The 56,753-nt window shown below is 59.0% G+C and carries 52 protein-coding genes (2 of these 52 only partly in view); 30 read left to right on the top strand and 22 right to left on the bottom strand.

The window, feature by feature from the left end; genetic code table 11:
• The 3 genes from KI797_RS11675 to dcuC form a co-directional block, all read right to left on the bottom strand.
• Positions 1–1,609: the 5' portion of a hypothetical protein gene (locus KI797_RS11675; RefSeq protein WP_226169420.1), read on the bottom strand. 35 nt of this gene lie to the left of the window's left edge; 1,609 of the gene's 1,644 nt are visible here — the first part of the coding sequence; it begins with the start codon at positions 1,607–1,609; the stop codon falls past the left edge of the window.
• Positions 1,610–1,891: 282 nt separating this feature from the next.
• Positions 1,892–3,553, bottom strand: coding sequence for a bifunctional metallophosphatase/5'-nucleotidase (locus tag KI797_RS11670; protein WP_161507270.1), 1,662 nt, complete (start codon positions 3,551–3,553; stop codon positions 1,892–1,894).
• A 101-nt stretch (positions 3,554–3,654) separates the two neighbouring features.
• Positions 3,655–5,007: an anaerobic C4-dicarboxylate transporter DcuC gene (gene dcuC, locus KI797_RS11665; RefSeq protein WP_226169418.1), complete on the bottom strand. Its 1,353-nt coding sequence runs from the start codon at positions 5,005–5,007 to the stop codon at positions 3,655–3,657.
• 368 nt (positions 5,008–5,375) lie between these two features.
• Here dcuC and KI797_RS11660 point away from each other — a divergent pair, with 368 nt between their 5' ends.
• From KI797_RS11660 to KI797_RS11645, 4 genes are all read left to right on the top strand, one after another.
• Positions 5,376–6,686: a tyrosine-type recombinase/integrase gene (locus KI797_RS11660; RefSeq protein WP_226169416.1), complete on the top strand. Its 1,311-nt coding sequence runs from the start codon at positions 5,376–5,378 to the stop codon at positions 6,684–6,686.
• A 282-nt stretch (positions 6,687–6,968) separates the two neighbouring features.
• Entirely contained in the window at positions 6,969–7,133 is a 165-nt protein-coding gene (locus tag KI797_RS11655; protein ID WP_226169414.1) for a helix-turn-helix transcriptional regulator, read from the top strand.
• Positions 7,134–7,275: 142 nt separating this feature from the next.
• The gene (locus KI797_RS11650) at positions 7,276–7,620 is read left to right on the top strand and encodes a hypothetical protein (protein ID WP_226169412.1); all 345 of its coding nucleotides are present in this window, start codon (positions 7,276–7,278) and stop codon (positions 7,618–7,620) included.
• Positions 7,617–8,963 (top strand): virulence-associated E family protein, encoded by a 1,347-nt coding sequence (locus KI797_RS11645; RefSeq protein WP_226169410.1) that lies wholly within the window; start codon positions 7,617–7,619, stop codon positions 8,961–8,963. Before KI797_RS11650 ends, KI797_RS11645 begins: the two co-directional genes overlap by 4 nt.
• 107 nt (positions 8,964–9,070) lie before the next feature.
• Here KI797_RS11645 and KI797_RS11640 read toward each other — a convergent pair whose 3' ends face one another.
• A complete protein-coding gene (locus KI797_RS11640) occupies positions 9,071–10,051 on the bottom strand; it encodes an IS5-like element IS5 family transposase (protein WP_026141915.1) in 981 nt (326 codons plus the stop codon).
• 788 nt (positions 10,052–10,839) lie between these two features.
• On the opposite strand from KI797_RS11640, the gene KI797_RS11635 reads away from it, so the two are divergent.
• The 5 genes from KI797_RS11635 (at position 10,840) to KI797_RS11615 (ending at position 14,204) form a co-directional block, all read left to right on the top strand.
• Positions 10,840–11,193 (top strand): hypothetical protein, encoded by a 354-nt coding sequence (locus KI797_RS11635; RefSeq protein WP_134697098.1) that lies wholly within the window; start codon positions 10,840–10,842, stop codon positions 11,191–11,193.
• Between the two features lie 523 nt (positions 11,194–11,716).
• On the top strand, positions 11,717–12,166 hold the full coding sequence (locus tag KI797_RS11630) for a hypothetical protein (protein ID WP_226169408.1): 450 nt from the start codon (positions 11,717–11,719) through the stop codon (positions 12,164–12,166).
• Between the two features lie 111 nt (positions 12,167–12,277).
• Positions 12,278–12,508: a hypothetical protein gene (locus KI797_RS11625; protein WP_226169406.1), complete on the top strand. Its 231-nt coding sequence runs from the start codon at positions 12,278–12,280 to the stop codon at positions 12,506–12,508.
• Between the two features lie 222 nt (positions 12,509–12,730).
• Positions 12,731–13,681 carry an IS1595-like element ISKpn3 family transposase gene (locus KI797_RS11620; RefSeq protein WP_005342491.1) on the top strand — a complete coding sequence of 317 codons (951 nt, stop codon included), beginning with the start codon at positions 12,731–12,733 and terminating at the stop codon, positions 13,679–13,681.
• 43 nt (positions 13,682–13,724) lie between these two features.
• Complete coding sequence (locus tag KI797_RS11615) at positions 13,725–14,204, top strand: hypothetical protein (protein ID WP_226169404.1); 480 nt, start codon at positions 13,725–13,727, stop codon at positions 14,202–14,204.
• Here KI797_RS11615 and KI797_RS11610 read toward each other — a convergent pair.
• On the bottom strand, positions 14,113–15,063 hold the full coding sequence (locus KI797_RS11610; protein WP_005342491.1) for an IS1595-like element ISKpn3 family transposase: 951 nt from the start codon (positions 15,061–15,063) through the stop codon (positions 14,113–14,115). The genes KI797_RS11615 and KI797_RS11610 overlap by 92 nt on opposite strands.
• A gap of 84 nt (positions 15,064–15,147) precedes the next feature.
• On the opposite strand from KI797_RS11610, the gene KI797_RS11605 reads away from it, so the two are divergent.
• Positions 15,148–15,315, top strand: coding sequence for a hypothetical protein (locus tag KI797_RS11605; protein WP_226169402.1), 168 nt, complete (start codon positions 15,148–15,150; stop codon positions 15,313–15,315).
• A gap of 409 nt (positions 15,316–15,724) precedes the next feature.
• On the opposite strand, the gene KI797_RS11600 is transcribed toward KI797_RS11605, so the two are convergent.
• Complete coding sequence (locus KI797_RS11600) at positions 15,725–15,916, bottom strand: superinfection immunity protein (RefSeq protein WP_226169400.1); 192 nt, start codon at positions 15,914–15,916, stop codon at positions 15,725–15,727.
• Positions 15,917–16,134: 218 nt separating this feature from the next.
• Here KI797_RS11600 and KI797_RS11595 point away from each other — a divergent pair, with 218 nt between their 5' ends.
• Positions 16,135–16,740 carry a DUF922 domain-containing protein gene (locus KI797_RS11595; protein WP_161507268.1) on the top strand — a complete coding sequence of 202 codons (606 nt, stop codon included), beginning with the start codon at positions 16,135–16,137 and terminating at the stop codon, positions 16,738–16,740.
• Between the two features lie 72 nt (positions 16,741–16,812).
• Here the strand turns inward: KI797_RS11595 and mnmC are convergent, their stop codons facing one another.
• Positions 16,813–18,837 (bottom strand): bifunctional tRNA (5-methylaminomethyl-2-thiouridine)(34)-methyltransferase MnmD/FAD-dependent 5-carboxymethylaminomethyl-2-thiouridine(34) oxidoreductase MnmC, encoded by a 2,025-nt coding sequence (mnmC, locus tag KI797_RS11590; protein WP_226169399.1) that lies wholly within the window; start codon positions 18,835–18,837, stop codon positions 16,813–16,815.
• A gap of 90 nt (positions 18,838–18,927) precedes the next feature.
• Here mnmC and fabB point away from each other — a divergent pair, with 90 nt between their 5' ends.
• Entirely contained in the window at positions 18,928–20,139 is a 1,212-nt protein-coding gene (gene fabB / locus KI797_RS11585; RefSeq protein ID WP_041205911.1) for a beta-ketoacyl-ACP synthase I, read from the top strand.
• A 62-nt stretch (positions 20,140–20,201) separates the two neighbouring features.
• Here the strand turns inward: fabB and KI797_RS11580 are convergent, their stop codons facing one another.
• The 3 genes from KI797_RS11580 to KI797_RS11570 form a co-directional block, all read right to left on the bottom strand.
• Positions 20,202–20,696 carry a GNAT family N-acetyltransferase gene (locus KI797_RS11580; protein WP_005326918.1) on the bottom strand — a complete coding sequence of 165 codons (495 nt, stop codon included), beginning with the start codon at positions 20,694–20,696 and terminating at the stop codon, positions 20,202–20,204.
• 94 nt (positions 20,697–20,790) lie between these two features.
• Complete coding sequence (locus KI797_RS11575; RefSeq protein WP_005326919.1) at positions 20,791–21,105, bottom strand: DUF4377 domain-containing protein; 315 nt, start codon at positions 21,103–21,105, stop codon at positions 20,791–20,793.
• Positions 21,106–21,200: 95 nt separating this feature from the next.
• Positions 21,201–22,487 (bottom strand): citrate synthase, encoded by a 1,287-nt coding sequence (locus tag KI797_RS11570; RefSeq protein ID WP_161507266.1) that lies wholly within the window; start codon positions 22,485–22,487, stop codon positions 21,201–21,203.
• A gap of 423 nt (positions 22,488–22,910) precedes the next feature.
• Between KI797_RS11570 and sdhC the strand changes: the two genes are divergently transcribed.
• From sdhC to sucD, 8 genes are all read left to right on the top strand, one after another.
• Positions 22,911–23,300, top strand: coding sequence for a succinate dehydrogenase cytochrome b556 subunit (sdhC, locus tag KI797_RS11565; protein WP_025326734.1), 390 nt, complete (start codon positions 22,911–22,913; stop codon positions 23,298–23,300).
• Complete coding sequence (gene sdhD / locus KI797_RS11560; RefSeq protein ID WP_005326929.1) at positions 23,294–23,638, top strand: succinate dehydrogenase, hydrophobic membrane anchor protein; 345 nt, start codon at positions 23,294–23,296, stop codon at positions 23,636–23,638. Before sdhC ends, sdhD begins: the two co-directional genes overlap by 7 nt.
• A gap of 1 nt (position 23,639) precedes the next feature.
• A complete protein-coding gene (gene sdhA, locus KI797_RS11555) occupies positions 23,640–25,406 on the top strand; it encodes a succinate dehydrogenase flavoprotein subunit (protein WP_025326735.1) in 1,767 nt (588 codons plus the stop codon).
• A 17-nt stretch (positions 25,407–25,423) separates the two neighbouring features.
• Positions 25,424–26,140: a succinate dehydrogenase iron-sulfur subunit gene (locus KI797_RS11550; protein ID WP_025326736.1), complete on the top strand. Its 717-nt coding sequence runs from the start codon at positions 25,424–25,426 to the stop codon at positions 26,138–26,140.
• 114 nt (positions 26,141–26,254) lie between these two features.
• Positions 26,255–29,065 carry a 2-oxoglutarate dehydrogenase E1 component gene (gene sucA, locus KI797_RS11545; RefSeq protein WP_161507265.1) on the top strand — a complete coding sequence of 937 codons (2,811 nt, stop codon included), beginning with the start codon at positions 26,255–26,257 and terminating at the stop codon, positions 29,063–29,065.
• Between the two features lie 92 nt (positions 29,066–29,157).
• A complete protein-coding gene (odhB, locus tag KI797_RS11540; protein WP_005326941.1) occupies positions 29,158–30,345 on the top strand; it encodes a 2-oxoglutarate dehydrogenase complex dihydrolipoyllysine-residue succinyltransferase in 1,188 nt (395 codons plus the stop codon).
• A 106-nt stretch (positions 30,346–30,451) separates the two neighbouring features.
• Positions 30,452–31,618 carry an ADP-forming succinate--CoA ligase subunit beta gene (sucC, locus tag KI797_RS11535; protein WP_005326943.1) on the top strand — a complete coding sequence of 389 codons (1,167 nt, stop codon included), beginning with the start codon at positions 30,452–30,454 and terminating at the stop codon, positions 31,616–31,618.
• A complete protein-coding gene (gene sucD / locus KI797_RS11530; RefSeq protein ID WP_042649072.1) occupies positions 31,618–32,490 on the top strand; it encodes a succinate--CoA ligase subunit alpha in 873 nt (290 codons plus the stop codon). The genes sucC and sucD overlap by 1 nt, the downstream gene beginning before the upstream one ends.
• A gap of 223 nt (positions 32,491–32,713) precedes the next feature.
• On the opposite strand, the gene KI797_RS11525 is transcribed toward sucD, so the two are convergent.
• The gene (locus tag KI797_RS11525) at positions 32,714–32,926 is read right to left on the bottom strand and encodes a hypothetical protein (RefSeq protein WP_152565409.1); all 213 of its coding nucleotides are present in this window, start codon (positions 32,924–32,926) and stop codon (positions 32,714–32,716) included.
• A 355-nt stretch (positions 32,927–33,281) separates the two neighbouring features.
• Here KI797_RS11525 and KI797_RS11520 point away from each other — a divergent pair, with 355 nt between their 5' ends.
• Positions 33,282–33,719 carry a YcgN family cysteine cluster protein gene (locus KI797_RS11520; RefSeq protein WP_041205904.1) on the top strand — a complete coding sequence of 146 codons (438 nt, stop codon included), beginning with the start codon at positions 33,282–33,284 and terminating at the stop codon, positions 33,717–33,719.
• Between the two features lie 537 nt (positions 33,720–34,256).
• On the opposite strand, the gene pflB is transcribed toward KI797_RS11520, so the two are convergent.
• The 3 genes from pflB to ycaO form a co-directional block, all read right to left on the bottom strand.
• Positions 34,257–36,539 carry a formate C-acetyltransferase gene (gene pflB / locus KI797_RS11515; RefSeq protein WP_025326749.1) on the bottom strand — a complete coding sequence of 761 codons (2,283 nt, stop codon included), beginning with the start codon at positions 36,537–36,539 and terminating at the stop codon, positions 34,257–34,259.
• Between the two features lie 41 nt (positions 36,540–36,580).
• Entirely contained in the window at positions 36,581–37,429 is an 849-nt protein-coding gene (gene focA / locus KI797_RS11510; protein WP_226169397.1) for a formate transporter FocA, read from the bottom strand.
• A 381-nt stretch (positions 37,430–37,810) separates the two neighbouring features.
• Positions 37,811–39,571 (bottom strand): 30S ribosomal protein S12 methylthiotransferase accessory factor YcaO, encoded by a 1,761-nt coding sequence (gene ycaO / locus KI797_RS11505; RefSeq protein ID WP_226169395.1) that lies wholly within the window; start codon positions 39,569–39,571, stop codon positions 37,811–37,813.
• A gap of 310 nt (positions 39,572–39,881) precedes the next feature.
• Here ycaO and KI797_RS11500 point away from each other — a divergent pair, with 310 nt between their 5' ends.
• Positions 39,882–40,580 carry a B3/B4 domain-containing protein gene (locus tag KI797_RS11500; RefSeq protein ID WP_226169393.1) on the top strand — a complete coding sequence of 233 codons (699 nt, stop codon included), beginning with the start codon at positions 39,882–39,884 and terminating at the stop codon, positions 40,578–40,580.
• Positions 40,581–40,660: 80 nt separating this feature from the next.
• On the opposite strand, the gene sugE is transcribed toward KI797_RS11500, so the two are convergent.
• Positions 40,661–40,975, bottom strand: coding sequence for a quaternary ammonium compound efflux SMR transporter SugE (gene sugE / locus KI797_RS11495; RefSeq protein ID WP_005326802.1), 315 nt, complete (start codon positions 40,973–40,975; stop codon positions 40,661–40,663).
• 329 nt (positions 40,976–41,304) lie between these two features.
• On the opposite strand from sugE, the gene asd reads away from it, so the two are divergent.
• Positions 41,305–42,417 (top strand): aspartate-semialdehyde dehydrogenase, encoded by a 1,113-nt coding sequence (asd, locus tag KI797_RS11490; protein ID WP_005325413.1) that lies wholly within the window; start codon positions 41,305–41,307, stop codon positions 42,415–42,417.
• 125 nt (positions 42,418–42,542) lie between these two features.
• On the opposite strand, the gene cspD is transcribed toward asd, so the two are convergent.
• Positions 42,543–42,761, bottom strand: coding sequence for a cold shock-like protein CspD (gene cspD / locus KI797_RS11485; RefSeq protein ID WP_005300025.1), 219 nt, complete (start codon positions 42,759–42,761; stop codon positions 42,543–42,545).
• 228 nt (positions 42,762–42,989) lie between these two features.
• Between cspD and clpS the strand changes: the two genes are divergently transcribed.
• Positions 42,990–43,307 (top strand): ATP-dependent Clp protease adapter ClpS, encoded by a 318-nt coding sequence (clpS, locus tag KI797_RS11480; protein WP_005325410.1) that lies wholly within the window; start codon positions 42,990–42,992, stop codon positions 43,305–43,307.
• A gap of 60 nt (positions 43,308–43,367) precedes the next feature.
• On the top strand, positions 43,368–45,620 hold the full coding sequence (clpA, locus tag KI797_RS11475; RefSeq protein ID WP_171269772.1) for an ATP-dependent Clp protease ATP-binding subunit ClpA: 2,253 nt from the start codon (positions 43,368–43,370) through the stop codon (positions 45,618–45,620).
• Between the two features lie 69 nt (positions 45,621–45,689).
• Here clpA and infA read toward each other — a convergent pair whose 3' ends face one another.
• The 3 genes from infA to aat all read right to left on the bottom strand — a co-directional run bounded on the left by infA (position 45,690) and on the right by aat (position 47,397).
• Positions 45,690–45,908 carry a translation initiation factor IF-1 gene (gene infA, locus KI797_RS11470; RefSeq protein ID WP_005300033.1) on the bottom strand — a complete coding sequence of 73 codons (219 nt, stop codon included), beginning with the start codon at positions 45,906–45,908 and terminating at the stop codon, positions 45,690–45,692.
• Positions 45,909–45,976: 68 nt separating this feature from the next.
• Positions 45,977–46,693, bottom strand: coding sequence for an arginyltransferase (locus KI797_RS11465; protein ID WP_226169391.1), 717 nt, complete (start codon positions 46,691–46,693; stop codon positions 45,977–45,979).
• A complete protein-coding gene (aat, locus tag KI797_RS11460; protein ID WP_043132108.1) occupies positions 46,690–47,397 on the bottom strand; it encodes a leucyl/phenylalanyl-tRNA--protein transferase in 708 nt (235 codons plus the stop codon). The genes KI797_RS11465 and aat overlap by 4 nt, the downstream gene beginning before the upstream one ends.
• Before the next feature lie 17 nt (positions 47,398–47,414).
• Between aat and KI797_RS11455 the strand changes: the two genes are divergently transcribed.
• Complete coding sequence (locus KI797_RS11455; protein ID WP_226169390.1) at positions 47,415–47,885, top strand: outer membrane lipoprotein; 471 nt, start codon at positions 47,415–47,417, stop codon at positions 47,883–47,885.
• A gap of 102 nt (positions 47,886–47,987) precedes the next feature.
• Here KI797_RS11455 and KI797_RS11450 read toward each other — a convergent pair whose 3' ends face one another.
• The 3 genes from KI797_RS11450 to ald all read right to left on the bottom strand — a co-directional run bounded on the left by KI797_RS11450 (position 47,988) and on the right by ald (position 51,536).
• Positions 47,988–49,229, bottom strand: coding sequence for a diguanylate cyclase (locus tag KI797_RS11450; RefSeq protein ID WP_043132104.1), 1,242 nt, complete (start codon positions 49,227–49,229; stop codon positions 47,988–47,990).
• A gap of 56 nt (positions 49,230–49,285) precedes the next feature.
• On the bottom strand, positions 49,286–50,236 hold the full coding sequence (trxB, locus tag KI797_RS11445) for a thioredoxin-disulfide reductase (protein WP_043132103.1): 951 nt from the start codon (positions 50,234–50,236) through the stop codon (positions 49,286–49,288).
• A gap of 184 nt (positions 50,237–50,420) precedes the next feature.
• Complete coding sequence (gene ald / locus KI797_RS11440; RefSeq protein WP_043132101.1) at positions 50,421–51,536, bottom strand: alanine dehydrogenase; 1,116 nt, start codon at positions 51,534–51,536, stop codon at positions 50,421–50,423.
• 150 nt (positions 51,537–51,686) lie between these two features.
• Here ald and lrp point away from each other — a divergent pair, with 150 nt between their 5' ends.
• The 4 genes from lrp to KI797_RS11420 form a co-directional block, all read left to right on the top strand.
• Positions 51,687–52,178 (top strand): leucine-responsive transcriptional regulator Lrp, encoded by a 492-nt coding sequence (lrp, locus tag KI797_RS11435; RefSeq protein ID WP_005300047.1) that lies wholly within the window; start codon positions 51,687–51,689, stop codon positions 52,176–52,178.
• Positions 52,179–52,370: 192 nt separating this feature from the next.
• Positions 52,371–54,875 (top strand): DNA translocase FtsK, encoded by a 2,505-nt coding sequence (locus KI797_RS11430; protein ID WP_041205892.1) that lies wholly within the window; start codon positions 52,371–52,373, stop codon positions 54,873–54,875.
• Between the two features lie 69 nt (positions 54,876–54,944).
• Positions 54,945–55,553, top strand: coding sequence for an outer membrane lipoprotein chaperone LolA (gene lolA / locus KI797_RS11425; RefSeq protein WP_182310588.1), 609 nt, complete (start codon positions 54,945–54,947; stop codon positions 55,551–55,553).
• A gap of 150 nt (positions 55,554–55,703) precedes the next feature.
• Positions 55,704–56,753, top strand: partial view of a replication-associated recombination protein A gene (locus KI797_RS11420; RefSeq protein WP_226169389.1) — the 5' portion only. The gene runs 288 nt beyond the window's last position; 1,050 of the gene's 1,338 nt are visible here — the first part of the coding sequence; its start codon is at positions 55,704–55,706; the stop codon falls past the right edge of the window.

Here is a 56,753-nt window from a genome sequence, read left to right as displayed (position 1 = left end):
CATAACGGTCCGTCAGATATTGATAGAAGGCGAGGCTGGAGGGAGAGCTCGGCGTTTTCAGCTGCTCTGCCACCCGCTCCGGCTTGGCGATGATGAACTTGGGATCCTGCCGCCGGATGTCGGCCAGCACCCGCTCGCGCACGTCATAGGGCGGGTTGACGTTGGCGAAGAACAGATAGGCGGAGGCGGGCTGGCGATCGGTCCACAGATAGTATTGCGGCTGTATGCCGTCGACCCAGATCTTGTCGCTCGGCCCTGTCTCGGCCTTGATCCTGTCGACCCTGACCTGGGCCGGCTGATTGAACGGCTTGCCCTTGAGGTTGCCCTCCCAGGCATTGTTGACCAGCAGAGCCAGCATGGCGAGTGACGCCAGCCAGGGGGTGGCGCTGCGCACATCCCAGGCGCGCCAGAGCGGCACCAGGATGAGCACTGGCAGGGCCCACAGCAGGCTGTTGCCGAGCACTTCGCGCACCCGCTCAAGCGACCACTCCTTGGTGCTCCAGCCGTAACCGAGCTGCTGGGCCAGCAGCCAACTGGCGGTCAGCACCACCAGCGAGATGCAGAGCAGGCCCAGGGCATCGGACTGTTGTTCGCTGCGATCCAGCAGGCAGGCCAGAGGCAGCAGGCCAAGCTGCAGGTAGAGCACGTCATAGTGATCGAACACGTGGCCGGAGACGGAGTTGGCGATCAGGGTAAAGAGCACACCAAACAGGGTGGCGCAGAGGGCAGGCAGATACCACTCCTGGCGGCGACCCAGCATCAACACCATGAAGGCCGGCAGCAGCATGACGAGGCCGGTGCGCAGCAGGCCGACGGCCCCCACCTCCGGCGAGAAGCCGTTGCCGTAGCTCCCCTCGAAGAAGATGCCGAAGGCGTAGTATTGGAATTCGGCCAACAGGCCGTGGTGCTGGAAGTAGGCAAACAGCGGGCCGCCGACCAGGGCCAGTCCCAGCAGGCTGGAGCAGAGCAGACCGAAGGCGCAACGCCACTGCTCACGCAGACACCAGTGGCAGAACAGCACCAGATACCAAGCCCCCCAGAAGGCGCCGTTGTTGGTGCGCATCCAGGCCACGATGGCGAAGGTGAGGGCCGCCACCAGGGCCGGACCCCAGCGAAACTGCTTGTCCAGCAGCAGGGTGATGAAGGCCCACTGGGCGATGAGGGCCAGGTGGAAGGTCCAGTCCTCGGTCATGTTGCCGTAGTAGTAGCGGGTGCTGTAGAGCGCCAGCAGCGCCAGCATGCTGCCGAGGCGGGCCCGCAGGGAGAGCCCCAGCTGGGAGAAGGCCTGCCAGCTGGCGAGCAGACCGAGCCAGCAGAGTACCCACTCCAGCAGCCAGATCCCGAAGAAGCCGCCCAGGGAGTAGCCGAGGGCATCGAGGGCGAAGATCATGGGGCCCTTGATGTCGATCATGTCCCGATAGAGCACGCCCCCCTCGCTCCACATCTTGCCCATCACAGCGAACAGGGAGGCATCAAAGCCGGGCGCCATGCCGTGGAACAGCGGGTTGCGCAAGCAAAACAGCAGCGCCATCAGGGCGGTGAGCAGGACAACCAGAGGCTTGAGCCCGGGGTTGTAGCGCTGAGGGGTAAAACGGATGGCGTGATTCATGGATGACCTGTTCCTGCGGGAAAGACGTAAAAGCGGGCCTATCTTGCCGAGGCCGGCAGTCCGATGCAATGGGCTGGGGTGATGTGTTTGAAATAATGTATAAAAGTAGCGTTTTCAGTGCCCGCAGTGGGCTAAATGATTAGCGGGAGCCGCTGTTGCCTGATGTTGCCGAGGCCGGCAGTCCGCTGCAATGGGGCTGGGGAGTGTGCTTGAAAAATGTAACAAGCGCCGCTCTCACGAAGAAAAGCGGCGCCTTGACAGGGGAGGGCCCGGCGAGGGGCCTCAGGCCATGGGACTGGCGCCCTGGTATTCCACCAGTGCCGGCAGGGGGGCCAGCTCGGGCAGATGGCGGGCCCAGCGGATAAAGGCATCGGCCAGGGTGATGCCGAGCTCCTGATTGTGTTGGGTCAGGGTGCGGGCCAGGGCCGTGTAGCCCTCCTTGCCTGAGGCGGTGTAGGCACTGGAGACCCCCCGATAGATGGCATCCATCTCGACGTTCTGCCACTGACCCGGGCTCGCCTCCCATTCGAGGCGAGTGATCCGGCTCCCCCTGGGCTTGTCTGCCTGATAACTGAAGCGCATCCCGGCGGTATAGGGGAAGCTGCCGCTGCCATTGCCGACAACGCCGTTGTTGGTGGCGTTGTCGATGGCTCCCTCCAGCGCTTCCGCCAGCTCATGGCCGTGCACCCGGTAGAGGGTGAGCGGGATGGCAAAGGGCAGCAGGCGCCCGGCGATGTCCGCCTCGCTCAAGGGGCCGGGTTCGAGTGAGCAGCGCACGCCGCCTGCGTTGTGCAGGGCGAAATCCACCTGGCCCACCTGCTCGCGGGCACCGGCCAGCATGGCGCTCGCCACCAGGGGGGCGACCTGACTGCCGGCGGGCAGGGCGGCATCGGGCAGGCGCTTATGGTGCAGTGGCCCGGCGAGGTGGGACACTATGCGCCGGGTCATGGTCTCGAGTTCGGGCCGGTAGCGCCTGGCCAGATGCTGCTCGATCTCGGGGGCCGGCTCGCAGAAATGGAGCCCTGCCGGCGGGGGCGAGGCAAAGGGCCAGGGCTGCCAGGGCAGCCACTCCAGCTGGCCGCGGCTTTGGCAAACGCGCCCGCGCTCATCAAATTCCAGCTCGCATACCCCGAGGCACAGCGCGCTGTGGGCCGCATGCAGTATGGCGACCCCCTCGATCATCAAGGGGTAGCTCCCCTCGCTCATCAGCCCGAGCGGGGCCAGATCCCCCAGCTGGCTGTGGGTGTGGCCACCGACAATCAGGCTGAGTTCGGGGAAACGGGCTGCCAGCTTCTTGTCCTGCTCCAGCCCCAGGTGGCTGAGCAAGATGATGTGCTCTATCCCTTCGGCCTTGATCTCGCCAAGGGCGGCGTTGAGGGTATCTTCGATGCCGTGGAAGCGGGTGTGGGGATCCGGGCTTGCGATGGCGGCCATCTGCGGCAAGGTGATGCCGAGCAGGGCGAAGGGGACGCCGTCGATGACGCGTCTGTGCCAGGGGCGGCTGACATCAAACAGTTGTGGCAAGCCGTGCAACCGCAGCGGGGCATCGGCTGGCTCCTGGCTGCTGTCGAGGTTGGCGGCCAGCACCGGATAGTCGAGCTGGCGCAGAAACTCCACCAGCGGGCCGTTGCCGAGATCGAATTCATGGTTTCCGATCACCATGGCATCCGGTCGCAGCAGGCCGAGCAGGTCGGCGTTGGCCCGCCCCTTGAAGCGGTTGAAATAGAGCGACCCCTGGAAGGTGTCACCCCCGTGCAGCAGCAGGCAGGTCTGGCCCGCAGCGGCAGCCTGCTGGCGCAGGGCGGCCAGCCGGGTCAGGATGCGGCCGTAGCCGCCACACTGGGTGCGCCATTCGGACTCACCCTCAGGGGATAAGCGCATGGGGGCGCCATCGAAATGGGAGTGGCAGTCACTGAAGTGGGCAAGTTGAACCGTAATACTCAAGGCTCGGTCCTCCTTAGGGAAAAAGAGCACCGAGTCTACTGCAAGGAGTGGGGGGGATGCCAGCCCGGCAGGCGCCGGGCTGGAAAAGAGTCAGACGGTACTCAGGCAGGCACCAGGATCTGGGTGGCGAGGATCACCACCAGCAGGCCGACGGCGACCGGCATAGAGGTGCGCTTGACCACCTCGAACGGGGATAGATTGCCCATGCCCGCACAGGCGACCACCACCCCGGAGACCGGCGAGATGGTGCGACCCAGGTTGGAGGCTTGCAGCATGGGGATCACCAGGTAGGCTGGATTGACGCCCAGACTGGTGGCCAGGTGCGGGATCCGCTCCACGAAGGCATAGAAGGGGGCATTGCCCGAGCCCGTGGTAAAGGCGGCCAAGGTGGTGATGACCACCAGCACCAGCATGATGACGATGCCGCCTGTGCCAAAGCTCTGGGCCAGATCCAGGAGATTGGCGATGAAACCGAGCCCCATCAGCCCCTGGGCGAAGACCCCGGCCCCCACCAAGAGCATGACCACGCCGGCGAAGGCGTCAGCCATGCTGCGCCAGCACACCTGCAGACCGTCCAGCAGCTCGCGGCCGTTGCGCTTGCGCATCAGCTCCAGCAGGGCGGCCAGCACCAGACAGATGACGATGATGGTGACGATGTCGAGCTTGGGGCCCAGCTTGCCGTCAAACAGCAGTACACCGATGATGGGGGTGAACGGCAGTATGGCGTAGAAGCCGGGGGCATCGGTGATGAGATCGCTCGGGGCGACCGCCTCGTTGTGTTCGCCGGACTTCCTGTCCAGATAGCGCTGCCAGAAGAAGTGGGTCACCGCCATGGCGGCGATGGCCGTCAGGGAGATGGGCAGGGTCAGCTTGAAGGCAAACTCGATGAGCTCCATGTTGGCGGCCTGGGCGGCCATCACCACGTCCCCCGAGGTGGGGGCCAGTATGATGGCGGCCGGGGAGGCGCACACCGCAGCCGCGGCGCCGCGGGAGATCCCCATGTTGACCATCAACGGGAACAGGGTCGCCATCAGCAGCACGCCTAGGCCGGTGGCAGAGCTCACCGCCAGCGACATGGCGCAGGCCACCAGGTAGGCGGCTACCAGCAGTATGTAGGGGGACTTGATGATGCCAAGGGGCTTGCTGGCCAGCTTCACCAAGATGGTGTTGGCGCCTATGTGGCTCATGTAGCCGGCAAAGCCGCACAGCACCATGATCAGCATGCCGAGGCCGCCCCCCCTGTCTACCAGCAGGAAGCGCACGTACTCGAACACGTCTGTGGCCACGTGGCCGGTGGAGGCGACGCTGGCTGGCAGCACCGCCTTGCCCATCAGGGCGGTGATCGCCAGCAGCAAGAGGCCGCCGCTGAGCAGCACCCCGGTCGCCGAATAGCCCTTGAAGATGTAGCGACCCACGGCCAGGGTGACCAGGGTGCCAATAAGGAGTTCCATCATAAATAGGTTCCTGAGTATGGAGTGACGTATGGCATCTAACGGGCTGAGCAGAGGATTGGACTGGCTAGCCTGACATGTGCCAACAAAAGCGCCGGGATTATTACCTCATAAGGAGTAATTCACCATGGGAATGGTGGCTGGCTGTGATCTCCCTTGCAAATCCCCATCCGCCCAGGGGGAGATCCTACCCTGTGCCACCCCCGGTACCGAGAGCAGGTGACAGCGCCCCTGATCGCGGTTAATCTCCACACTGACTATTAATTCATTGATTAGGAATTTGGCTTGCGTTTGTTGTGGTGTGGGCGTGTTTGTTGTTGTCTTGTAAGTTACTGTTTTTAGTGGTGGTTTGTGGTGCTGCTTGCTTAATCTTGTTCATCCCCGTAGGCTTGTATTCAGAAATTTTCTGGGTGTTGCTTTGGGGGTTAATGATGGCGCTGACTGATACGAAGTTAAAGGGGCTAAAGCCGTTCGAGGGGGAGAGGCCGAAGAAAATCGCAGGCGATGGCGGGCTATATGCTTACCACTATCCCACCGGAAAGGTGACTTTCATCTTCCGATATAGCGTGATGGGCAAGCAGCGAGATCTGAAACTTGGTGCCTATGGCAAGGCAGGGCTGACGCTCAAACAGGCCAATGAGAAGCGCGACCAGTGCAGCGCGTGGCTAGAGCAGGGGCTAGATCCCGCCAATGAATTGAAGATGCAGCGTGCGCAGACACTTGCTCCCATCACCGTCAGGCAGGCGCTTGATCAATGGCTTGATGGGTACGCCTTGATGAAGCGCAAGAACGTCGTTAGTCATCGCCAGCAGATCAATAAGTGGATTTACCCTTGGCATGGGGATTCGCCGCTTAGCCGGATGAAACGGACGCACTGGCTGGAATGCTTCACTAAAACAAACAAGAGTTTAAGCCGCCCCGCGCCAGTTGCCGCCAGTTATACGCTCCAGATGGTTAAGCAGGCGCTGCAAGAGTGCCGTCGCCTTAAGTATGATTTTGACTATGCCGAGATCGAACTCCTGACACTTGAAGATGTTGGAGGCAAGAGAGCAGAGAAGCGCGAACGGACTTTGATTAGCCATGATGGTAGGGATTGGGGCGAGCTGCAAAGTCTTGTGCGCTGGCTGGGCGACTTTCAGGGGATACATGCCAACGACTACTATCGGCTTTTTGTGGCGATCAATCTTATATTCGGTTGCAGGAGCGGGGAGATTAGACAGGCAGAGCCCAAGCACTTCAACTTTAAAACAATGGTGTGGACTGTGCCGAGGGAGGGGAGCAAAACAGGAAAGGAGATTGTCAGGCCAATTCCCGCAGAGTTGAAAGACTGGCTGATGGCAGTTGTCGAGTACAACAGGCAATCCGGTTATGTGCTCGGGGAGCTAAAACGGGTTGAGGCAGTTAGTGCATGGTGCAGAGGTATCTGCAAGCGAGCAGGCATTGCCGAGCCATTTACCGCGCACGATATACGGCGGACGGTTGCCACTGGTTGGGCAAATCTAGGGATTGCCCCGCACGTCATTGAGAGCGAGCTGGGGCACACTCTGGGCGGGGTTGCTGGGATTTACAATCGCGCCCACTATCTCGATGAAAAGGCGGCCGCGCTAACCCTATGGCTGGCTCGCCTTGATGCGCTACGGGCTGACAATGTGGCAATTCTCCCGACAACTAGACCCGCTTAGGCGGGTTTTTATTTGCCCTTAACGATGAAATATTTTAATCATGTAGATTAGTGTTACTAACATCCTTTTTTTCCCCCAATCTCCTTATTTTCACAAAATCCCGCATTTGGCGCCGTCTGGCGTTGGGGGCGATTTTCCCCCCAAACCCGTCTAGTTGACACAAAAACCCTTTAAAACCATGTAGTTGACACTGTTCTGATGCTTTGTTCGGTCTTGTTTAGGTGTGCACGTGCCGTATAATCAGATTTATCCAAAGCAACCCAATGCAAAAACGAGGCCAATATGATCAAGCTACTGACCGAGAAACAGGTTCTGAATACATTGCAGGTTTGCCGCACCACTCTTTGGACGTGGCGTAAGGACGGCAGATTTCCGGCACCAGTCAAGATGGGGAGCCTGAACCGCTGGAGAGAGCAGGACGTGATGAGTTTTATCAATGGAAACTAAGGGAGGTAAACAAGCAGGAAAACAACAGAGAGCCAAACAGCAGGCAAAAAAATCCCCGCATATGCAGGGAGTTATACAGCAATTCTTCAATCTCGACAGGGTATCCGGCAAGAGACCTGTCAAAACCAAAAGGTAATACCATATGTTCGATACTAGCATAAATCAGGGTACTGTCAACTACAAGCGAGTGATTCAGGTTCGCCGCTCACTCCATGCAGTAACCCCCGAGCTAATGCACGAAATCGTCAAAACTGCGGGCTGCTCAACCCGATTTGCCGAGGATGGGATGGCATTCTTCACCCATACCGTGGGGCGCTGTGAGCACACTCTTACCCCTTTCGGAAGCTACACAAACAAATGGGTTGGTGAGCAGTGCAAGGCACAAGGTTTTACCCGCCCTGCCGACTATCCAGCAGCGTTGGCCGGAGCAATGCTTGTAGCAACCGAACAGGCCGCCCGCATGGCTTTTGAGGGGGTGGCAGCATGAACCAATTGAAGGATTTGATGGCAGAGATCGGCGTGGAGCTTCCGGCCTACCATGAGCAGCCGAAAGCAAAGGACGGTTGCAACTTCACAGACTGGTCGGGCGGTGAGAAGCCCAAGCCGCTGGCGACAAATACTAACCTGTCCGACTTGCTAGCCCATTGCGGCATGGGATTGCGCGTTAACCTGATGAACCTCGCCTTAGAGGTTGTTGACGGCAATGGCGCGCTGATTGGTGCAGATTGGAACGTCACCCGCTCTGACTTGGTTACTGCCGCTGTTCTCAACGGCTTGCCAAAGGTAGCCATTGATGACCATTGCGCGAACGTGGCAGCCAAGAATGCATATCACCCCGTTAAGCAGTGGTTAGACGGTGGCAAGTGGGACGGCGTTAAGCGCATGGGGCGGGTAATCGACTGCATCCCGAGCGCAGACCCAGCATTCACCCGCACGGTGATGACTAAGTGGCTGGTTAGCTGTGTAGCGGCCCTATATGAGCAGAGATTCAGTACAAAGCTAACACCCGTCCTTAAAGGTGACCAGTCATTCAAGAAAACGGCCTTTGTGTCTAGATTGGCCAGTGTGATTGAAGGGGCATTCCTTGAGGGGCTATCACTAGATCCGACCAGCAAGGACTCTGTATCAGCCACCATCAAAAGCTGGGTGTGTGAGCTTGGTGAGATAGGCCAGACAACCCGAAAGGGTAATGATGCACTCAAGGCGTTTCTGACCATGAGCCAAGACAAGATCCGGCTACCATACGACCGAGCCGAGACCATCAAGCGCCGTCAGACCTGCTTTGTGGGCACCGTTAATGATGATCATTTCCTGAGAGACGAATCAGGCTCAACTCGATTTGCCGTGGTCGAGATGACAGCCCCCGTACAACTTGATGCGGTTAATGAGCTGTTGGGGTGGAGCTGGAGCGGTGGCAGATTGCGCCACGACAAGCCGGAGCTATTGCGCCAGTTCTGGCTAGAGGTGAAATCCCTGTATGACGCTGGCACTGGGTGGGCACTGACCGAGCAAGAGCAAGAAAGAGCATGTGCCGTGAATGATGCGTTTGCCGAGAAGTCTGCACAGTATCAGTGCCTGGTAGAGGAACACATTGCAAAGCCTCACTACGGCAAGCGGTGGGTGGCAGCAAGTGACGTTGTTAACTTGCGGGGTGAGAAGTCCAGCATGGTTAGAGTGTGGGGTAAAGCCTTGGCCCTGTTAGCCAAGGAAGGGGTGATTGATAGACGTGAAGGGAGAGGCCGCCGAGTTGAGTACCTATTACCAATGCCCAAGCAATCTGGCATTGAGCTAGGGAAGGTGCGAATAAGCGGGAAAATTCTTCTCGGCTGACTCAGTCATTTCATTTTTTCAGTTTGAGCCGATCTTTTCTCCCGTAAATGCCTTGAATCAGCCTATTTAGACCGTTTCTTCGCCATTTAAGGCGTTATTCCCAGTTTTTAGTGAGATCTCTCCCACTGACGTATCATTTGGTCCGCCCGAAACAGGTTGGCCAGCGTGAATAACATCGCCAGTTGGTTATCGTTTTTCAGCAACCCCTTGTATCTGGCTTTCACGAAGCCGAACTGTCGCTTGATGATGCGAAATGGGTGCTCCACCTTGGCCCGGATGCTGGCTTTCATGTATTCGATGTTGATGGCCGTTTTGTTCTTGCGTGGATGCTGTTTCAAGGTTCTTACCTTGCCGGGGCGCTCGGCGATCAGCCAGTCCACATCCACCTCAGCCAGCTCCTCGCGCTGTGGCGCCCCTTGGTAGCCGGCATCGGCTGAGACAAATTGCTCCTCTCCATGCAGCAGATTACCCAGCTGATTGAGGTCATGCTCGTTGGCAGCGGTGGTGACTAGGCTGTGGGTCAGGCCACTCTTGGCATCGACACCAATGTGGGCCTTCATGCCAAAGTGCCACTGATTGCCTTTCTTGGTCTGATGCATCTGCGGATCGCGTTGCTGCTCTTTGTTCTTGGTCGAGCTGGGTGCCTCAATGATGGTGGCATCGACCAAGGTGCCTTGAGTCATCATGACGCCTGCTTCGGCCAGCCAGCGATTGATGGTCTTGAACAATTGGCGGGCCAGTTGATGCTGCTCCAGCAGGTGGCGGAAATTCATGATGGTGGTGCGGTCCGGCAAGGCGCTATCCAGGGATAACCGCGCAAACAGACGCATGGAGGCGATTTCGTACAGAGCATCTTCCATCGCGCCATCGCTCAGGTTGTACCAATGCTGCATGCAGTGAATGCGCAGCATGGTTTCCAGCGGATAGGGCCGACGACCATTACCGGCTTTGGGATAAAACGGCTCGATGACTTCCACCATGTTTTGCCATGGCAGAATCTGCTCCATGCGGGACAAGAAAATCTCTTTTCTGGTCTGACGGCGCTTACTGCTGAATTCACTGTCGGCGAAGGTAAGTTGATGACTCATGATGAACCCTGTTCCATGGCTCCAGATGACAAACATGATCTCATATCAGGGACTTGTTCGCACCTTCCCTAGATGAAGCAGCGTAAACATAGAGCCCCCAGCACGGGGGCTTTTTTGTTCCCACTCACAAGAGTGCTGGCCAGAAAGGAAACGTGCCGGAAGGCTAGGAAGTTTGCCCTCATTGCTTAACTGGTGAGTGGTGAATGGTGATAGAGCGGTGAAAGGGCGCTGAAAGAGCTTTTGGGTTAAAACGCCCTTAAAAACAGCGGCTTGCGTAATGTGGTGAATGAATGAAAGAACGTTCGCCAAAACTTTGGAAATCATACCAATAGCGCCATATACCACCACTAACCATCAAAAATAAATTTATAGAAAATCTCTTTCACTCTTTCACCAAAACAGCGAAAACCCGGTAATGGCGCGGCTTGTAGCGTGGTGAAAGAACTCTAAATCTATTTCACCATTGTTTCACCCGTTTCACCCGTTTCACCCGTTTCACCATTCACCCCATTAGTTCATAGGTAATGAACCTGCCCACCTTCTGGCTAGCCCTTGCGGCTGCTGGCTTTCCGGCAAATCCATAGCGCACCGATGGCGATAACCCCCAGCATAGCCCCCAACGCGTCAACTTCACCCGCATGTTTTCAGTGGTGCCATGAGGTTCGGGCGGCCGGGATCACTGCTCACTAATGAGCAGTCCATACCGAACCCTGGCAGAGGGGCTGAGAATCCAATGGCTCCCTCATGATAGTCATGCTATTTTTCCCGTTTTTGAAATGGGGTCTTAAATGAAAAAGCTAGTAGCAGTGTCCATCCTATCTATTGCCGTGCTGTCAGGCTGTACTGTGCGCGTTGCTGATATGACTGTTGGCAGCACCAAAAATTACAACATTAACGGCGCTAAGTTCGTTAAGGGTAAACGTGTAACAGGTGAGGATAGCTATCCTGTAGTTCTGTTCCCACTTGGCATCCCCAATGTCAAAACAGCGATGGATCGTGCCATTGAGCAAGATAAATGCACTGTGGGTTTGACTGATGTGGTGGTAACCCAACTGAATCATGCCTTCCTGGTCGGCTCGATTGGATTGCGAGTCGAGGGCGACCAAATCATTGATACAACCCTGCAAGGGTGTGAGAAATAGCGAAAGCTAGAAATAGATGATGAGCCCGCCCACTGAGGCGGGTTTTTTACGCCCGTTTAGTGGAAGCTGCGACCCCCTACACTCCCGCACCTGCAATCCCCTTTCTCTGGCTAGCCATGTGGAGAGTCCAGAAGTGTGCTGTCCCATTGGCTTTCCGTGAGCGCGCATTCCGGCATATCGACCACGGCACGTTGGCCTAGTGATATCCGAAAACCAAGCGTACACCTGTAAGCTGAAATTGAACCTCAGGTTTTATTAGGTTCACCCTTAGTTTTGAGAAGTTCCGCCCTCTTACAAATTATTTCGCCTAGTTGGCGCGCTTTTTGCTTTGGCGTGGCAATCAGCGGGGTTATAATGCGTTATCAAGCAAATAAACAAGCGCCCTTATGAATCACAATGACGATCAAGGCGGCGACTTCATCATTAATTTGGATTGGCTGGCGATGTTTCTTATCGGCTGGCTATCGAATGACACAGCAAGAAGTTTTGAAGTCCTGATCGCCGCGATAATGACACGAGGCCAATGAATATGACCTTCAAAAAAGGTAAATCTGGTAATCCGCACGGTCGCCCACTTGGACGCCGCAGTAATAAACGCCTCGTGGTCGATGCCCTTGTGGCTGCATATGGGAGCGAGGCTAATTACTGGCGCAGCATGGCAGAGCGAAGCAAGACCGATAACAGAACCGCTGAGTTCTTGGGGGAGTTTGTAATTCACCTTACCAAGAATTTAAAAGAGCTCGTTAAGCTGCAATCCTTCACCCTGATTAAGGGAGAGGGCGGCCATTACCTTGGCTTGCCCGACCAGATGATTAATGCAGGGCGGGACGGCGTAATCACCCCGGAGGGCGTTACCAAGCTGCTAGGGCCGCTGGTTGGCTTGCTGAATAGCTACCCACAAGCAGGCGGGCACTTCATCGAGATAGCCGATGCCATGAAGGCCAAAATTCGAGAAATGGAGGCGCAGAAGTGAATAAGCGGCGGCGTCTTTATTTCTTTTTAACGAATCGCGTAGAACCTTGGGCCGGAATAAATGACCCGTTAGTAGTAAACAATCCCTAATAAACAGACGGAAACATAGATCATGAACAGCAATAAAATCCTTAATAGCCTGAATCGCGCCACCTCTATTATCGCGAATGAAAAATCGCGTCACGATGTGCTGCAAGAAATCGACAATGCCATTAAAGAGCTGAATGAACTTCGAGCCAAGGTAGCTGGCGAGAGCCACGGCGTATCTAACAGTTTCGGCGGTGGCTTTGGCGGTGATATTGCCAACCAATACCGAGCTGGGTTCGAGCCCATGCCTGAATGATGGCGATTGCCGCTAATTGTCCGGAATAACTCTTGGCGGCAATAAAAAGGGGCCTGCAATAGGCCCCGATTCAAATAAAAACTAACTACGGCGGAATTATACAGCATGAAGATTAACAGCTTTATTTTTGAATACTACAAGCAGCAACCTGATTACCCATGATTAGCAGTCAGTTACCACGAACTATACTGATCTTACGTACAGTTATCGAGGTGCGAGATCATGGCCAAAAGCAAAATCCAATTCCAGAAAGGCTACAGCCTGTTTGAGTTTCTCAAGGACTATGGCACTGAGGCTCAGTGCGAAAACGCGCTGTTCACTTGGCGTTTTCCTAACGGCTTTGTCTGCCCTGAATGTGCCAACAAGACCTGTTGTCGCCTGAGAAGGCGGCCACGTGTGTGGCAATGCAATCACTGCCGTCACCAGATGTCATTGACTGGAAACACGATTTTCGCAAACACCAAGCTCCCACTGACCAAGTGGTTTCTGGCAATGCACCTGTTGTCACAAACCAAAACAGGCTTGTCAGCGATGGAGCTAAAGCGCCAGTTGGGCGTCAAATATGACACCGCCTGGATGCTCAAGCACAAGCTGCTGCAAGCCATGAAAGAGTCCGATGACAAGCAGCCCATCAGCGGCATCATTCAGCTCGATGATGTCTACTGGGGTGGCGAGCGCCGTGGTGGCAAACGGGGTCGGGGCGCGGCAGGCAAGACGCCGTTTGTGGCAGCAGTGGCCCTGAACAAGGAAGGACATCCAATCAAGATGCGGATGACGGTGGTCGATGGTTTCAAAACCAAGTCCGTTGCTGATTGGGCAAAACGGCATATTGCCAGTGGTAGCGCGGTGATATCCGATGGATTGGCCTGTTTCAAAGCGGTCAAGGAGGCCAATTGTGAGCACCTGGGTGTTGTCACCGGGGGCAACCTGGACTGGCTGGATCATCCGGCATTCAACTGGGTAAACACGATGATAGGAAATGTGAAAAACTCGCTGCGGGGCAGTTGCCATACGCTCGGAGCGAAGCATTTACCAAGGCATCTTGCGGAATACTGCTTCCGGTTTAATCATCGTTTTGACCTCAAGAGCATGTTGGTTGAATTGGGGCATGCAGTCGTGGCAAGCCCTCCGATGCCATATCGGCTCTTGAAGCTGGCTGAGGGTCATGGGTAATCAGGAGCAGCAATGCTCCCCGCAGCCCTTGCACGTGCCAGCTATGCCAGAAGCTAACCAGAGCGTCATGGAGGCCATCCGAGACGAAGCCATAGCCATTGCGACCAAGGCGCAGGCTCAGGGAAACAAAGAGCTCCTAAGAGCATTAGCCACAGTGCCGACCCAGTTCGACGGGCTGACCAAGGAAATCGAGCGCATTGATGCCGAGATTCTGGGGGTTAAGAGCGATCAACTGAAGCGACCAAAGCATGGCCCTGATATGCCGAAGATGGTCAGCTTCGCCAAGCGGATCGGCAAGGTTCACGCCAGCGACCTACTGGCCGAGTGTGGAGACGATCTAGGGGCGCTGCTGGCACTGCTGGAGGTTGTTAAGGGCGGTGATGAGCATTGGGCGGGCGTTGTCCAGGGCAGGCTGACAAACCTTCTCCTGATTACCCATGACCCTCAGCCAGCTTCAAGAGCCGATATGGCATCGGAGGGCTTGCCACGACTGCATGCCCCAATTCAACCAACATGCTCTTGAGGTCAAAACGATGATTAAACCGGAAGCAGTATTCCGCAAGATGCCTTGGTAAATGCTTCGCTCCGAGCGTATGGCAACTGCCCCGCAGCGAGTTTTTCACATTTCCTATCATCGTGTTTACCCAGTTGAATGCCGGATGATCCAGCCAGTCCAGGTTGCCCCCGGTGACAACACCCAGGTGCTCACAATTGGCCTCCTTGACCGCTTTGAAACAGGCCAATCCATCGGATATCACCGCGCTACCACTGGCAATATGCCGTTTTGCCCAATCAGCAACGGACTTGGTTTTGAAACCATCGACCACCGTCATCCGCATCTTGATTGGATGTCCTTCCTTGTTCAGGGCCACTGCTGCCACAAACGGCGTCTTGCCTGCCGCGCCCCGACCCCGTTTGCCACCACGGCGCTCGCCACCCCAGTAGACATCATCGAGCTGAATGATGCCGCTGATGGGCTGCTTGTCATCGGACTCTTTCATGGCTTGCAGCAGCTTGTGCTTGAGCATCCAGGCGGTGTCATATTTGACGCCCAACTGGCGCTTTAGCTCCATCGCTGACAAGCCTGTTTTGGTTTGTGACAACAGGTGCATTGCCAGAAACCACTTGGTCAGTGGGAGCTTGGTGTTTGCGAAAATCGTGTTTCCAGTCAATGACATCTGGTGACGGCAGTGATTGCATTGCCACACACGTGGCCGCCTTCTCAGGCGACAACAGGTCTTGTTGGCACATTCAGGGCAGACAAAGCCGTTAGGAAAGCGCCAAGTGAACAGCGCGTTTTCGCACTGAGCCTCAGTGCCATAGTCCTTGAGAAACTCAAACAGGCTGTAGCCTTTCTGGAATTGGATTTTGCTTTTGGCCATGATCTCGCACCTCGATAACTGTACGTAAGATCAGTATAGTTCGTGGTAACTGACTGCTAATCATGGGTAATCAGGAACCTTCTTGTGGGCTATGACACCACCGAGCGGCTCGCCAAGCTGGAGAGCGAGCGCCGCGGGCTTATCTCGTTCGCCGTGGAGATGCAAGAATCTTTGACGCAAGCGATTGGCAGATCTCATGCACCCCACCTGGTACAGGCAGCAGCCACCGCAAAAATGAACGCGATCCGCTAACTCATAGCCCCCTGCAATAGGGGGCATTGCCAGCCAGGGGATAGAGCATGAGCCAGCCATTAGAAATCACACTCCCAAGCCGTAGAGAGTTCAACGCCGCACTCGCCGACAACCAGCGACTAGACCCGCGAGAACGTGCCGACCTTATAAGGGTGTTTGATTCGCTTGTCGAGTGGCAGGTGAATCCACGCCCCCGTCACTGGTTTGCTCGCAATGGTGGCTTGCAGTTCCTGCCAATGGGGTTGTCGGGCCCACTGGCACAGACCACAGCCTTATTTCATCAGGTGCAGAAACATACACGACCAGCCGCAGTGCCTTACAGTCCAGAGGATACGTGGGCCGCTTGGGGCTATGTGACTCTCTAAGCGCTTTTCCTTGGCAAGCAGACATGAGCCCCGCGAGGGGCTTTCTATTTTGTGGCGGGTTCCGTGTTGGCCGTCAGTGACCAGACAAGAGAGCCGATCCAGCCTAAGACCGTCCGGCCCAACAAGAGATTGAGAGCTGCAATTGCCGTTGCGTTTCGGTACTCTCTGACCACAGCAACAAATAGCTGGATGAAGTGCAGCAGCACGGCCACCAGTAACACGCCGAAAGATTCCATTTCACCACCACCTTAGCCGATTGAATGGGCTTCACTCTAATCAGCTAACTCATAGTTGGGTGCTAATTCTGGATTGGGTGTTTTGCTGGGGGTTAAATCAAAAAAATCACTGCGACATTTATATTTTGTTTTTGAATCAATGGCTTATGCTTATCATTAATTCATTGATTATTAATTGAAATTACGCCGGGACTCACAAGGAGCAAGGCAGCACGACGATGGGACTCTTCAGCAAGACAGGGGCGGTGGCGGCCCTCATATATGCCGCCTCAATCGGAGCAGCACCCTCCCATTATGCAGATATTCGGGTGGCGCCTGATATCAAGGTCGATTTCCAGTTCTATCGGGTATCAGGGTCCGATGTGGCTGCCGTGATGCGCCAGATCACCGCCTTGTCGCCTACTCAGGCAGACGGCCATATCGGCAGGGCCAGCTATCAGCTCTCCTGGCAGTTGCAGACCAGGGCGACCCCGGCGCGCTGCGAACTGGATCAGGCTCAGGTGACGGCCCGCATCCAGGTCAGGGTGCCGAACTGGATGGACAAGGCCAAAGCCTCCGCGGCGGAGCGGCAGAAGTGGGACAAGCTGGTGGCGGCCATGTTCGACTACGAGAGCCGCCACAAGGATATATTGCTCGAAAGCGTCAGCCAGCTCGGCATCCGGCTCGCCCAGTTGCCCGTCGCCCAGGATTGCGCCGTCTTGCAGCATCAGGGCTGGCAGCAGGGGCAGGCGGTGCTGGAGGCGACCCGGGATCGATTCGCCACCCTGGCGCAGCAGACCGATCGGGGGCGCAAGCTCGGGGTCAGCTGGCCAGAGGGCAGCTGACCGTCATCGCCAATAAAAAACGGGCTTCCCTTGTGGAAGCCCGTTTTGTTTGAGGTCCAACCTGGGTTGGGATCAGGACGCCGGATCGCGCAGCGGCTTGCCCTTGCGCAGCCTGCGCACCCAGTAGCGGGCCGGATGCAGCGCCTCCAGCAGATCGGCAGCCAGCGGCAGCGGATCACCGCAGATCTCGCTCGCGACCAGCTCACCGCAGAGGGGCGCCGAGCACAGACCCCGGGAGCCGAGGGCGCCCAGCACATAGAGACCGGCGTGCAGGGGCAGCGCGCGCTGCTGATCAGCGGGGGCCTTAGGGTCTTGATCCGCCAGGCTTGCCAATCTGGCGACGGGGCCTGCCACCGGCAGGTGATCCCGGCTGGCGCAGCGAACGCCGACCCGCGCCTCGTTGCCGCTCACGTCCACCTCGGCAGGCCAGCTTTGATCCGTCAGGCAGGCTTGCAGCCGTGCCTGGTTCTGAGCCTGCTCCTCGGCACTGAATGCGAGGGTGCTCTGGTTGCGGCCATAGCTGGCCCCGATGCAGTGCGCTCCGTCGTGGGCCGGGGTGAGGTAGCCGTCGTAGCAGAGCACAGTTCTGAGCTGGCCTAACCGCGCCGTGGTCGGCACATGGCTCACCTGACCGCGCACCGGGTAGAGCGGCAGCTCGGCAAAGGGGATGAGTGCAGGCAACTGATGGCCGGCAGCCACCACCAGGTTGGGGGCCTGCCACTGGCGGCCATCTTGGCTCTCCACCTGCCAGACGTCTGCCAGCTCGCTGATGGTGCTCACCGGTGTGTGGTACTCAAGGCGCAGCAGACCGCTGGCTTGCGCTTCTTTCAGGGCGGCGCGGGTGAGATCCGCCGGGCAGAGCCAGCCTCCCAGGGGGTAGCTGACGCCACCGTGGTCGCAGGGCAGGCCGACCACCTGCTCAACTTCCGAGACAGAGAGTGGGTGCATCAGCTCGGGGGGGAAGGGGCCCTGACCCATCTTGGCGAGCTTGGCGGCGGACTTGTCGTCGTAGCCAAGCTGGGTGACGCCGCACAGCGAGAAGGCCACGGGATGGCGCGCAGCCAGGGCCAGCAGCCGCTGGCGGGCATAGCCGAAGGCCAGGGAATAGAAGCGTGACAGGGCGTCGTGCTCCCCGTTAAGCAGCGGATAGAGCGCCCCCTGCCGGTTACCGGAGGCGCCGGTGGCAGGCTCGCCATCTTCACACAGCAGGGTCACCTTGCGACCCCGCTCCACTAGGGAGAGCGCCGTCATGGCCGAGGCGATGCCGCCGCCGATGATCAGCACCTCGCCGTCCCGGCCGGCGGGGCGGGCATACCAGGGGGAGATGGTCTGCTCGGGCACTTTGCCCTCCCGCCTCCCTGCCAGCATCTCCCGCTTGCTGCCGTGCCCCTTCACCTTCTTCATGGCAAAGCCGACGTCAATCAGACCGCGGCGCACGAAACCGGCGCAGGTAAAGGTCGAGAGGGTCGCGCTGGGGCGAGCGAGGCGAGCGAGGCCATCGAACAGCGCTTGTGTCCACATCTCGGGATTCTTGGCAGGCGAGAAGCCATCCAGATACCAGGCATCAACCAGACCTTGGGGGCCGTGAGGCACCTGAGGCAACATCTCCTTGATGTCGCCAAGCCAGAGATCGAGGCGGATGCGGCCGCCGGCAAAAATGAGGCGATGGCAGCCGGAGACCGGCAGCGGCCATTGCTCGATGAGAGGCTGGCTAAGGTGCGCGAGCTCGGGCCAGGCCGCTAAGGCCTTGCAGAGATCCGCCTGGGCCAGGGGGTATTTCTCGAAGCTGATGAAGTGCAGGTGCGAGCCGTTGCCGGATTGGGGGGCCTGTTCCAGGAAGGCGGCCATTGTCGCCAGAAAGTTAAGACCTGTGCCGAAACCTGTTTCGCCAATCACGAAACTGTCACTATCGTGGTGCGAAAATCGTGCCGGTAGGTGATTTTGCAATAAAAAGACGTAGCGGGTTTCACTTAGACCGTTATCATTGGAAAAGTACACATCCCCGAACTCACTGGAGACTGGAGTTCCCGCTTCATTCCAGTCCAATCGGGCATGATGTAAGGATGTTTGACTCACGTTTTCCTCTGCTCGCGTCATAAATTCGCGGGCATTCTACGTGAAAGCAGACCAGTTTGGCAGCCGAAAGCGGGTAGACTCGGTGCCAGTTTTTCCAGACGAGATGAATTAATGAGAAGAGCAGTGATCACCGGTATCGGCGTCATCTCCAGTATCGGCAACAACAAGGAAGAGGTGCTGGCCTCCCTGAAAGCAGGCAAATCCGGCATCACCTATTCCGAGCAGTTTGAACAGTACAATCTGCGCAGCCGTGTCTGGGGTAACATCAAACTCGATCCGTCTGAACTGATCGACCGTAAAGTCATGCGTTTCATGGGTGACGCCGCGGCCTATGCGTACCTCTCCATGCAGCAGGCTATCGCTGACGCGGGTCTGCCAGAGGATCAGGTCTCCAACGAGCGTACCGGGATAGTGGTCGGCTCCGGCGGCGCCTCCGGCAAGAACACCTCGGAGTCTGCGGACATCGCCCGTGAGAAAGGGGTCAAGCGTGTGGGTCCCTACATGGTGCCGCGTACCATGTCCTCCACCACCTCTGCCTGCCTGGCCACCCCGTTCAAGATCAAGGGTGTCAACTACACCATCAGCTCCGCCTGCGCCACCTCTGCCCACTGCATCGGTCACGCACTGGAACTGATCCAGCTTGGCAAGCAGGACATCGTCTTCGCCGGCGGCGGCGAGGAGCTGGACTGGTCTTCCACCATCCAGTTCGATGCCATGGGCGCCCTCTCCACCAAGTACAACGACACCCCGGAAAAGGCGTCCCGTACCTATGATGCGGACCGCGATGGTTTCGTCATCTCCGGCGGCGGCGGCATCCTGGTGGTCGAAGAGCTGGAACATGCCCTGGCCCGCGGTGCCCACATCTACGCCGAAATCACCGGTTACGGTGCCACCTCCGACGGCTACGACATGGTTGCCCCGAGCGGTGAAGGCGCGGTGCGTTGCATGAAGATGGCGATGCAGGACGTCGGCTCTGTGGATTACATCAACACCCACGGCACTTCGACTCCGGTCGGTGATACCAAGGAGCTGGAAGCCATCCAGACCCTGTTTGGCAGCAATGCGCCCAAGCTCTCCGCCACCAAGGCGATGACGGGCCATGCCCTTGGCGCCGCCGGTGTGCACGAGGCCGTCTACTCCCTGCTGATGATGGAACACGGCTTCATTGCCCCCAGCATCAACATCGAGAACCTGGACGAGAAGGCCGTGGGTCTGCCCATCGTACGCGAGTACGAAACGGCCGATCTCAATACCGTCATGTCCAACAGCTTCGGCTTTGGCGGTACCAACGCTTCCCTGGTGTTCAGCAAGTTCAAGGCTTGATGAACCGATGAAGTGAAAAAAAGGCGCCGCAAGGCGCCTTTTTATTGGGCTTTAACTGGGCCTCAGGCCGGTTCGGCCAGGGGCAGGCGCATATAGACGGCGTCTTCGCCGTACTCCTCCAGGGACTTGGGGGTCTTGGCTGGCACGAAGCCCTGCTTGCGCCAGAAGGCGGGGGCATCCTGCACCGCCACCAGACCTGCATGGCGATACCCTTCTCGACTCGCGAAATCGAGCGCCGTGGCCAGCAGTTGCTGCCCGACGCCCAGACCTCGGGCCTCGCCACTGACCGCGAGATCGTGCAGATAGAACTCTTCATGACCGGCCAGCGCCTTCATCGGCACCGAGAGGGGCGGGGGCTGGTGGGCGCGCCAGGGATGGCAGAGCAGGTAACCGAGCACCCGGCCCTGACGCTCGGCGACCCAGCAACAGGCGGGGGCGAGTTGTGCCTTGTTGCTCATCACCTCGAGGGGCTCGGGCTCCAGCTGGTGGTAGCACTCGCTCTGAATGGTCATGATGGCGGGCCAGTCGAGGGGCCGTATGGTTCTTATCTTGATCATCGTACTGGAGGGCGCGTGCCCCTGGTCAACCCTTGAAAGAAGGTGGTCAGCATAACCCAGGGGGCGTGCAAATTGAACCGCAGCCCCTCGTGGCTCAGCGAGCGGCCTCTTTGCTCACCACCTTGATCAGCTGATAGCGCACCGAGGAGGCGTCTGCCGGCACGTCGGTGAGCTGTTCGGTACGCACTTCCAGTTGATAGCGGAAACCAGGCTCAAAGGTGAAACCTTCGATCTGCTGGTAGAAGAGGGTCCAGCTCTCGCCAGGCTGGCTGCGCACCTGCATGCACTTCATGGGGGCGACACCGACGCAGTCGGCCAGCTTGTCCTGGATATACAGGGTCTCTGTGGCCGGGGTGCTCTGGCAGGCGCTGAGCAACAAGGCGGAGCAGAGGAGCAGGGGAGCTTTCATGATGGGTGTCCTTGGCGTAAAAGGGCGCGATTAGACCCTCAAATGAAAAGGCGGTCAATGACCGCCTTTGTAACAAACCATGACAACTCGCCGGATCAGCGCTGATCAAGCGGAGTGAAATCCCGTTGGGCCAGGCCGGTATAGAGCTGACGCGGACGGCCGATCTTCTGGTCCGGATCCGAGTGCATTTCGTTCCAGTGGGCAATCCAGCCGATGGTGCGGGAGATGGCGAAGATCACGGTGAACATGGACATGGGGATGCCGATGGCCTTCATGATGATGCCGGAGTAGAAGTCCACGTTCGGGTAGAGCTTCTTCTCGATGAAGTAGGGGTCGGAGAGCGCGATGCGCTCCAGCTCCATGGCCACGTCCAGCAGCGGATCCTTGATCTGCAGCTCGGTCAGTACCTCGTGACAGGTTTCGCGCATCACGGTGGCACGGGGGTCGTGGTTCTTGTAGACCCGGTGGCCGAAGCCCATCAGACGGAAGGGATCGTTCTTGTCCTTTGCGCGGCCGATGTACTCGGGAATACGGTCAACCGAGCCGATCTCCTCGAGCATTTTGAGGCAGGCTTCATTGGCGCCGCCGTGGGCCGGACCCCACAGGGAGGCGATCCCCGCAGCAATACAGGCAAACGGGTTGGCACCGGAGGAGCCGGCCAGACGCACGGTGGAGGTGGAGGCGTTCTGTTCGTGGTCCGCATGCAGGGTGAAGATGCGATCCATGGCGCGCTCGACGATGGGGTTGACCTTGTACTCTTCGGTCGGCACACCAAACATCATGTGCAGGAAGTTGCCGGCATAGGAGAGGGCGTTGCGCGGCTGCATGAAGGGTTGGCCGATGGAGTACTTGTAACACATGGCGGCCAGGGTCGGCATCTTGGAGAGCAGACGGAAGGCGCAGATCTCGCGATGCTCTTCGTTGTTGATGTCGAGGGCATCGTGATAGAAGGCGGACAGGGCGCTGACCACACCGCACATGATCGCCATGGGGTGGGAGTCACGGCGGAAGCCGCGGAAGAAGAAGGCGATCTGCTCGTGCACCATGGTGTGGCGGGTGACCAGGCGTTCAAATTCCGCGTATTGCGTCTTGGTGGGCGCCTCGCCGTACAGCAGGATGTAACAGACTTCCAGGTAACTGGCCTGGGTGGCCAACTGGGCGATGGGATAACCACGGTGCAGCAAGACACCCTGATCTCCGTCAATATAGGTAATGGATGATTTGCAAGCACCGGTGGCCATAAAGCCGGGGTCGAAGGTGAAGTACCCTTGCGCGCCCAGTTTTCTGACATCGATTACATCGGGTCCAACAGTACCGGACAGGATCGGTAGTTCTACCGGCTCTTTTCCGGGCAGATGTAGGGTGGCTATCTTATCAGCCATAGCACGTCTCCTTTGCTCTTTTATAATTTGGTTCCAGTCCTACTTTATTACGACTTTCATGACGCTGGCAAAGGTTCTTACCCGTACCACGGCGGCTGGAGCGCCTTATTTGAACCAGAGAACCACCTTCTTGTCAATTTTCCTGAATGATCATTAATGACTTGTTAAACCGGTTGTGAGATCTGGTTTACGGTTTTGGGTTTTCTATGTAGCTAATTGATTGTCATTGGTTAAGGCCGCCGATATACTGCGCCTCGTGGGTGATGGCCGTCGGTGTTTGAAACGCTTTCGCAAAGCCAGATGTGATATCTAAAATGTTATTTTTGGCTTTTCCGAGTTGTTTTGGTAACAAAAACCTAACAAATGCCACTCCTAGCCCTCAAAGCGTGTGAAAACAATAACTAACGTGCTCAATGGAGCTGAGTGGGCAAAGCCGTGAAAAATAAACAGAGACCTGTAAACCTCGACCTGCAAACGATCAGCTTTCCTGTCACCGCCATCGCTTCCATCTTGCACCGTGTCTCAGGGGTTATCACCTTTGTGGCGCTGGCCATCTTGCTGTGGATGCTTGGTACTTCACTCTCCTCTCCCGAAGGATTTGAAACAGTCGTTGCCATCATGGACAACTTCCTGGTCAAGTTCGTGTTGTGGGGGATCCTGACTGCGCTGGCATACCACATAGTGGGCGGCCTGCGTCATCTGGTCATGGACATGGGGCATTGGGAAGAGCTGGATTCCGCGAATCAGAGTGCCCGGGTGGGCTTCGTGATTACCGGGATTCTGGCGGTATTGGCGGGGGTACTGGTATGGTAACCAATTCTGCAACTTTCGGGCGCAGCGGTGTTCATGATTACATCCTGATCCGCGCCACCGCCCTCATCATGACGGCTTACGTCCTTTATCTGGTGGGCTTTGTCGCCTTCAACGACATTACCTACGAGGTGTGGACCGGCTTCTTCGCCACAACCTTCACCAAGGTCTTCACCCTGCTGACGCTCCTGTGCGTCCTGATCCACGCCTGGATCGGTCTGTGGCAGGTGCTGACCGACTATATCAAGCCGGTCGGACTGCGCGGTGCGCTGCAGTTTGCGCTGGTGGTGGTGCTGTTCGTCTATCTGATGACGGGTTTCGTCGTGCTGTGGGGTGTGTAAGGTGACTATTCCAACTCGTGAATTTGATGCGGTCGTGATCGGTGCCGGTGGTGCCGGCATGCGCGCCGCGCTGCAGATTGCCCAGTCCGGCAAGAGCTGCGCACTGCTTTCCAAGGTTTTCCCGACTCGTTCCCACACGGTTTCCGCCCAGGGCGGGATCACGGTCGCCCTGGGCAATGCCCATGACGACAACTGGCAGTGGCACATGTATGACACCGTCAAGGGCTCCGATTACATCGGTGACCAGGAAGCGATTGAATACATGTGCAAGACCGGCCCCGAGGCCATCTACGAGCTGGAGAACATGGGCTTGCCCTTCTCCCGTTTCGACAACGGCTCTGTCTATCAGCGCCCCTTCGGCGGTCAGTCCAAGAATTTTGGCGGCGAGCAGGCGGCCCGTACCGCGGCGGCTGCCGACCGGACAGGTCACGCCCTGCTGCATACCCTGTATCAGCAGAACGTCAAGAACAAGACCACCGTCTTCTCCGAATGGTATGCCCTGGATCTGGTGAAGAACCAGGACGGCCACATCGTCGGCTGCACCGCCATCGACATGGAGAGCGGCGAAGTCGTCTACTTCAAGGCCAAGGCCACAGTGCTTGCCACTGGCGGCGCCGGTCGCATCTACCAGTCCACCACCAACGCCCACATCAACACGGGTGACGGCGTCGGCATGGCGCTGCGTGCCGGAGTCGGCGTGCAGGACATGGAATTCTGGCAGTTCCACCCCACCGGCATCGCCGGGGCAGGGGTACTGGTGACCGAGGGTTGCCGTGGTGAAGGCGGCTATCTGCTCAACAAAGATGGCGAGCGCTTCATGGAGCGTTATGCGCCCAACGCCAAGGATCTCGCCGGTCGCGACGTGGTGGCTCGTTCCATCATGATCGAGATCCGCGAAGGTCGTGGCTGTGACGGTCCCTGGGGCCCGCACATCAAGCTCAAGCTGGATCACCTCGGCAAAGAGGTGCTGGAATCCCGTCTGCCGGGCATCTGCGAGCTCTCTCGCACCTTCGCCCACGTGGATCCGGTCAAGGAACCCATCCCCATCATCCCGACCTGCCACTACATGATGGGCGGCGTGCCGACCAGCGTGAACGGCCAGTGCCTGACCCAGGATAAAGACGGCAACGATGTCCCCGTGGTCGGCCTGTTCGCGGTGGGGGAAATCGCCTGCGTGTCCGTGCACGGTGCCAACCGCCTCGGCGGCAACTCCTTGCTGGATCTGGTGGTGTTTGGTCGTGCCGCCGGCATGCACCTGGTGGAGACCCTGGGCGAGATGGATCATGGTCGCGAGGCGTCTGAATCCGACATCGCCGCGGCGCTGGCCCGCTTCAATCGCTGGGAGAACAACCGCGATGGCGAGGATCCCGCCGAGATCCGCCGTGACCTGCAGCGCTGCATGCAGAACAACTTCTCCGTGTTCCGCGAAGGGGACGCCATGGCAGAAGGGCTGGCCGAACTGAAACTCATCCGCGAGCGCCTCAAGAATGCCCGTCTGGACGACACCTCCAAGGAGTTCAACACCCAGCGCATCGAGTGCCTGGAGCTGGACAACCTGATGGAGACGGCCTTTGCCACCGCGGTTGCCGCCAACTTCCGTACCGAGAGCCGGGGTGCCCACAGCCGCTTCGATTTCCCGGAGCGTGACGACGAGAGCTGGTTGTGCCACAGCCTCTATCATCCGGACACCGAGTCCATGACCCGTCGTGCTGTCAACATGTCACCCAAGACCCGTGAGGCGTTCCCGCCCAAGGTCCGGACTTACTGATTGCGGAGCCAAGCACAATGAACGTCACATTCTCTGTCTACAGATACAATCCGGACGTTGATAACGTCCCGCATATGAAGGAATATCGTCTTGATATTCCTGAAGGTTCCGACATGATGGTGCTCGATGCACTGATCCAGCTGAAAGAGCTGGATCCCACGCTCTCCTTCCGCCGCTCCTGCCGCGAAGGGGTCTGTGGATCAGACGGTCTCAACATGAATGGCAAGAACGGTCTTGCCTGCATCACCCCGCTCTCCGATCTGCTGAAGAAGGGCAACAAGGTCGTCATCCGACCCCTGCCCGGTCTGCCAGTGATCCGCGATCTGGTGATCGACATGACCCAGTTCTACACCCAGTGGGAGAAGGTCAAACCCTTCCTCATCAACGATGAGAAACTGCCGCCCGTGCGTGAGCACCTGCAATCCCCCGAAGAGCGCGCCAAGCTGGATGGCCTGTACGAGTGTATTCTCTGTGCCTGCTGCTCCACCTCTTGCCCCTCCTTCTGGTGGAACCCGGACAAGTTCATCGGCCCGGCCGGGCTGCTCGCCGCCTACCGCTGGTTGGCAGACAGCCGCGACACCGCCGCCACCGAACGACTGGGCAACCTGGATGACGCCTTTAGCGTGTTCCGCTGCCACGGCATCATGAACTGCGTGAACGTCTGTCCCAAGGGCTTGAACCCGACCAAGGCCATCGGTCAGATCAAGTCGATGTTGCTCAACCGGGCTGTGTAATACCAGGGCCAGGGCGCCTTGCGCCGGGCCCGACCTCTGGATAGCCATCCCGTCCCGGGATGGCTATGACCCTACAAGCTGCGCTGCAGTGAACAAGATGTACAAGGGATAGAAATGCATAACGGCGTGATGAAGGCCTGGTTGGAGTCATCTCACCTGGCTGGTGCGAATGCAAGCTACATTGAGGATTTGTACGAATCCTTCCTGGAAAACCCCGACTCCGTGGCCGAAGAGTGGCGCAGCCTGTTTAGCGAGCTGCCCCAGGTCAATGGCCATGCAGTTGAACAACCCCACTCTCAGGTTCGCGACTATTTCCGCCGCCTGGCCAAGGATCCCTCCCGTTACAGCGCGCCCGTTTCCGATCCCCAGGTGGATGCCAAGCAGGTGCGGGTACTGCAGCTGATCAACGCCTTCCGCTTCCGCGGTCACCAGAATGCCAATCTGGATCCCCTCGGCCTCTGGACCCGTGAAACCGTTGCCGAGCTCGACCCGGCATTTCACAACCTGCAGGGCGCAGACATGGATGCCACCTTCAATGTGGGCTCCTACGCCATCGGTCGCGAGACCATGGTGCTCTCCGATCTCTACGCCTCGCTGAAGAAAACCTACTGCGGCAGCATAGGTGCAGACTACATGCACATCACCTCTACCGAGGAGAAGCGCTGGCTGCAAGATCGTCTTGAATCCATCGAAGCCAAGGGCAACTACAGCACCGAGGAGAAGACCCGCTTCCTCGAGAGCCTGACCGCCGCCGAAGGGCTGGAAAAATACCTGGGCGCCAAGTTCCCAGGGGCCAAGCGTTTCTCCCTGGAAGGGGGCGATGCCATGGTGCCCATGCTGAAAGAGCTTATTCGCCGCGCCGGTGAGCAGGGTTGCAAGGAGGCCGTCATCGGCATGGCCCACCGCGGTCGCCTCAACGTGCTGATCAACGTGCTGGGCAAGCGTGCCCAGGATCTGTTCGACGAGTTCGCCGGCAAGCACGGCGAGTCCTGGGGCACAGGGGATGTGAAGTACCACATGGGCTTCTCCTCCGACTTCGCCACCCCGGGCGGCAACGTCCACCTGGCGCTGGCCTTCAACCCGTCCCACCTCGAGATCGTCAACCCCGTGGTCATCGGCTCGGTGCGTGCCCGCATGGACCGTCGCGGTGACAAGGATGGCTCCAGTGTGCTGCCCATCACCATCCACGGTGACTCCGCCATCGCGGGGCAGGGTGTGGTGGCAGAAACCTTCAACATGTCCCTGACCCGTGCCTACGGCGTCGGCGGCACTGTGCGCATCGTCATCAACAACCAGGTGGGTTTCACCACCTCCTATCAACGTGACCTGCGCTCCACCGAATATTGCACCGACATCGCCAAGGCGGTGCAGGCGCCTGTGCTGCACGTCAACGGGGATGACCCGGAAGCCGTGGTGCTGGTGACCCAGATTGCGCTGGATTATCGCAACACCTTCAAACGCGACGTGGTGATCGAGCTGGTCTGCTACCGTCGTCACGGCCACAACGAGGCTGACGAGCCGAGTGCGACCCAGCCGCTGATGTACCAGAAGATCAAGCAGCACCCGACTCCGCGCAAAATATATGCCGATCAGCTGATTGTCGAAGGCACCATCACCCCTGAGCTGGCCACCTCCCTGGTCAACGACTACCGCGATACCCTGGATCGGGGCGAGCGGGTGAGCAAGGAGTGGCGTCCCATGGAGCTTCACTCCGTGGACTGGACCCCTTATCTCGGTCACGACTGGGCCATGGCCTATGACAGCACAGTGCCCATGGATCACCTCAAGTCCCTCGGCGAGCGCATCAGCCAGTACCCGGCGACCCATGTGCTGCAGCGCCAGGTCGAGAAGATCTACGAAGACCGCCGCCTGATGGCCGCCGGCGAGAAGCTGGTTGACTGGGGCTTTGCCGAGACGCTGGCCTACGCCACTCTGGTGGACAAGGGCGCACGCATCCGCTTCACCGGGGAAGATTCCGGCCGTGGCACCTTCTTCCACCGCCACGCCGTGCTGCACAACCAGACCGATGCGAGCACCTACACCCCGTTGTGCAACCTGCACGACGAGCAAGGCCCGTTCGAGATCTACGACTCGGTGCTGACCGAGAACGCGGTACTGGCGTTCGAGTATGGCTACGCCAGCGCCGAGCCGGCCGGTCTGACCATCTGGGAAGCCCAGTTCGGCGACTTCGCCAACTGCGCCCAGGTGGTGGTGGATCAGTTCCTCTCCTCCGGCGAGCAGAAGTGGGGCCGGATGTGCGGTCTGACCATGCTGCTGCCTCACGGTTACGAGGGCCAAGGCCCTGAGCACTCCTCCGCCCGTCTGGAGCGCTATCTGCAGATGTGCGCCCAGCACAACATGCAGGTGTGTGTGCCCTCCACCCCGGCGCAGGTGTTCCACATGCTGCGTCGCCAGGTGGTGCGCCCGATGCGCCGTCCGCTCATCGTGATGACGCCGAAATCCCTGCTGCGCCACCCGTTGGCGGTCAGCAAGCTCGACGAGCTGGCGGAAGGCACCTTCCAGAATGCCATCGGCGAGATCGATGCGCTGGATCCGAAGGGCGTCAAGCGGGTGGTCTTCTGCTCCGGCAAGGTCTACTACGACCTGCTCGATGCCCGTCGCAAGGCCGAGCAGCAAGATGTCGCCCTGGTGCGGATCGAGCAGCTCTACCCCTTCCCGGAAGAGGAAGTACGCGCCATCCTGGCCGACTATGCCCATGTCACCGACTTCGTCTGGTGTCAGGAAGAGCCGCAGAACCAGGGCGCCTGGTACAGCACCCGTCATCACTACGACAGCGTGCTGCCAAGCCATGCCCGTCTGCGTTACGCCGGTCGTCCGGCCTCGGCCTCACCGGCCGTCGGTTACATGTCTGTCCACGCCAAGCAGCAGAAAGCCCTGGTGGAAGACGCGCTGACCCTGGAATAAACGAGTTGTGAAGGGGAGGGGGCTCTGTGCAGCCGACCCTCTCCGTCTCTGGAACAAGCCTGCTGGCCAAGAAGTAACAAGGAACTGATTACATGACTATCGAGATCAAGGTACCGGACCTGCCGGAATCAGTGGCGGACGCCACCATCGCCACCTGGCACAAGAAACCGGGTGATCTGGTTGCCCGTGACGAAGTGCTGGTTGACATCGAAACCGATAAAGTCGTGCTGGAAGTCCCCGCGCCGGAAGCCGGCGTACTGGGTGACATCCTGCAACTGGAAGGCGCCACCGTGCTTTCCCGTCAACTGATCGCCATCCTCAAGGCGGCCCCGGTGGCCGGTGAAGAGACCAAGGAGAAGCCGGTGGACGTGGCGACCGATGACGCTGCCGACGGTTTGAGCCCCTCCGTGCGCCGCCTGGTGGCCGAACACGATATCGACGTGGCCAAGCTGACCGGTACCGGCAAAGGTGGTCGTGTCACTAAGGAAGATGTGGACGCCTTCATCAAGAACCTGAGCAAGCCGGCAGCCCCCGCCGCCGTGGCAGCCGCACCGGTTGCGCCCATCGCCCCCCTGGCTGGTCGCACCGAGAAGCGTGTGCCCATGACCCGTCTGCGCAAACGCATCGCCGAACGTCTGCTGGAGGCCAAGAACACCACCGCCATGCTGACCACCTTCAACGAGATCAACATGGCGCCCATCATGAAGCTGCGCAAGCAGTACGGCGAGATCTTCGAGAAGAAGCACGGCATCAAGCTCGGCTTCATGTCCTTCTACGTGAAGGCGGTGGTGGAATCCCTCAAGCGCTACCCGGAAGTGAACGCGGCGCTGGACGGTGACGACATCGTCTATCACAGCTACTTCGACGTCAGCATCGCCGTCTCCACCCCCCGTGGTCTGGTGACCCCGGTACTGCGTGACTGCGACAACATGAGCCTGGCCGACATCGAGAAGGCCATCAAGGATCTGGCGGGCAAGGGCCGTGACGGCAAGCTGACCGTGGATGAACTGACCGGCGGCAACTTCACCATCACCAACGGCGGTGTGTTCGGCTCCCTGATGTCCACCCCCATCATCAACCCGCCCCAGAGCGCCATCCTGGGGATGCACAAGATCCAGGACAGACCCATGGCCGTCGACGGCAAGGTCGAGATCCTGCCGATGATGTACCTGGCGCTCTCCTACGATCACCGCATCATCGACGGTCGCGAGTCGGTGGGCTTCCTGGTCTCCATCAAGGAGCTGCTGGAAGACCCGACCCGTCTGCTGTTGGATGTCTGAACAAGAGTGACTGAAAGATAACGAGGGGCCGCCCAGGCCCCCATTCACAGGGGATTGAGAAACACGAGCCCCGGACGGAAATACCTACAACACGGATAGAGCATCTATGAATCTGCATGAATATCAGGCAAAACAGCTGTTTGCCGAGTATGGCCTGCCGGTCTCCGAAGGTTATGCCTGCGCTACCCCGCAGGAAGCGGCCGAAGCGGCCGACAAGATTGGCGGCAACACCTGGGTCGTCAAGTGCCAGGTCCACGCCGGTGGGCGTGGCAAGGCGGGCGGCGTCAAGCTGGCCAAGAGCAAGGACGAGATCCGCGCCTTCGCCCAGAACTGGCTCGGCAAGAACCTGGTGACCTATCAGACTGATGCCAACGGCCAGCCGGTCACCAAGATCCTGGTAGAGTCCTGCACCGACATCGCCAAGGAACTGTATCTGGGCGCCGTGGTTGACCGTGGCAGTCGCCGCGTGGTCTTCATGGCCTCCACCGAGGGTGGCGTGGACATCGAGAAGATCGCCCACGAAACTCCGGAACTCATTCACAAGGCGGCCATCGATCCTCTGGTGGGCCCGCAGGCTTATCAGGCCCGCGAGCTGGCCTTCAAGCTGGGTCTGGTCGGCGATCAGATCAAGCAGTTCACCAAGATCTTCATGGGTCTGGGCCAGATGTTCCTGGATTGCGACTTCGCCTTGCTGGAGATCAACCCGCTGGTGATCACCGACAAGGGCAACCTGCACTGCCTGGACGGCAAGATCAACATCGACGCCAATGCCCTCTACCGCCAGCCCAAGCTGCGCGAGATGCACGATCCCTCCCAGGATGACCCCCGCGAAGCGCATGCCGCCCAGTGGGAGCTGAACTATGTGGCCCTCGATGGCAACATCGGCTGCATGGTCAACGGCGCAGGTCTGGCCATGGGCACCATGGACATCGTCAACCTGCACGGCGGTTCACCGGCCAACTTCCTGGACGTCGGCGGCGGTGCCACCAAGGAGCGTGTGACCGAGGCCTTCAAGATCATTCTCTCCGACAGCAAGGTGCAAGCCGTGCTGGTCAACATCTTCGGTGGCATAGTGCGCTGCGACATGATCGCGGAAGGCATTATCGGCGCAGTTAAGGAAGTAGGGGTCAAGGTGCCCGTGGTGGTGCGTCTGGAAGGCAACAATGCCGAACTGGGTGCCCGTAAACTGGCCGACAGCGGCCTCAATATCATCGCCGCAACGAGTCTGACTGACGCAGCTCAGCAAGTGGTTAAAGCAGCGGAGGCCAAATAATGAGCGTTCTGATCAACAAAGACACCAAGGTGATCTGCCAGGGCTTCACCGGCGGTCAGGGTACTTTCCACTCCGAACAGGCGATTGCCTACGGTACCCAGATGGTCGGCGGCGTCTCACCGGGCAAGGGCGGCACCACTCACCTGGGCCTGCCGGTGTTCAACACCGTTCGTGACGCCGTGGAAGCCACCGGCGCCACCGCCTCCGTCATCTATGTTCCGGCCCCGTTCTGCAAGGACGCCATCCTGGAAGCGATCGACGCTGGCATCAAGCTCATCGTCACCATCACCGAAGGCATCCCGACCCTGGACATGTTGCAGGTCAAAGTGAAGCTGCAGGAAACCGGCGTGCGCATGATTGGGCCGAACTGCCCGGGCGTCATCACCCCGGGTGAGTGCAAGATCGGCATCATGCCGGGTCACATCCACAAGCCGGGCAAGGTAGGCATCGTCTCCCGCTCCGGCACCCTGACCTACGAAGCGGTCAAGCAGACCACGGACGAGGGCTTCGGCCAGTCCACCTGCGTCGGCATCGGTGGCGACCCCATCCCGGGTTCCAACTTCATCGACATCCTGGAGATGTTCCAGAACGATCCGAAGACCGAAGCGATTGTGATGATCGGTGAGATCGGCGGCAGTGCCGAGGAAGAAGCCGCAGCCTACATCAAGGCTCACGTCACCAAGCCGGTGGTCTCCTACATCGCGGGCGTCACCGCCCCGGCTGGCAAGCGCATGGGTCATGCGGGCGCCATCATCGCCGGTGGTAAAGGCACGGCCGCAGAGAAATTTGCCGCCCTGGAAGATGCCGGCGTGAAAACCGTGCGCTCCCTGGCCGATATTGGCAAAGCCCTGCGCGAAGTAACTGGCTGGTAAGTTCTTTAGCCTGTTATCTCAGATAGCAAAATGCCGCCCTAGGGTGGCATTTTTTATGAGCGCGGGTTTATGCCGTTTGGTACCCACCGGCATCATGTTCCGTTTGTCGGTTGGTGCCGGTCGGCCGCCGGGTGCCGGAAGAATGGTTCCAGATCCGGTCTGATGAAAGATAACCTGAGGCTTCAGTGAAGTAGGCCCCGGGGAAGCGGCCAGGGCTGTGCACTTAATCTGTTAAAACAGACATCTCCTGCTGGTCGTTCTGTGACATGGTGGCAGCAAAGTTATTGCGACCACCTCCTTTGCCGTAAGCAGGCTCCATTCCTCCTGATGGGAGGGCACCTCCAGCGGCGGGCGCTTCTCCTGGGATCACCGACGAGGAGCAGGACGTGAGCAATAGCGATGCAGCTATTAGCAATGCAAGTTTCAACGTCTTCATGGCAACGTCCTCTGTCCAGCTAATGGGCTGGGCTTGCGAGTAATCAGTTTAGATCTTGTTGCCGGGGCAGAGTGCATCAGCATTGACTCATGTTGTAGCCATTGGAGGCTTTCCGATGAAAATTTTGCATCAATTCAATGACAAGAACATCATGGCAAATTTGCCAAAAAATTCGTGGAAGTCGCTAAAGGTGCATTGGTTCTGCTTCTTTCGGCGTCAAAACCAGACCCCTTGGGCAGGGGGCTAATTGGCAGTGGGTGTAGTCCATCTTCCTTGAAAAATCGGACCATAAAGGGTATAACCACGCGCTTTACTGGTCTATTGAGCGAGCCCTTCCATGCAGCGAGTCGAGAAAATGCAGCCAACTCCTTTTTGGCAGGAGAAGACCCTGCAGCAGATGACCATGACGGAGTGGGAGTCACTGTGCGACGGCTGCGGCAAATGCTGCCTGAACAAGCTGATCGACGAGGACACCGAGGAGCTGGTGTTCACCAATGTGGCCTGCAACCTGCTCAATACCAAGACCTGCCAGTGTTCCGACTACGGCAACCGCTTTAAAAAAGAGCCGGACTGCCTGCAGATCACCTTCGACAAGATTGCCGAGTTCGACTGGCTGCCGTCGAGCTGCGCTTACCGCCTGCTGGCAGAGGGGCAGAGCCTGCCTGAGTGGCACCCGCTCATCACCGGCAGCCGCAGCGCCATGCATCAGGCCGGTCAGTCGGTACGCGGCAAGGTGGTGCACGAGGCCCATGCCGGCGACTGGATCGATCACATCATTACCTGGGCCAGTTAAGCCGCAGCCGACAACAGAGTATCCAGATGCCACAGGGGCAGGGGAGTCGGACTCCTCTGCCCCTGTTGCTATGGGTATATAGAACGATCAGTTTTAAGGCCTGATGGCAGTGGAAACACGATGTTGCACTCAGGGGATAGAGCGCGCGCCATCCTCTCTCGGGGTCGCGTGCTGAAGCCGGAGGGTGATAAGAGCGACCGCTTGCCACCATTAAGCCCGCCAGCGCCCGCCAAATCGCTTTTATGACCAGGGGCAGGGGAGTTTACCCCCCCCTCTGCCCCTGCTGTTTTCTGGCGCCTCACAGCGGGACACCAGGCCCCTTTCCTTCACACTGACCCCTCTCCCGAGAGTAAAGAAACCAACCCTGGCGTGCAGGGGCTACGTTGGCTTTGCGGCAGCTAGTCTGACTGCGCTTTTCTGAATGGGAGGTTGGGCAGAGGATGTGTATCTAAAACCGCGGGGGAGAGCGGTGATCGCCAGCAAACAGCCATAAAAAAACCGGCGCCTTGGCGCCGGTTTTTGTTCACCGAGATCCTATTACAGAGAGGCGGTGAAGGTACGGGTGATGACGTCTTGCTGTTGCTCTTTGGTCAAAGAGTTGAAGCGAACGGCATAACCGGATACGCGGATGGTCAACTGCGGATATTTCTCCGGGTTTTCCATGGCGTCCAGCAGCATTTCACGGTTCATCACGTTGACGTTCAGGTGCTGACCACCTTCCAGGTTGGCTTCATGGTGGAAGTAACCATCCATCAGGCCGGCCAGGTTGGCTTTCTGGGCTTCCATGTCTTTGCCCAGGGCGTTCGGCACGATGGAGAAGGTATAGGAGATACCATCTTTGGCGTAAGCGAACGGCAGCTTGGCGACGGAAGTCAGTGACGCAACGGCACCCTTCTGGTCACGACCGTGCATCGGGTTGGCACCCGGGCCGAACGGCGCACCGGAGCGACGGCCATCCGGGGTGTTACCGGTCTTCTTGCCGTACACCACGTTGGAGGTGATGGTCAGCACGGACTGGGTAGCCACGGCACCACGGTAGGTGTTCAGCTTCTGAATTTTCTTCATGAAGCGCTCGACCAGGTCACAGGCGATGTCATCGACGCGAGCGTCGTTGTTACCGAACTGCGGGTACTCGCCGTCGATTTCGAAGTCGATGGCAACGCCATCTTCGTCACGAACCGGCTTGACCTTGGCGTACTTGATGGCAGACAGGGAGTCAGCTGCCACGGACAGACCGGCGATGCCGCACGCCATGGTGCGATAGACGTCACGGTCGTGCAGCGCCATCAGGGAGGCTTCGTAGCTGTACTTGTCGTGCATGTAGTGGATGATGTTCAGGGCAGCCACGTACTGCTTGGCCAGCCAGTCCATGAAGTGATCCAGACGATCCATCACGTCGTTGTAGTCGAGGTACTCGGACTTGACCATTTCGGTTTTCGGGCCGACCTGGATCTTGAGCTTCTCGTCCATGCCGCCGTTGATTGCATACAGCATGGTCTTGGCCAGGTTGGCACGGGCACCGAAGAACTGCATCTGTTTGCCGACGATCATCGGGGACACACAGCAAGCGATGGCGTAGTCATCGTTGTTGAAGTCCGGACGCATCAGGTCATCGTTCTCGTACTGAACGGAAGAGGTTTCGATGGATACCTTGGCGCAGTACTTCTTGAAACCGACCGGCAGCTTCTCGGACCACAGAATGGTCAGGTTCGGCTCAGGGGACGGGCCCATGGTGTACAGGGTGTTCAGCATACGGAAGCTGTTCTTGGTGACCAGGGTACGGCCATCAACGCCCATACCGGCCAGGGTCTCGGTCGCCCACATGGGGTCGCCGGAGAACAGTGAATCGTATTCAGGGGTACGCAGGAAGCGAACCATACGCAGCTTCATGACCATGTGGTCCATCAGCTCCTGGGCTTCTTGCTCGGTCAGCAGGCCTTTCTTCAGGTCACGCTCGATGTACACGTCCAGGAAGCTGGAAGTACGACCGAAGGACATGGCGGCACCGTTCTGGGACTTGACCGCCGCCAGGTAGGCGAAGTAGGTCCACTGCACGGCTTCTTTGGCGGTCTTGGCCGGTACGGAGATGTCGCAGCCATATTTGGCGGCCATCACCTTCATCTGGGCCAGAGCACGGTGCTGCTCGGAGATCTCTTCGCGCAGACGGATGGTGGCTTCCAGGTTGACACCGTTTTCCAAGTCGGCCTGCAGGGACTTGAACTGGGCCAGTTTGTCGGCCATCAGGAAGTCGATACCGTACAGGGCAACACGGCGGTAGTCACCGATGATGCGGCCACGGCCGTAGGCATCCGGCAGACCGGTGATGACGCCGGATTTGCGGCAGTTCAGGATGTCTTTGGTGTAAACGTCGAACACGCCCTGGTTGTGGGTCTTGCGGTACTCGGTGAAGATCTTCTCGACCATTGGGTCCAGTTGACGACCGTAGACTTCGCAAGAGGTCTTGACCATCTTGATACCGCCGTTGGCGATGATGGCGCGCTTGAGCGGCTTGTCAGTCTGCAGACCGACGATTTGCTCCAGGCTCTGATCGATATAGCCGGCATCGTGAGCGGTAATGGTGGAGGGCAGGTCAGTATCAAAATCGACCGGCGCGTGAGTGCGGTTCTCGATCTTGATCCCTTCCATGACCTTGTCCCACAGCTTGGTGGTAGCTTCGGTCGCGCCAGCCAGGAAGGACTCGTCACCTTCATACGGGGTGTAGTTCTTCTGGATGAAGTCACGGGTGTTGACAGAGGTCTGCCATTCACCGGCTGCGAAGCCTTCCCATGCTTTTTGGAACTGTTCGTTAAGTTCTGCCATTTTCATTACCTCTCAAGGTATTTATGTGTCTGCCGCCATCCTTAATGATGGCGACGGAAGATAAACCAGTAAGTCAGACCAACCATGACGCCGCCACCAATGATATTACCTATGGTGACCGGAATGAGGTTGTTTAGGACGAAGTTGGATACGGTCAGATCGGCGAACGATGCCGGGTCCTGGCCGATGGCCTGCCAGAATTCCGGGCCTGCTACCGCATGGATGGCGATGCCGACCGGGATCATAAACATGTTTGCGATGCTGTGTTCAAAGCCGGAGGCCACGAACATGGCGACGGGAAGCAGCATCACCATCACCTTGTCGGTGGCAGTGCGGGCGCCGAAGGCCATCCACACGGCAAGACACACCATGAGGTTGCAGAGGATGCCGAGCGCCAGGGCCTCGAAGAAGGTGTGATGGATCTTGTGCTGGGCCACTTTCATGGCGTTCAGCCCCCACTGACCATCCGCCGCCGTGTACTCGGCCGACATGATGATGAGGGCGACTATGATGAGCCCGCCGATGAGGTTGCCGAAGTAGACCAGACCCCAGTTCTTGAGCAGCTGAGTCCAGCTGATGCGGTTGGCTGCCTTGGCCACCAGGGTCAGGGTGGTGGAAGTAAACAACTCGGCGCCGAGCAGTACGCACAGAATGAGACCGAGGGAGAAACAGAAGCCGCCGACCAGCTTGGACATTCCCCAGGCCATGCCGCTCGATCCCGTGGTGACGGTGATATAGAACACGAATGCGATGGCGATGAAAGCGCCAGCCGTGATGGCCAGAGGAATGACCTTGTGGGCGGGCTTGGTGGCCTTGGCATAGGTGATGTCTTCAGCCAGGGCGGCGATGGCTTCGGGCTTCAGACAATCAAAGGGAGATTCTGCTTTCAATTCTCAGTACCTGCATATTTTGCCTGTGGAAATCATAACAAAGGGGCTGATCCCCAAAATTGACTCCGATCAAGAATTACAGATTGTGAATGTAATTTTACTACAGGTTTTTTATTCATCCGGAAGCTTGACTTTACACCAGGTTTCAGGTGAAACAGAAAGTGGTGTGTTTTTAATTTCATGATTTTTAAGAGTTTATATCTGCTGCATCAAAAAAGGCACTGGCAATGCACCTTTGAGGCCGTCGTGCACGATGAACTTCAAATTGACAACCCCCTAAGAGGTATTTTTTGTTATTTATTTCATCTTTGAGTAGTGGCCAGCAAAAGCGTAGACCATAAAACAGAAGGGGCCATCAGGCCCCTTCGTCACACTGGCATGTCAACGCCATGTATGGATTCGTTTGGCTTTTTGCAGCTTCTCGTAGGCTGCCAGCAGTTTCTGATGCAGGGGGAACTGGGACAGGGACAGATCCGCCGTCTCCAGACCATGGAAGCGTGCCTCGCCGCGGGCATGGGCCCAAGCCTCGGCCAGGGTCTCTTCCCCGAACATGCGGGTGAACACCGGGCGGTACTGCTCTGGATCACGCTCTTCATCCAGGAACAGCTCGACGCAGGCGCGCAGGGCACGGTAGTAGTTCGCGCGATCGGCCGGGAACACCGACTGGTTGAACTCCATGGTCCAGTCGATGAGATCCAGTGCGCTCTCCAGGTCACCTGCGGCCAGGGCCAGCATGGCCTTGAGCTCACCGATCCGCAGGGTATGCAGGGCGGAGCCCTTGGCGGCGGCGATGCCGAGCAGCTCACGGACGCGGGTGCGCTCGTCGTGCCCCTCTTCGTCCAGCTGATCGAACAGCGCCATGTACTGTTCCGCGTTCCACTCCAGGGACGGCAGCGCCAGGATCACTTCCCGCAGGTGGGCACCCATGGTGTTGTTGGCCAGCAGCAGATCCTCGACCGGATAGATGTCGGACATGCCCGGCACCAGGATGCGGCAGGCGTAGACGCCGAGGTGCTCGTAGTCGGCGATGTAGACCGGTTGCTCCAGCTCGTGGAAGATGCCGATCAGGTGATCGAACTCCCGCTGGGAGGTGCCACGGAAGTCCCAGTCGGCAAATTCGAAGTCGGACTCCTGCTTGAACAGATCCCAGCTGATGAGACCGGAGGAGTCAATGAAGTGAGTTTCCAGGTTGTGGTGATCCGCCACCTGCTCGTTGTCGAATGACGGCGGCACGAATACGTCCAGATCCTTCAGGCCACGGCCCTGCAGCAGCTCGGTGACGGTCCGCTCGAACGCCACTTCGAAGCGCGGGTGGGCGCCGAAGGAGGCAAAGCAGGTGCCATTGCTCGGGTTGAGCAGCACCACGCAGATGACCGGATAACGTCCGCCGAGCGAGGCATCGAAGCTGTAGATGGGGAAGCCTTCGGCCTCCAGCGCCTCGATGGAGGCCTTGATGCCGGGATAGCGGGCGATCACCTCGCTCGGGATCTCGGGCAGGCTCAGGGCCTCGGCGATGATCTTGTTCTTCACGTGGCGCTCGAACACCTCGGACAAGCCCTGGGTGCGGGCCTCGGTCTTGGTGTTGCCGGCACTCATGCCGTTGGAGACATAGAGGTTGCCGATGATGTTCATCGGGATGTAGACGGTCTGATGATCGGACTGGCGCTCGAACGGCAGGGCGACGATGCCACGCTCCTCGTTGCCGGACTGCAGGTCCACCAGCATGTCGGCGGTCACTTCGCCGTCCGGGTTGTAGAACTTGCGGGTGAAGCTGTCGAGCAGACCGGCAGGCAGTTGGTCACCCTGGATGGGGAACCACTTCTCGTTCGGGTAGTGGACGAAGTCACCGTTCGCCACCTGCTCACCCAGATAGAAGTCGGCAAAGAAGTAGTTGGTGGAGAGACGCTCGAAATACTCCCCCAGGGCCGAGGCCAGGGCAGCCTTCTTGCTGGCTCCCTTGCCGTTGGTGAAGCAGAGGGCGCACTCTTTGTCCCGGATGTGCACGGACCAGACGTTGGGCACGGGGTTGAGCCAGGAGGCCTCTTCGATATCAAAGCCCAGGGCCTGCAGCTTGGTCTGGAAGCGTTCGATGGAGTCTTCCAGCGCCGCGTCCTTGCCGGGAATAAAAGTGTGGTCGGTCATCACAATATCCTGATTTTTATTGGCTCATGTTCGGTCGCAGATAATAGCATGAGTGGCGGGAAAAGCGGCCAGGACAATCCCATTCCAGGTGCGGGTCAGGGGGCTGTCGGTGGCCTGAATAGTCTGGGTTATTAGCTCTCCTGAACAACATTAAGAAAAAGTAGTTTTTTTTATATCATGCCGTCACCCATCATGGGGCCGACTTGTTTCTTCGTGGTGACAAGCATCACGGGCCTGCCTTCCGGGCATGGTTCATTTGGCCTCGTTTGCCGTTATCGCCTGCGCCACTGATCATTTATTGGGAGTTGCTATGCCATTCATGACACCACAGATTGATGCCAGGGTGACCAGGCTGGCCCCGGGATTCCGGGCCCTGAGCATCCAGGTCGACGGGACCAGCATCGTCGATCGCAACGTTGGCACACAAGCGCTGGCGCGGGCCTGCCAATCCGTTGCGGCGGGAGGTGCGCCCTGGGCACAGGCGCATCTGTCCGCCTGGGGCGAGGTGTTCAAACGCTTCGGTGCCAAGCCTCAGCGCACCCCCTGTTCGGCACAGGCACTGCTCAAGCGGGTGCAACGCGAGGGCAGCCTGCCCTGCATCGATCCCGTCGTCGATCTCTACAACGCCATCAGCATCGAGTACGCCATCCCCGTCGGTGGGGAGGATCTCACCGCATATGAGGGGTCGCCTCGGCTGATCATTGCCGATGGCACCGAGCTGTTTGACATCATGAAGGAGGGGATCCCTGCTCACGAGACCCCTGAACCTGGCGAGGTGGTCTGGTGTGATGACAGAGGCGTGACCTGTCGCCGCTGGAATTGGCGTCAGGGGATCAGAACCCGGCTCAGTGCCGAGTCCGGGCAGATGTGGTTCATCCTGGAGAGCTTGCCTGAAATGCCGCTGGCGGCACTGCAGGAGGCCGGTGATCGGCTGGTCGAGGGGTTAAGGCAGATGATGCCGGGCGCCCGGATAGAGAGCGTGCTGATAGGAAACCCCGGCGGGGCATGAGGAGAACATAATGGCCACCCAGGGTGGCCATTTTTTATACGTGATACCGGGTGTTGCGGGGCCGCATGACCATCTCGCTATCAGCCGATCAACTTGAGCCCCAGGATACCGCCGATGATCAGCAGCAGGCAAAGCACACGGGCCAGGGTGGCCGGTTCATTGAACAGCCAGATCCCCATCAGCACGGTACCGACCGCGCCTATGCCGGTCCAGACCGCGTAGGCGGTGCCAAGGGGGAGGTGCTTGACCGCCATGGCGAGCAACAGCACGCTCACCCCCATGGCAGAGAGAGTCAGCAGGGTGGGGAGGGGACGGCTGAAACCGTCGGTGTACTTGAGGCCGATGGCCCAGGCGACCTCGAACAGGCCGGCCAACAGCAGGAGTAACCAGGGCATATGAGTATTCCAGGCGGGGCAGGGTCGTCCCTGCGAGTCAAGAAGGCCTTGGGGTCGTCCCCAGGGGGCAGTGGTTGCCAGTCGGGCATCATGATGCCTGACCGATGGGGAGTCCGCCAAGCGCGGTGGCCCGAACCCCAGGGTTATTGCGGCAAATGACACAGAATATTGCGCAATTCGACTTGCGCCCGTCGCCACAATCCGTAATGTGGACAGACGCATTAATTACACATCATGCTTGTGGCCAATTTGTGAACGGACCCACATCCGGCAAGGGATCACGGCGTATGAGACTTCATTTTTACAGCAGCTATCCAGGGTAGGACATTATGAAAAAAGTTGGTTTGGTCGGTTGGCGTGGCATGGTAGGTTCGGTACTGATGAGCCGGATGCAGGAAGAGAAGGATTTTGCCCGCATTCAACCCACCTTCTTCACCACCTCCCAGGCCGGTGAGGCCGCCCCCAATTTCGGCGTCGATGCCGGCACCTTGCAGGACGCCTTCGATCTCGAGGCGCTGGCCGCGCAGGAGATCATCATCACGGCTCAGGGTGGCGACTACACCAAGGATGTCTATCCCCGTCTGCTGGCCGCCGGCTGGCAGGGTTACTGGATTGATGCCGCCTCCTCCCTGCGTATGGAGAAGGACGCCGTCATTATCCTGGATCCGGTCAACGGCGACGTGATCGACGAGGCGCTGGACAAGGGGATCAAGACCTTCGTCGGCGGCAACTGCACCGTCAGCCTGATGCTGCTGGCTCTGGGTGGCCTGTTCAAGGCCGATCTGGTGGAGTGGGTGAGCGTGGCCACTTATCAGGCCGCATCGGGCGGTGGCGCGCGCCACATGCGCGAGCTGGTCACCCAGATGGGGCTGCTGCGCGACGAAGTGGCGGTAGAGCTGGCAGATCCTGCCTCCGCCATCCTCGACATCGAGCGCAAGATCACCGAGAAGACCCGCTCCGGCACCCTGCCGGTGGACAACTTCGGTGTGCCGCTGGCCGGTGGCCTCATCCCCTGGATCGACACCAAGCTCGACAACGGTCAGAGCCGTGAAGAGTGGAAGGGCCAGGCCGAGACCAACAAGATCCTCGGTATCGAGAACGCCGCCATTCCGGTGGATGGTCTGTGCGTGCGCATCGGTGCCCTGCGCTGCCACAGCCAGGCCTTCACCATCAAGCTGAAGAAAGATGTGCCGCTCCCCGAAATCGAGGCCCTGCTGGCCGCCCACAACGACTGGGTCAAGGTGATCCCCAACGATCGCGACATCACGGCCCGCGAGCTGACCCCGGCTGCTGTTACCGGCACCCTCAGCATTCCGGTAGGCCGTCTGCGCAAGCTCAACATGGGCCCGGAATACCTGGCGGCCTTCACCGTGGGTGACCAGCTGCTGTGGGGCGCCGCCGAGCCGCTGCGCCGCATGCTTAACATCCTGCTGGCGCGCTAACAGGAATAGCTCGCAAGAGCACACAATAAGGAAGGCCTGGCCTTTCTTATTGTGTCGACATATCGAGCGACATAAAAAACGGCATCCTTGCGGGATGCCGTTTTTCAATTTATCCAGTTTGACTCTTACATGTTCTGTGCTTCGTTTGGCACGATGACAGAGGCGTGATTTCCTTTCGGCCCCTGCTGCAGTTCAAAGTTGACTGCCTGACCCGCTTTCAAGGTCTTGTAACCTTCCATTTGAATCGTGGAGTAGTGAGCGAAGATGTCTTCACCACCGCCTTCCGGACAGATAAACCCAAATCCTTTTGCGTTGTTGAACCACTTGACTGTTCCGGTTGCCATACATCTACATCCTTTTATTGATTACCCTGAAGTCGTTGAGTAACCTGCGCCAGCCTTATATAACTAGAGCATCACCCCGTAGCAGACGGGCGCCGATTAGCAAGTAACCAATCTAGTCCAACTTTTAAGCGAGTCAAGAAGTTGTTAACAACCGATGTGATCTGGTTAACAAGTCTATTGACAATCTTGAGCGAGACGGTAGTAATCTAGAGGTACCAAAGCGCAACTATGAGCAAGCAGAAAGAACTCTTTGCTAATGAAGAGATTGCAGAAGCAGAGAAAACGAAGCTGCAACCGCCACCCATGTACAAGGTCGTCTTGAACAACGACGACTACACGCCGATGGAATTCGTGGTGGAGGTGCTGCAAAGGTTCTTTGGTATGGATCTGGAGAAGGCCACTCAGGTCATGCTGAGCGTGCATTATAGTGGTAAGGGAGTCTGCGGCACATTTACCGCCGAGATTGCCGAGACCAAAGTGGTCCAGGTCAACACCTATTCACGTAACAACGAACATCCACTGCTATGTACCATGGAAAAGGCTTGAATCTGATGACTTGATGGCGATAACGACACCGCATTGTTGCTGTACTGAGGGGAGGTGCCTATGTTGAACAAAGATCTAGAAAAGACGCTGAACGAGGCTTTCAAGCTGGCCCGTGACGAGCGCCACGAATTCATGACCGTCGAGCACCTGTTGTTAGCCCTGCTGGATAACAGTTCAGCCCATGAGGCGCTGAATTCGTGTGGTGCGGATGTGGAGCAGATGCGCAAGGAAATACGCGCCTTCATCAATCAAACGACCCCGCTCATCCCCCGTGATGACGAAGACAGAGAAACCCAACCGACCCTTGGCTTCCAGCGCGTGCTGCAACGTGCCGTGTTCCATGTCCAGTCGTCGGGCAATACCGAGGTGAGCGGTGCCAATGTGCTGGTTGCCATCTTCAGTGAGCAGGAGTCCCAGGCCGCTTACTTCCTGAAAAAAGCCGAGATCAGCCGGCTGGATGTGGTGAACTTCCTCTCCCACGGGGTGCGCAAAGACAGCAAGCCCGAGAGTGGCGGTAACAATGCCGAGTCCGATGACGAGGTCTCCTCCGCCCAGATCGAGAGCTTTGCCACCAACCTCAACCAGCTGGTACTGGAGGGGCGCATCGATCCGCTGATCGGTCGCGATCAGGAGCTGAGTCGCACCATCCAGGTGCTCTGCCGTCGCCGCAAGAACAATCCCTTGCTGGTGGGGGAGGCCGGGGTGGGCAAGACCGCCATCGCCGAGGGGCTCGCCTATCGCATCGTCAAGGGTGACGTGCCCGAGGTGATAGCAAACAGCACCATCTATTCTCTGGACATGGGTTCCCTGCTGGCAGGCACCAAGTACCGCGGCGACTTCGAGAAGCGTCTCAAGGTGCTGCTCAAGCAGATCGAGCGTCAGGAAGGGGCCATCCTTTTCATCGACGAGATCCACACCATCATAGGGGCGGGCGCAGCCTCCGGCGGACAGTTGGATGCGGCCAACCTCATCAAGCCGCTGCTCTCCAATGGTCTGCTGCGCTGTGTGGGGTCAACCACCTATCAGGAGTATTCCCAGATCTTCGAGAAAGATCGGGCACTGGCGCGCCGCTTCCAGAAGATCGACATCGTCGAGCCGAGCATAGATGACACCACTCGCATCCTGATGGGGCTCAAGAGCCGTTATGAGGCGCACCATGGCGTCCGTTACACCGTCAAGGCCATCCGTGCCGCAGTGGAGCTCTCCGCCAAGTACATCAATGATCGACACCTGCCGGACAAGGCCATCGACGTGATCGACGAGGCGGGGGCGGGGCAACGTCTGTTGCCGGTCAGCAAGCGTAAAAAAGTGATCAATGTGCCGGAGATCGAGGCCATAGTCGCGAAGATTGCCCGCATCCCGGAGAAGTCGGTCTCCTCTTCCGACAAGGAGGTGCTGAAGAACCTGGAGCGCAATCTCAAGATGGTGGTGTTCGGCCAAGACAAGGCCATCACCGTATTGACCGACGCGATCCGGCTGTCACGTTCCGGCCTTGGTAACGAGCGTCGCCCTGTGGGCTGTTTCCTGTTTGCCGGCCCGACCGGGGTGGGCAAGACCGAAGTCACCCAGCAGCTCGGCAAGGCGCTCGGGGTCGAGGTGCTGCGCTTTGACATGTCCGAATACATGGAGCGCCATACCGTCTCCCGTCTGATCGGGGCACCTCCCGGCTATGTGGGCTTCGAGCAGGGCGGCTTGCTGACCGACTCGGTACTCAAGCATCCCCATTCGGTGGTGCTGCTGGACGAGATCGAGAAGGCGCATCCGGATGTCTTCAACTTGTTGCTGCAAGTGATGGACAACGGCACCCTGACGGACAACAACGGACGCAAGGCCGATTTTCGCAACGTGATCCTGGTGATGACCACCAACGCGGGCGTGCAGGAGACCCAGCGCAAGTCCATTGGCTTCCAGCAGCAGGACATGAGTCACGATGCCATGGCGGTGATCAACAAGACGTTCAGTCCGGAGTTTCGCAACCGGCTCGATCACACCATCTGGTTCAACCATCTGGACATGGCGGTGATCCATCAGGTAGTCGACAAGTTCATCGTCGAGCTGCAGGTACAGCTGGATGCCAAAGGGGTATCACTGGAGGTATCTGAAGAGGCGCGCCACTGGTTGGCCGAGAAGGGTTATGATCGGGCAATGGGTGCCAGACCCATGGGACGGGTCATTCAGGAGCACCTCAAGAAGCCGTTGGCCAATGAGATCCTGTTCGGCTCACTGGTCGATGGCGGAGTAGTGAGAGTGGAGCTGGTGAATAACAGCCTCAGCTTTGACTTCCAGGTCAATGTTGAAGCTGTCTCTCACTAAATGTGATTGAGGCCAGAAACGACAAAAAACCCCAACCGCGAGGCTGGGGTTTTTTGCTGAATTCCTGGCTTAGCGAGAGCGGAAAACAATACGTCCCTTGGAGAGATCGTACGGAGTCAGAGCCACCGTTACTTTGTCCCCAGTCAGGATACGGATGTAGTTTTTGCGCATCTTGCCGGAAATATGAGCGATAACCACGTGACCATTTTCCAGTTCCACACGGAACATGGTATTGGGCAAGGTTTCGAGAATGGTACCCTGCATCTCAATACTGTCTTCTTTAGCCATTGAATCCTCTTGATAAGCCACAACAAAAAACCGCTGGATCATGCCGGATTTAAGGCTATGTGTAAAGTTTACTCGGGCTTGGTGTCGATATTTTTCCATTCTCCCTGCACCAGCAGCTCGTGGGGCAGGTACTGGCGCTTGTAATTCATCTTGCGGCACGCCTCCACCAGATAGCCCAGATACAGCCAGCTGCGACCGGTGCGCCTGGCCAGTTCCAACTGGCTCAGAATGGCAAAGGTGCCCAGTGAGCGGTCGGCATAATCGGGATCGAAAAAGGTATACATGGCGCTCATGGAGTGGGGGAGCAGGTCCGTGGTGGCCACCCCGATGAGGCGTCCCTCCTTGCGTATCTCCATGTAGAGCGGTGGCATCCAGTCGCAGTGCAGGAATCCCTTGTACTGGGTGCGGCTCGGCGGGTACATGCTGCCATCGTGGTGGCGCTCGCGGATGTAGCGCTCATAGAGCTGGTAATACTCGGGTTTGTCGTCGTAGCTCAGCACCAGCTCGAGATCCCGGTTCAGCTGACGAACGCGTTTCTGGCCGCGGTTAGGCACGAAACGCTCGCTGTGGATGCGCAGTGGCTGGCAGGCGCTGCAGGCCGGGCAATGGGGGCGATAGATGTCGTTGCCACTGCGCCTGAATCCCGCCGTCAGCAGCCGCTCGTAACCGGCCGCATTGAGCAGCTCATGATCCATCAGTACCAGCAACTGCTCCTGCTCATGGCCGAGGTAGCTACACGGGTGTCTGGGGGTCAGGCCTACCTTGAGGATCACTTCTTCGGTCATAGGCTGATTCTCCTCTGCTGCCAGCAACCGTCTTGCAGTGGTTGCTTGATCAGGCTCGCCAATGTGGTCAGAAACCGGCTTCTTGGCCACTCCTGGACTCCCAGGGTGGCCAGGAAGTCGTTCTGCATCTGGCAGTCGATGAGGGCACCCCCATGGCGTGCGAAGTGGCGACAGAGCGCCACCATGGCCAGTTTGGCGCCGTTATCGATGCGGCTGAACATGGATTCACCGCAGAAGAGGCGGCCAAGGGAGAGACCATAGAGCCCCGCCTGCAACTGACCATCCTGCCAGATCTCGACGGAGTGGGCATGGCCCAGGCGGTGCAACTGCCGATAGGCGTCGATCATGGGGGCGCTTATCCAGGTGCCGCTGGCGCTGCGACGGGGGGCGGCGCAGGCCGCTATCACCTCATCGAAGGCATGATCGATGGTAATGTCGAAGGGGGTGCGGCGCAGATACTTCTGCAGGCTGCGCCCTATGTGCAGCTCATCGGGCACTATCACCCCCCTGGGATCCGGCGACCACCACAGCAGCGGCTGATGTGGCTCATTCCACGGAAAGATCCCGCTGTGATAAGCTGCCAGCAAACGGGCAGGGGAGAGATCTCCCCCAATCGCCAGCAGGCCATTGGGTTCTTCCAGCGCATGGCTGGGGGAGGGAAACCAGCACAGCTCATCATCCAGTTCGGTGAGATAGCGAGACATAAGACAGAGGTTCACAGATGAAGGCCATTATCCTGATAGTATCCAGCTTGCTGGGCTTTGTCACGGCGCCCGCCTGGGCTGCACCCTACGAGCGCAATACGGCTCGCCCCGTCGATCAGGTGGTGTTTGGCCAGGTGGACACGGTGCGCAACATCACCCAGCGCCAGGTGCTGGAATCCGAGCATACCGGCTGGAAAACCCTGGGTGGCGCCGTGCTGGGGGGACTGCTTGGCAACCAGTTTGGCGGCGGTCATGGGCGGGAGATCGCCACCGCCGTGGGGGCACTGGCGGGGGCTGCTGCGGTGCAGCACTACCAGTCCGGTGGCAGCATGGTGGAGAACCAGCTGGTGGAGCTCTTGATCCGCAATGAACAGAACGGGCTCATCAACGTTATCCAGGACTACGATCCGGCCATGGTGTTTGCGAGCGGAGACAAGGTGCGCATCCTCTATTTCAGCGATGGGGTGCGGGTCGACAAGACCTATTGAGGAAACCCGTGAGCGGGTAGAGTGCAATCAGAAGGGGGAATAACCCGGCGGCCGCAAGGGGCGCCGGGCGGTACTACACGGAGTGTCTCTTTCGAGACTCGCTCAGGCGTCCTGGCAGACTATTTTGTCGCGACCTGTGTTCTTTGCCTGATACAGCTGGCGATCTGCCTCACTCAGCGCCTCGTCCATGGAGAGCCGCCCGACCTTGATGACGCCAAAGCTGGCGCGCACAAAGAGCGGTACTTCCCGTGACAGCGGCTGCTGACGCAGCTGTTGCCGCAGCCCTTCCAGCCGCTTGAGCAGCACGGGAACCGGACAGTGGGGCACCATCAGGGCAAACTCCTCGCCACCGAAACGGGCTATCATGGCATCCGGGAAGAACTGGGTGAGCAGCCGGGTCAGGTGGCAGAGCAACTGATCGCCGATGGCATGGCCCCAGTGATCGTTGACCTGCTTGAAATGATCCACGTCCAGCACGCACAGGGCGAGCTGCGCCTGCTGACGTTGATGCTCTTCGAACCACTTCTGCCCCTCGTTGAACCAGTAACGCCGGTTGTAGAGCCCGGTCAGGTAGTCGCGGTTGGCCGATTCCTGGATGTTGTTGAACTGCTCGAGCGCCTCCAGATTGTGGCTGACCCGGCACTGCAGCTCCTCGGGCTCGAACGGCTGGTTGAGAAAGTCGTTCGCCCCCTGCTTGAGGTAGCGGGCAGAGAGGCCGTGCTTGTCCGACACCGAGATGCCGATGATGGCGAGCTGCTGCTTGCTGTAACGCTCACGCAGCATCCGCACCAGGCTGATGCCGTCTATCTCCGGCATGTAGTAATCCACCAGCATCAGGCGAATGGCCGGGTGCTGCTCGAGCAGGGCCAGGGCATCCCGGGCGCAGGTTGCCTCGTGCACCAGCAGCAGCTGTTTGCGCAACTGGGCAGCGGTGCGATGGCGGGAGGTGCGGGAGTCATCGACCACCAGCACCTCGATAGCCTGATTGAGGTAGAGGCGGTGCACCAGGCTGACGGCGTATTGCAGGGAGTGGCGTGAATCCTTCATCACGTAATCCAGCACACCGGCCTCCAGCCAGGCTTCCCGTTTCTCCTCGCTGATGTCGGCGGTGAGGATCACCACGGGCAGACCACGTTCCAGCAGCACATTGACGGCTTCTCCACTCGGGGCATCCGGCAGGGTGAGATCCACCAGGGCGACCACGTACTCTTCGCCCTGACAGTCGCGGGCGCCTTCAAGGGTATCGAACGCATCAATCTCCAGCCCGGTTTGTTGCGAAATGGCCTGAGTCAACATGCGGCGAATCGTCAGGCTGTCTTCCACAATCAATATTTTCCGTTTCATCCGGCTCCTTAAAAGAAAAGGGCATGCCACTTGGCATGCCCTTTATATCCTTGTGCTTATTGTGCGTCCAGATATCGCTCGGCATCCAGGGCTGCCATGCAGCCGGTACCGGCTGAGGTGATCGCCTGACGGTAGACGTGGTCGGCCACGTCGCCGGCGGCAAACACGCCCGGGATGCTGGTCTGGGTCGCGAACCCTTCCAGGCCGCCACGCACCTTGAGGTAGCCGTTTTCCATCGCCAGCTGGCCTTCGAAGATCTGGGTGTTGGGCTGGTGACCGATGGCGATGAAGACCCCCATCAGCGGCAGCTCGGAGGTGGAGTCGTCCCGGGTGCTGCGCAGGCGCACGCCGGTCACGCCCATGTTGTCACCCAGCACCTCGTCCAGGGTCTGGTGAGTGTGCAGCACTATGTTGCCGCTCTCGACCTTGTCGTGCAGACGTTTGATCAGGATCTTTTCGGCGCGGAACTCGTCGCGGCGATGGATGAGATGCACCTTCTTGGCGATGTTGGCCAGATAGAGCGCCTCTTCCACGGCGGTGTTGCCGCCGCCGACCACGGCCACTTCCTGGTTGCGATAGAAGAAGCCGTCACAGGTGGCACAGGCGGAGACGCCACGGCCCTTGAAGGCCTCTTCGGAAGGCAGGCCCAGGTACTTGGCGGAGGCGCCGGTGGCGATGATCAGCGCGTCGCAGCTGTATTCACCGTTGTCACCCTTGAGGCGGAACGGGCGCTGGGTCAGCTCCACTTCATTGATGTGATCAAACAGAATGCGGGTATCGAATTTTTCCGCATGCTCTTTCATGCGCTCCATCAGGGCCGGGCCGGTCAGCCCTTCCGCGTCCCCTGGCCAGTTTTCCACCTCTGTGGTGGTGGTCAGCTGACCACCTTGCTGCATGCCGGTGATGAGCAGGGGATTGAGGTTGGCGCGGGCGGCGTAGACGGCGGCGGTATAACCCGCCGGGCCGGAGCCCAGGATCAGCAGTTTGCTATGAGTAACTTGGCTCATGATGTGATTTCCGAGACGTGATGAGTTTGCGCGATTGTAGGTAATTCGTGATCCGGGGTCAAAGGCCAGGGCATCGATTGTGGCAATCGCCAAAGAGAGGAAAGGATGGCTGGATTTGAGCCATAAAAAAACCGCCCATCGCGGGCGGATTTTCACTCATCGACGCTCCCTGGCGGGGGCGGGATCAGTTCAGCAGGGTCAGGGGATCCGTGTAGGCCAGGTTGTGCGCCACGGCGACCTCCTTGCAGGTGATCTTGCCCGCCATCACGTTCAGGCCGTGCAACAGGTGGGGATCACTGAGCAGTGCGCCGCGATAACCCTGTTCCGCCAGCTTGATGATGAAGGGCAGGGTGGCGTTGTTGAGGGCCACGGTGGAAGTGCGGGCCACGGCGCCCGGCATGTTGGCTACGCAGTAGTGCACCACCTCGTCGACGATGAAGGTGGGATCCTCGTGGGTGGTGGCGTGAGAGGTCTCGACGCAGCCACCCTGATCGATGGCCACATCCACGATGGCGGAGCCCGGCTTCATGCGCGCAATGTGGTCACGGCTGACAAGTTTTGGCGCAGTGGCGCCCGGTACCAGCACGCCGCCGATGACCAGATCCGCCGCCAGCAGGTGGCGCTCCAGGGTCTCGCGATTGGAGTAGACCACCTTGGCCGCCCCCTGGAACTCGCTGTCGAGACGACGCAAGGTGTCGATGTTGTTGTCGAGTATGGTCACGTCGGCACGCAGGCCGATGGCCATGCGGGCTGCGTTGGAACCCACCACGCCACCACCGATGATCACCACCTTGGCCGGTTCGACGCCGGGTACGCCGCCGAGCAGCACACCGCTACCGCCGCGGGATTTTTCCAGCGCCTGGGCACCGGCCTGAATAGACATGCGTCCGGCCACTTCCGACATGGGGGCCAGCAGGGGCAGGCCGCCACGGCCGTCGGTGACGGTCTCGTAGGCGATGCAGACGGCGCCGCTGTCGACCAGCTCCCGGGTCTGGGCCAGGTCTGGCGCCAGGTGCAGGTAGGTAAAGAGGGTCTGGTCCGGGCGCAGCATGGCGCGCTCGACCGCCTGGGGCTCCTTGACCTTGACGATCATCTCCGCCTTGGCGAAAACGTCTGCCGCGGAGGCCAGAATTTCGGCTCCGGCAGCCAGATAATCTGCGTCACTGAAGCCAATGCCATTTCCTGCGCCGCTTTGGACGAAAACGGTATGGTTTCGTGCTGTCAGTTCACGTACACTGGCCGGAACCATGCCTACGCGATATTCATGGTTTTTTATTTCCTTAGGTACACCGATAATCATGCTATCCCTCGTCTATCGATTGGTGGTTTATGTTGCCCAGATGTTAAGCAACATTTGCGCCTAGTATATTCAGGTATTGACAGGATTTGTGACCATTATTATAAAATGACTGGTGATTCTTACCAAAAAATAGCCAAAGGATGGAATTAAATGATGGAAGCTAAGAGTCGGCTAAAGGATTTGGACAGGATTGACCGCAACATTCTGAATGAACTGCAAAAGGATGGCAGGATTTCGAACGTTGAGTTGTCCAAACGAGTTGGCCTGAGTCCCACACCGTGTCTGGAACGGGTTCGTCGCCTCGAGCGTCAAGGCTATATCGAAGGATATGCCGCTATTCTGAACCCTCATTATCTGGATGCGTCTCTGCTGGTGTTCGTGGAAATTACCCTCAATCGTGGCGCCCCCGACGTGTTCGAACAGTTCAACAAGGCTGTTCAGGTGCTCGAAGAGATCCAGGAGTGCCATCTGGTGTCAGGTGATTTCGACTATCTGCTCAAGACCCGCGTCAGCGACATGTCGGCCTACCGCCGCCTGCTGGGGGAAACCCTGCTGCGTCTGCCCGGCGTCAATGACACTCGCACCTATGTGGTGATGGAAGAGGTCAAGCAGAGCAGTCGTCTGGTGATCAGCACCCGATAAGCGGGATTGTGCTGTGACTTGCATGCACCACGACGAGTCACGATAGTCAGAAACGAGCGGCCGGTCCGCTCGTTTCTTCTTATTACTGTATTCATGGCCCCGCCCTCAGGCACTGGCTGACAATCGGTGGGCTTTTCAGGGATACTAGGCCCCCTATCCCCGCATTACATGTTTTCAGAAAGGAGCCGGAGTTTGGCCGATAAAAAGCTGTTTACTCCTTTGTCAGGTACGCAACGGATCTTCGAGGCCGTCTTGATCGCCATCACGCTGATGGCTGCCTATCTCTTGCTTGCCCTGTTGACCTACCATCCCGCCGATCCCGGTTGGTCCCAGACCTCCTGGCAGGGAGAGGTGAAGAACCTGGCGGGCAGCGCCGGTGCCTGGCTCGCCGACATCACCATGTTCACCTTCGGGGCCTTCTCCTATCTGGTGCCTCCCCTGGTGGTTCTGCTCGGCTGGAGCCTGTTCTGGCGCCCGAGCCGGCTGCTGGAGGTGGACTATCTCACCCTGTCGGTGCGCATCATCGGCTTTGTCCTGACGGTGCTCGGCATGTCCGCCATCGCCAGCATGAACTTCAATGACTTGCAGAATTTCTCCGCAGGCGGCCTGGTGGGGGACGTGATCGCCTCCGCCGTGGTGCCCCTCTTTGGCGGCGTCGGGGCCAACCTGATGCTGCTCTGCTTCGTGGCCACCGGCATCACCCTGTTCACCGGCTGGTCCTGGCTCACCATAGTCGAGCGGATCGGTGCCACCTGCACCGGCAGCGTCAGCGCCATCTACCATTTCCCGACAACCCTGGGCCGCTGGCTCACCGGCGGCTGGCGCCAGCCCCGTTTTGAGGGGCCGGATCCCCTGCTGGAAGGGGGCGTGGGCGCTCTCGATCTCGACGACGAAGAGGACGAGCCCCATAGCAGCTGGACGCGCAACCCCAAGGCCAAGGGGAGCCAGAAGTCAAAATCTGACGAATGGCTGCCGGAGCTCGATGACGACACCTTCCAGTTCGATCCGCAATTCGATGATGAAGAGGACGAGCCGGCGCCCGTGGCCAGACCCAAGCGCGCCGCCGTTGCCAATGCCCGCCGTCAGCCGGCCCTGGCCGATGACGGGGATGACGAACTCGATCTGCCCTGGGCGGAAGGGGAGGAGGCTGCCGCGCCTGCGGTGGCCGCACCGGTCAAGCCCAAGCGTCGCCCCCAGCCCGCCATGGCGCCGCTGCCGAGCATAGAGCTGCTCGACCGCCCGCCCGCCAAGACCCAGATGATGAGCAAGGACGAGCTGGACCGCATGGGCCGGCTGGTGGAGGCGAAACTCGCCGACTACAACGTGCAGGCCAAGGTGGTCGGCGTCTATCCGGGCCCCGTCATCACCCGCTTCGAACTGGATCTGGCGCCGGGCATGAAGGCGAGCAAGATCACCAATCTCTCCCGGGATCTCGCCCGTTCCCTCTCCGCCAGCAGTGTGCGGGTGGTGGAGGTGATCCCGGGCAAGACCTTTGTTGGCATCGAGCTGCCCAACCGGGTGCGTCAGACCGTCTACCTGCGTGAGACCCTGGACTGCGAGGCCTTCTCTGGCAGTCACAATCCGCTGACCATGGGGCTGGGGCAGGACATCGCGGGGGAACCCGTGGTGGTGAACCTGGCCAAGATGCCCCACCTGCTGGTGGCCGGTACCACGGGCTCGGGCAAGTCGGTGGGGGTCAACACCATGATCATCTCCATGCTCTACAAGTCGACGCCGGACGATCTGCGCTTCATCATGATCGACCCCAAGATGCTGGAGCTCTCGGTCTACGAAGGTATCCCCCATCTGCTGACCGAGGTGGTCACCGACATGAAGGACGCCGCCAACGCCCTGCGCTGGTGCGTCGGCGAGATGGAGCGTCGCTACAAGCTGATGTCCGCGGTCGGGGTGCGCAACCTCAAGGGTTACAACGACAAGGTGCTGGCCGCGGCCGCCGAGGGCGAGCCCCTGCGGGATCCCTTGTGGCGTCCGGGTGACTCCATGGATCAGATGCCGCCTGAGCTGGAAAAACTGCCCCACATCGTGGTGGTGGTGGACGAGTTCGCCGACATGATGATGATCGTCGGCAAGAAGGTGGAAGAGCTGATTGCCCGTATCGCCCAGAAGGCGCGGGCAGCCGGTATTCACCTCATTCTCGCGACCCAGCGCCCTTCTGTGGATGTCATCACCGGCCTCATCAAGGCCAACATCCCGACCCGGATCTCTTTCCAGGTGTCGAGCAAGATTGACTCGCGCACCATCCTGGATCAGGGCGGCGCCGAATCCCTGCTCGGCATGGGGGACATGCTCTACATGCCCGCCGGCACCTCCAACCCGACCCGGGTCCACGGCGCCTTCGTCGATGATCACGAGGTGCACAAGGTGGTGGCGGACTGGAAACTGCGCGGCGAGCCGAACTACATCGAGGAGATCCTCTCCGGTGAGTCGGATGGCGAGGGCGGTGGCGGCGAGTACGGCGGCGGTGGTGACGAGGAGCTGGATCCCCTGTTCGACGAGGCGGTCGCCTTCGTGGTGGAATCCCGCCGTGGCTCAACCTCCAGCGTGCAGCGCAAGTTCAAGATTGGTTACAACCGGGCGGCCCGTCTCATCGAGCAGATGGAAAACCAGGGCATCGTCAGCTCTCCGGGGGGCAACGGCCAGCGCGACGTGCTGGCACCGCCCCCGGTGCGTGATTAAGCCTTCATATCATCCTGGCCATGTCTGCGGACATGGCCTTTTATCTGACCCTCTTCAACGGGAATCGCGATGAAAAAAGCATTATTGATGGGTTCTGTACTGTTGCTTGCCAGCAGCCAGGTGTGGGCCGATGCGGCCAGCGATCTCAAGCAGAAGCTGACGGGCGTCAGCCTGTTTTCGGCCAAGTTTGCCCAGACCGTCTATGACAGCAAGGGCAAGGAGCTGCAGAAGGCGAGCGGCACCCTGCTGGTGCAGCGCCCCAACCGCTTCAACTGGCACACCACTGCCCCGGACGAGAGCCTTATCGTGGCGGACGGCAAGGATGTGTGGGTCTATGACCCCTTCGTCGAGCAGGTCACCGCCCTCAAGATGAAGGATGCGGTGCTCAACACCCCCTTCGTGCTCATCGCCGGCAACGATGTCGGGCTCTGGAAGCACTACGACGTGACCCAGGAAGGGGATGTCTACACCGTCACCAGCCGCAACAAGGACGAGCTGATCGCCTCCTTCCGCATCACCTTCGACCGTCAGAACAACATCAGCCGGTTCGACGTGAAAGAGGCGCAGGGGCAGTGGAGCGAATTCACCTTGAGCAGCTTCAACCGCAAGCCGGTGCTCAAGGGCAACGAGTTCGTGTTCAAGACGCCTGCGGGGGTCGCGCTGGACGATCAGCGCTGATGAGCAGGCGGTCGCTGGATTTTTCGTCAGTGCGTCTGTCAACGGCGGTGGGCGTGACGCAGGGGGTCAACAGATGAGTAACCTCTTATTGAATTTCTCGTCGGACCGTTTTTCCATGGCGGTATGCGTGATACTGAACGGTCAATACAGATGAGCAACTTGTCGCTGGATTTCTCGTCGGACTTTCGTCCGCTGGCGGCCAGGATGCGGCCGCAGAACCTGGATCAGTACATAGGCCAGCAGCACATCCTGGGGGCTGACAAGCCCCTGCGCAAGGCGATCCTGGCGGGGCACTGCCACTCCATGATCCTGTGGGGACCGCCCGGCACCGGCAAGACCACGCTGGCCGAGCTGATGGCCCACTACTGCCAGGCCGAGGTGGAGCGGCTCTCCGCGGTCACCTCCGGCATCAAGGAGATCCGCGCCGCCATCGACAAGGCGAAGGAGAACAGCTGGCGCGGGGTGCGTACCATCCTCTTCGTGGACGAGGTGCACCGCTTCAACAAGAGCCAGCAGGATGTGTTCCTGCCCCACATCGAAGACGGCACCATCACCTTCATCGGCGCCACCACCGAAAATCCCTCGTTCGAACTCAACAACGCACTGCTCTCCCGGGCCCGGGTCTACCTGCTCAAACGGCTGGAGGAGGAGGACATCCTCGCCATGATCGATCAGGCGATGACAGACCCCCGTGGCCTCAATGACCCCAGCCTCACCTTTGCCCCCGGCGTCAAAGCGGCGCTGGCCAAAGCCGTGGATGGGGACGGGCGCAAGTCCCTCAACTACCTGGAGCTGCTGGCCGACATGGCCGAGAGTAATGGGGCAGGGGAGAGGGTGATCGACAGCGCCCTGCTCGCCGCCGTGGTGGGGGAGCATGTGGCGCGCTTCGACAAGGGCGGGGATCACTTCTACGACCTCATCTCGGCGGTGCACAAGTCCATTCGCGGCTCGGCGCCGGATGCGGCCCTCTACTGGTATGCCCGCATGGTGAGTGCCGGTTGCGATCCCCTCTATATCGCCCGCCGTTTGCTGGCCATTGCCTCGGAAGATGTGGGCAATGCCGATCCCCGTGCCATGCAGGTGGCGCTGTCTGCCTGGGACTGCTTCCACCGCATCGGTCCGGCGGAAGGGGAGCGGGCCATCGCCCAGGCCATCGTCTACCTCGCCTGCGCCCCCAAGAGCAATGCGGTCTACACCGCC

The organism is Aeromonas media (genome assembly GCF_020423125.1).
Classification (GTDB): domain Bacteria; phylum Pseudomonadota; class Gammaproteobacteria; order Enterobacterales; family Aeromonadaceae; genus Aeromonas; species Aeromonas media.
Note: the sequence above shows the minus strand (reverse complement) of the source record. Positions and strands in the feature narration are given on the sequence as shown.

Excerpts from the sequence above, each read along its gene's own strand:
- dcuC (WP_226169418.1), bottom strand. The coding sequence starts at position 5,007 with ATGATGGAACTCCTTATTGGCACCCTGGTCACCCTGGCCGTGGGTCGC.
- KI797_RS11655 (WP_226169414.1), top strand. The coding sequence starts at position 6,969 with ATGATCAAGCTACTGACCGAGAAACAGGTTCTGAATACATTGCAGGTT.
- KI797_RS11650 (WP_226169412.1), top strand. The coding sequence starts at position 7,276 with ATGTTCGATACTAGCATAAATCAGGGTACTGTCAACTACAAGCGAGTG.
- KI797_RS11645 (WP_226169410.1), top strand. The coding sequence starts at position 7,617 with ATGAACCAATTGAAGGATTTGATGGCAGAGATCGGCGTGGAGCTTCCG.
- KI797_RS11640 (WP_026141915.1), bottom strand. The coding sequence starts at position 10,051 with ATGAGTCATCAACTTACCTTCGCCGACAGTGAATTCAGCAGTAAGCGC.
- KI797_RS11635 (WP_134697098.1), top strand. The coding sequence starts at position 10,840 with ATGAAAAAGCTAGTAGCAGTGTCCATCCTATCTATTGCCGTGCTGTCA.
- KI797_RS11630 (WP_226169408.1), top strand. The coding sequence starts at position 11,717 with ATGAATATGACCTTCAAAAAAGGTAAATCTGGTAATCCGCACGGTCGC.
- KI797_RS11625 (WP_226169406.1), top strand. The coding sequence starts at position 12,278 with ATGAACAGCAATAAAATCCTTAATAGCCTGAATCGCGCCACCTCTATT.
- KI797_RS11620 (WP_005342491.1), top strand. The coding sequence starts at position 12,731 with ATGGCCAAAAGCAAAATCCAATTCCAGAAAGGCTACAGCCTGTTTGAG.
- KI797_RS11615 (WP_226169404.1), top strand. The coding sequence starts at position 13,725 with ATGCCAGAAGCTAACCAGAGCGTCATGGAGGCCATCCGAGACGAAGCC.
- KI797_RS11610 (WP_005342491.1), bottom strand. The coding sequence starts at position 15,063 with ATGGCCAAAAGCAAAATCCAATTCCAGAAAGGCTACAGCCTGTTTGAG.
- KI797_RS11600 (WP_226169400.1), bottom strand. The coding sequence starts at position 15,916 with ATGGAATCTTTCGGCGTGTTACTGGTGGCCGTGCTGCTGCACTTCATC.
- KI797_RS11595 (WP_161507268.1), top strand. The coding sequence starts at position 16,135 with ATGGGACTCTTCAGCAAGACAGGGGCGGTGGCGGCCCTCATATATGCC.
- mnmC (WP_226169399.1), bottom strand. The coding sequence starts at position 18,837 with ATGACGCGAGCAGAGGAAAACGTGAGTCAAACATCCTTACATCATGCC.
- fabB (WP_041205911.1), top strand. The coding sequence starts at position 18,928 with ATGAGAAGAGCAGTGATCACCGGTATCGGCGTCATCTCCAGTATCGGC.
- KI797_RS11580 (WP_005326918.1), bottom strand. The coding sequence starts at position 20,696 with ATGATCAAGATAAGAACCATACGGCCCCTCGACTGGCCCGCCATCATG.
- KI797_RS11575 (WP_005326919.1), bottom strand. The coding sequence starts at position 21,105 with ATGAAAGCTCCCCTGCTCCTCTGCTCCGCCTTGTTGCTCAGCGCCTGC.
- KI797_RS11570 (WP_161507266.1), bottom strand. The coding sequence starts at position 22,487 with ATGGCTGATAAGATAGCCACCCTACATCTGCCCGGAAAAGAGCCGGTA.
- sdhD (WP_005326929.1), top strand. The coding sequence starts at position 23,294 with ATGGTAACCAATTCTGCAACTTTCGGGCGCAGCGGTGTTCATGATTAC.
- KI797_RS11550 (WP_025326736.1), top strand. The coding sequence starts at position 25,424 with ATGAACGTCACATTCTCTGTCTACAGATACAATCCGGACGTTGATAAC.
- sucA (WP_161507265.1), top strand. The coding sequence starts at position 26,255 with ATGCATAACGGCGTGATGAAGGCCTGGTTGGAGTCATCTCACCTGGCT.
- odhB (WP_005326941.1), top strand. The coding sequence starts at position 29,158 with ATGACTATCGAGATCAAGGTACCGGACCTGCCGGAATCAGTGGCGGAC.
- sucC (WP_005326943.1), top strand. The coding sequence starts at position 30,452 with ATGAATCTGCATGAATATCAGGCAAAACAGCTGTTTGCCGAGTATGGC.
- sucD (WP_042649072.1), top strand. The coding sequence starts at position 31,618 with ATGAGCGTTCTGATCAACAAAGACACCAAGGTGATCTGCCAGGGCTTC.
- KI797_RS11525 (WP_152565409.1), bottom strand. The coding sequence starts at position 32,926 with ATGAAGACGTTGAAACTTGCATTGCTAATAGCTGCATCGCTATTGCTC.
- KI797_RS11520 (WP_041205904.1), top strand. The coding sequence starts at position 33,282 with ATGCAGCCAACTCCTTTTTGGCAGGAGAAGACCCTGCAGCAGATGACC.
- pflB (WP_025326749.1), bottom strand. The coding sequence starts at position 36,539 with ATGGCAGAACTTAACGAACAGTTCCAAAAAGCATGGGAAGGCTTCGCA.
- ycaO (WP_226169395.1), bottom strand. The coding sequence starts at position 39,571 with ATGACCGACCACACTTTTATTCCCGGCAAGGACGCGGCGCTGGAAGAC.
- KI797_RS11500 (WP_226169393.1), top strand. The coding sequence starts at position 39,882 with ATGCCATTCATGACACCACAGATTGATGCCAGGGTGACCAGGCTGGCC.
- sugE (WP_005326802.1), bottom strand. The coding sequence starts at position 40,975 with ATGCCCTGGTTACTCCTGCTGTTGGCCGGCCTGTTCGAGGTCGCCTGG.
- asd (WP_005325413.1), top strand. The coding sequence starts at position 41,305 with ATGAAAAAAGTTGGTTTGGTCGGTTGGCGTGGCATGGTAGGTTCGGTA.
- cspD (WP_005300025.1), bottom strand. The coding sequence starts at position 42,761 with ATGGCAACCGGAACAGTCAAGTGGTTCAACAACGCAAAAGGATTTGGG.
- clpS (WP_005325410.1), top strand. The coding sequence starts at position 42,990 with ATGAGCAAGCAGAAAGAACTCTTTGCTAATGAAGAGATTGCAGAAGCA.
- clpA (WP_171269772.1), top strand. The coding sequence starts at position 43,368 with ATGTTGAACAAAGATCTAGAAAAGACGCTGAACGAGGCTTTCAAGCTG.
- infA (WP_005300033.1), bottom strand. The coding sequence starts at position 45,908 with ATGGCTAAAGAAGACAGTATTGAGATGCAGGGTACCATTCTCGAAACC.
- KI797_RS11465 (WP_226169391.1), bottom strand. The coding sequence starts at position 46,693 with ATGACCGAAGAAGTGATCCTCAAGGTAGGCCTGACCCCCAGACACCCG.
- aat (WP_043132108.1), bottom strand. The coding sequence starts at position 47,397 with ATGTCTCGCTATCTCACCGAACTGGATGATGAGCTGTGCTGGTTTCCC.
- KI797_RS11455 (WP_226169390.1), top strand. The coding sequence starts at position 47,415 with ATGAAGGCCATTATCCTGATAGTATCCAGCTTGCTGGGCTTTGTCACG.
- KI797_RS11450 (WP_043132104.1), bottom strand. The coding sequence starts at position 49,229 with ATGAAACGGAAAATATTGATTGTGGAAGACAGCCTGACGATTCGCCGC.
- trxB (WP_043132103.1), bottom strand. The coding sequence starts at position 50,236 with ATGAGCCAAGTTACTCATAGCAAACTGCTGATCCTGGGCTCCGGCCCG.
- ald (WP_043132101.1), bottom strand. The coding sequence starts at position 51,536 with ATGATTATCGGTGTACCTAAGGAAATAAAAAACCATGAATATCGCGTA.
- lrp (WP_005300047.1), top strand. The coding sequence starts at position 51,687 with ATGATGGAAGCTAAGAGTCGGCTAAAGGATTTGGACAGGATTGACCGC.
- lolA (WP_182310588.1), top strand. The coding sequence starts at position 54,945 with ATGAAAAAAGCATTATTGATGGGTTCTGTACTGTTGCTTGCCAGCAGC.